The 56,169-nt window shown below is 63.9% G+C and carries 55 protein-coding genes and 2 tRNA genes (2 of these 57 cut by a window edge); 25 read left to right on the forward strand and 32 right to left on the reverse strand.

Annotated features, from left to right (window positions below; translation table 11 throughout):
* Together IH615_RS02645 and IH615_RS02650 are read right to left on the reverse strand one after the other, a co-directional pair.
* Positions 1-265, reverse strand: the 5' end (the start) of a protein-coding gene (locus IH615_RS02645; protein ID WP_291359591.1) for an LON peptidase substrate-binding domain-containing protein. Its footprint begins 404 nt before the window's first position; the window shows 265 of its 669 coding nt (coding positions 1-265); it begins with the start codon at positions 263-265; the stop codon falls past the left edge of the window.
* An 11-nt stretch (positions 266-276) separates the two neighbouring features.
* Complete coding sequence (locus tag IH615_RS02650) at positions 277-1,227, reverse strand: co-chaperone YbbN (RefSeq protein ID WP_291359593.1); 951 nt, start codon at positions 1,225-1,227, stop codon at positions 277-279.
* Positions 1,228-1,433: 206 nt separating this feature from the next.
* On the opposite strand from IH615_RS02650, the gene IH615_RS02655 reads away from it, so the two are divergent.
* Positions 1,434-1,508 (forward strand) — tRNA-Gly (locus IH615_RS02655).
* Between the two features lie 101 nt (positions 1,509-1,609).
* The gene (locus tag IH615_RS02660) at positions 1,610-2,014 is read left to right on the forward strand and encodes a DUF1801 domain-containing protein (RefSeq protein WP_291359594.1); all 405 of its coding nucleotides are present in this window, start codon (positions 1,610-1,612) and stop codon (positions 2,012-2,014) included.
* 7 nt (positions 2,015-2,021) lie between these two features.
* Here the strand turns inward: IH615_RS02660 and IH615_RS02665 are convergent, their stop codons facing one another.
* Positions 2,022-2,948 (reverse strand): aldo/keto reductase, encoded by a 927-nt coding sequence (locus IH615_RS02665; protein WP_291359596.1) that lies wholly within the window; start codon positions 2,946-2,948, stop codon positions 2,022-2,024.
* Positions 2,949-3,147: 199 nt separating this feature from the next.
* Between IH615_RS02665 and IH615_RS02670 the strand changes: the two genes are divergently transcribed.
* Positions 3,148-4,314, forward strand: coding sequence for a hypothetical protein (locus IH615_RS02670; protein WP_291359598.1), 1,167 nt, complete (start codon positions 3,148-3,150; stop codon positions 4,312-4,314).
* Between the two features lie 34 nt (positions 4,315-4,348).
* Here IH615_RS02670 and IH615_RS02675 read toward each other — a convergent pair whose 3' ends face one another.
* Positions 4,349-5,443, reverse strand: a complete 1,095-nt coding sequence (locus tag IH615_RS02675) for an FAD-dependent oxidoreductase (RefSeq protein WP_291359600.1) — start codon at positions 5,441-5,443, stop codon at positions 4,349-4,351.
* Between the two features lie 72 nt (positions 5,444-5,515).
* On the opposite strand from IH615_RS02675, the gene IH615_RS02680 reads away from it, so the two are divergent.
* Positions 5,516-5,872: a DUF1801 domain-containing protein gene (locus IH615_RS02680; protein WP_291359601.1), complete on the forward strand. Its 357-nt coding sequence runs from the start codon at positions 5,516-5,518 to the stop codon at positions 5,870-5,872.
* Here the strand turns inward: IH615_RS02680 and IH615_RS02685 are convergent.
* The 6 genes from IH615_RS02685 to IH615_RS02710 form a co-directional block, all read right to left on the reverse strand.
* Complete coding sequence (locus IH615_RS02685; protein ID WP_291359602.1) at positions 5,869-8,124, reverse strand: excinuclease ABC subunit UvrA; 2,256 nt, start codon at positions 8,122-8,124, stop codon at positions 5,869-5,871. The genes IH615_RS02680 and IH615_RS02685 overlap by 4 nt on opposite strands.
* A gap of 107 nt (positions 8,125-8,231) precedes the next feature.
* Positions 8,232-8,657 carry a DUF1801 domain-containing protein gene (locus tag IH615_RS02690; RefSeq protein WP_291359603.1) on the reverse strand — a complete coding sequence of 142 codons (426 nt, stop codon included), beginning with the start codon at positions 8,655-8,657 and terminating at the stop codon, positions 8,232-8,234.
* A 35-nt stretch (positions 8,658-8,692) separates the two neighbouring features.
* Positions 8,693-9,115 (reverse strand): SRPBCC domain-containing protein, encoded by a 423-nt coding sequence (locus IH615_RS02695; protein ID WP_291359605.1) that lies wholly within the window; start codon positions 9,113-9,115, stop codon positions 8,693-8,695.
* Positions 9,112-9,435 (reverse strand): metalloregulator ArsR/SmtB family transcription factor, encoded by a 324-nt coding sequence (locus IH615_RS02700; protein WP_291359676.1) that lies wholly within the window; start codon positions 9,433-9,435, stop codon positions 9,112-9,114. Before IH615_RS02700 ends, IH615_RS02695 begins: the two co-directional genes overlap by 4 nt.
* Positions 9,436-9,515: 80 nt before the next feature.
* Positions 9,516-10,271, reverse strand: a complete 756-nt coding sequence (locus IH615_RS02705; RefSeq protein WP_291359607.1) for an ABC transporter permease — start codon at positions 10,269-10,271, stop codon at positions 9,516-9,518.
* Positions 10,272-10,284: 13 nt separating this feature from the next.
* The gene (locus tag IH615_RS02710; RefSeq protein WP_291359609.1) at positions 10,285-11,244 is read right to left on the reverse strand and encodes an ATP-binding cassette domain-containing protein; all 960 of its coding nucleotides are present in this window, start codon (positions 11,242-11,244) and stop codon (positions 10,285-10,287) included.
* 176 nt (positions 11,245-11,420) lie between these two features.
* On the opposite strand from IH615_RS02710, the gene IH615_RS02715 reads away from it, so the two are divergent.
* A complete protein-coding gene (locus IH615_RS02715; RefSeq protein ID WP_291359611.1) occupies positions 11,421-12,197 on the forward strand; it encodes a TetR/AcrR family transcriptional regulator in 777 nt (258 codons plus the stop codon).
* Between the two features lie 18 nt (positions 12,198-12,215).
* On the opposite strand, the gene ugpC is transcribed toward IH615_RS02715, so the two are convergent.
* The 6 genes from ugpC to IH615_RS02745 all read right to left on the reverse strand — a co-directional run bounded on the left by ugpC (position 12,216) and on the right by IH615_RS02745 (position 18,501).
* Positions 12,216-13,268: a sn-glycerol-3-phosphate ABC transporter ATP-binding protein UgpC gene (gene ugpC, locus IH615_RS02720; RefSeq protein WP_291359613.1), complete on the reverse strand. Its 1,053-nt coding sequence runs from the start codon at positions 13,266-13,268 to the stop codon at positions 12,216-12,218.
* A gap of 9 nt (positions 13,269-13,277) precedes the next feature.
* The gene (locus IH615_RS02725; protein WP_291359614.1) at positions 13,278-14,363 is read right to left on the reverse strand and encodes a Gfo/Idh/MocA family oxidoreductase; all 1,086 of its coding nucleotides are present in this window, start codon (positions 14,361-14,363) and stop codon (positions 13,278-13,280) included.
* Positions 14,360-15,379, reverse strand: coding sequence for a Gfo/Idh/MocA family oxidoreductase (locus tag IH615_RS02730; RefSeq protein ID WP_291359615.1), 1,020 nt, complete (start codon positions 15,377-15,379; stop codon positions 14,360-14,362). The genes IH615_RS02725 and IH615_RS02730 overlap by 4 nt, the downstream gene beginning before the upstream one ends.
* A 4-nt stretch (positions 15,380-15,383) precedes the next feature.
* Positions 15,384-16,157, reverse strand: coding sequence for a carbohydrate ABC transporter permease (locus IH615_RS02735; RefSeq protein WP_291359678.1), 774 nt, complete (start codon positions 16,155-16,157; stop codon positions 15,384-15,386).
* Between the two features lie 103 nt (positions 16,158-16,260).
* Positions 16,261-17,208, reverse strand: coding sequence for a sugar ABC transporter permease (locus tag IH615_RS02740; RefSeq protein WP_291359616.1), 948 nt, complete (start codon positions 17,206-17,208; stop codon positions 16,261-16,263).
* A 3-nt stretch (positions 17,209-17,211) separates the two neighbouring features.
* Complete coding sequence (locus IH615_RS02745; RefSeq protein WP_291359617.1) at positions 17,212-18,501, reverse strand: extracellular solute-binding protein; 1,290 nt, start codon at positions 18,499-18,501, stop codon at positions 17,212-17,214.
* A gap of 438 nt (positions 18,502-18,939) precedes the next feature.
* Between IH615_RS02745 and IH615_RS02750 the strand changes: the two genes are divergently transcribed.
* Positions 18,940-19,863 carry a LysR family transcriptional regulator gene (locus IH615_RS02750; protein WP_291359618.1) on the forward strand — a complete coding sequence of 308 codons (924 nt, stop codon included), beginning with the start codon at positions 18,940-18,942 and terminating at the stop codon, positions 19,861-19,863.
* Positions 19,864-19,897: 34 nt separating this feature from the next.
* Here the strand turns inward: IH615_RS02750 and IH615_RS02755 are convergent, their stop codons facing one another.
* Positions 19,898-20,560: a TetR/AcrR family transcriptional regulator gene (locus IH615_RS02755; RefSeq protein ID WP_291359619.1), complete on the reverse strand. Its 663-nt coding sequence runs from the start codon at positions 20,558-20,560 to the stop codon at positions 19,898-19,900.
* A 193-nt stretch (positions 20,561-20,753) separates the two neighbouring features.
* Between IH615_RS02755 and IH615_RS02760 the strand changes: the two genes are divergently transcribed.
* From IH615_RS02760 to IH615_RS02770, 3 genes are all read left to right on the forward strand, one after another.
* Positions 20,754-21,905: a Gfo/Idh/MocA family oxidoreductase gene (locus tag IH615_RS02760; protein ID WP_291359620.1), complete on the forward strand. Its 1,152-nt coding sequence runs from the start codon at positions 20,754-20,756 to the stop codon at positions 21,903-21,905.
* Between the two features lie 162 nt (positions 21,906-22,067).
* Positions 22,068-23,237 (forward strand): dihydrodipicolinate synthase family protein, encoded by a 1,170-nt coding sequence (locus IH615_RS02765; RefSeq protein ID WP_291359621.1) that lies wholly within the window; start codon positions 22,068-22,070, stop codon positions 23,235-23,237.
* A gap of 142 nt (positions 23,238-23,379) precedes the next feature.
* Positions 23,380-24,207 (forward strand): sugar phosphate isomerase/epimerase family protein, encoded by an 828-nt coding sequence (locus tag IH615_RS02770; protein ID WP_291359622.1) that lies wholly within the window; start codon positions 23,380-23,382, stop codon positions 24,205-24,207.
* Between the two features lie 62 nt (positions 24,208-24,269).
* Here IH615_RS02770 and IH615_RS02775 read toward each other — a convergent pair whose 3' ends face one another.
* From IH615_RS02775 to IH615_RS02785, 3 genes are all read right to left on the reverse strand, one after another.
* A complete protein-coding gene (locus IH615_RS02775) occupies positions 24,270-24,665 on the reverse strand; it encodes a hypothetical protein (RefSeq protein WP_291359623.1) in 396 nt (131 codons plus the stop codon).
* 107 nt (positions 24,666-24,772) lie between these two features.
* Entirely contained in the window at positions 24,773-25,966 is a 1,194-nt protein-coding gene (locus IH615_RS02780; RefSeq protein ID WP_291359624.1) for a TRAM domain-containing protein, read from the reverse strand.
* Between the two features lie 95 nt (positions 25,967-26,061).
* On the reverse strand, positions 26,062-28,977 hold the full coding sequence (locus IH615_RS02785) for an FAD-binding and (Fe-S)-binding domain-containing protein (RefSeq protein WP_291359625.1): 2,916 nt from the start codon (positions 28,975-28,977) through the stop codon (positions 26,062-26,064).
* A gap of 14 nt (positions 28,978-28,991) precedes the next feature.
* Between IH615_RS02785 and IH615_RS02790 the strand changes: the two genes are divergently transcribed.
* Together IH615_RS02790 and IH615_RS02795 are read left to right on the forward strand one after the other, a co-directional pair.
* Positions 28,992-29,915 carry a helix-turn-helix transcriptional regulator gene (locus IH615_RS02790; RefSeq protein WP_291359626.1) on the forward strand — a complete coding sequence of 308 codons (924 nt, stop codon included), beginning with the start codon at positions 28,992-28,994 and terminating at the stop codon, positions 29,913-29,915.
* Positions 29,916-29,942: 27 nt separating this feature from the next.
* A complete protein-coding gene (locus tag IH615_RS02795) occupies positions 29,943-30,344 on the forward strand; it encodes a DUF1761 domain-containing protein (RefSeq protein ID WP_291359627.1) in 402 nt (133 codons plus the stop codon).
* Positions 30,345-30,377: 33 nt separating this feature from the next.
* On the opposite strand, the gene IH615_RS02800 is transcribed toward IH615_RS02795, so the two are convergent.
* On the reverse strand, positions 30,378-31,115 hold the full coding sequence (locus IH615_RS02800) for a PadR family transcriptional regulator (protein ID WP_366484679.1): 738 nt from the start codon (positions 31,113-31,115) through the stop codon (positions 30,378-30,380).
* A 333-nt stretch (positions 31,116-31,448) separates the two neighbouring features.
* On the reverse strand, positions 31,449-32,435 hold the full coding sequence (locus tag IH615_RS02805; RefSeq protein WP_291359628.1) for a complex I NDUFA9 subunit family protein: 987 nt from the start codon (positions 32,433-32,435) through the stop codon (positions 31,449-31,451).
* A gap of 136 nt (positions 32,436-32,571) precedes the next feature.
* Here IH615_RS02805 and IH615_RS02810 point away from each other — a divergent pair, with 136 nt between their 5' ends.
* The 5 genes from IH615_RS02810 to IH615_RS02830 all read left to right on the forward strand — a co-directional run bounded on the left by IH615_RS02810 (position 32,572) and on the right by IH615_RS02830 (position 35,894).
* On the forward strand, positions 32,572-32,934 hold the full coding sequence (locus tag IH615_RS02810) for a GFA family protein (RefSeq protein WP_291359629.1): 363 nt from the start codon (positions 32,572-32,574) through the stop codon (positions 32,932-32,934).
* 58 nt (positions 32,935-32,992) lie between these two features.
* A tRNA-Leu gene (locus tag IH615_RS02815) sits at positions 32,993-33,077 on the forward strand.
* A 264-nt stretch (positions 33,078-33,341) separates the two neighbouring features.
* Positions 33,342-34,598, forward strand: coding sequence for a methionine adenosyltransferase (gene metK / locus IH615_RS02820; RefSeq protein WP_291359630.1), 1,257 nt, complete (start codon positions 33,342-33,344; stop codon positions 34,596-34,598).
* A 68-nt stretch (positions 34,599-34,666) separates the two neighbouring features.
* Positions 34,667-35,377 (forward strand): tRNA (guanosine(46)-N7)-methyltransferase TrmB, encoded by a 711-nt coding sequence (gene trmB / locus IH615_RS02825; RefSeq protein WP_291359631.1) that lies wholly within the window; start codon positions 34,667-34,669, stop codon positions 35,375-35,377.
* 130 nt (positions 35,378-35,507) lie between these two features.
* A complete protein-coding gene (locus tag IH615_RS02830) occupies positions 35,508-35,894 on the forward strand; it encodes a helix-turn-helix domain-containing protein (RefSeq protein WP_291359632.1) in 387 nt (128 codons plus the stop codon).
* A 44-nt stretch (positions 35,895-35,938) separates the two neighbouring features.
* Here the strand turns inward: IH615_RS02830 and IH615_RS02835 are convergent, their stop codons facing one another.
* Positions 35,939-36,211, reverse strand: coding sequence for a hypothetical protein (locus IH615_RS02835; RefSeq protein ID WP_291359633.1), 273 nt, complete (start codon positions 36,209-36,211; stop codon positions 35,939-35,941).
* A gap of 448 nt (positions 36,212-36,659) precedes the next feature.
* Here IH615_RS02835 and IH615_RS02840 point away from each other — a divergent pair, with 448 nt between their 5' ends.
* From IH615_RS02840 to infB, 5 genes are all read left to right on the forward strand, one after another.
* Positions 36,660-36,905, forward strand: a complete 246-nt coding sequence (locus IH615_RS02840; RefSeq protein WP_291359634.1) for a hypothetical protein — start codon at positions 36,660-36,662, stop codon at positions 36,903-36,905.
* Positions 36,906-37,012: 107 nt separating this feature from the next.
* Positions 37,013-37,645, forward strand: coding sequence for a ribosome maturation factor RimP (gene rimP / locus IH615_RS02845; RefSeq protein WP_291359635.1), 633 nt, complete (start codon positions 37,013-37,015; stop codon positions 37,643-37,645).
* Entirely contained in the window at positions 37,646-39,244 is a 1,599-nt protein-coding gene (nusA, locus tag IH615_RS02850) for a transcription termination factor NusA (RefSeq protein ID WP_291359636.1), read from the forward strand.
* A 28-nt stretch (positions 39,245-39,272) separates the two neighbouring features.
* Positions 39,273-39,974, forward strand: coding sequence for an RNA-binding protein (locus IH615_RS02855; protein ID WP_291359637.1), 702 nt, complete (start codon positions 39,273-39,275; stop codon positions 39,972-39,974).
* Positions 39,967-42,840: a translation initiation factor IF-2 gene (infB, locus tag IH615_RS02860; protein ID WP_291359638.1), complete on the forward strand. Its 2,874-nt coding sequence runs from the start codon at positions 39,967-39,969 to the stop codon at positions 42,838-42,840. Before IH615_RS02855 ends, infB begins: the two co-directional genes overlap by 8 nt.
* A 312-nt stretch (positions 42,841-43,152) precedes the next feature.
* Here the strand turns inward: infB and IH615_RS02865 are convergent, their stop codons facing one another.
* The 6 genes from IH615_RS02865 to IH615_RS02890 all read right to left on the reverse strand — a co-directional run bounded on the left by IH615_RS02865 (position 43,153) and on the right by IH615_RS02890 (position 49,693).
* Complete coding sequence (locus tag IH615_RS02865; protein ID WP_291359640.1) at positions 43,153-43,425, reverse strand: AAA family ATPase; 273 nt, start codon at positions 43,423-43,425, stop codon at positions 43,153-43,155.
* A gap of 181 nt (positions 43,426-43,606) precedes the next feature.
* Positions 43,607-44,287: a L,D-transpeptidase gene (locus IH615_RS02870; RefSeq protein ID WP_291359641.1), complete on the reverse strand. Its 681-nt coding sequence runs from the start codon at positions 44,285-44,287 to the stop codon at positions 43,607-43,609.
* 245 nt (positions 44,288-44,532) lie between these two features.
* Positions 44,533-46,674, reverse strand: a complete 2,142-nt coding sequence (gene pnp, locus IH615_RS02875) for a polyribonucleotide nucleotidyltransferase (protein WP_291359643.1) — start codon at positions 46,672-46,674, stop codon at positions 44,533-44,535.
* Positions 46,675-47,177: 503 nt separating this feature from the next.
* Positions 47,178-47,447 carry a 30S ribosomal protein S15 gene (rpsO, locus tag IH615_RS02880; RefSeq protein WP_291359644.1) on the reverse strand — a complete coding sequence of 90 codons (270 nt, stop codon included), beginning with the start codon at positions 47,445-47,447 and terminating at the stop codon, positions 47,178-47,180.
* Between the two features lie 132 nt (positions 47,448-47,579).
* The gene (locus IH615_RS02885; RefSeq protein ID WP_291359645.1) at positions 47,580-49,310 is read right to left on the reverse strand and encodes an HWE histidine kinase domain-containing protein; all 1,731 of its coding nucleotides are present in this window, start codon (positions 49,308-49,310) and stop codon (positions 47,580-47,582) included.
* A 191-nt stretch (positions 49,311-49,501) separates the two neighbouring features.
* A complete protein-coding gene (locus IH615_RS02890) occupies positions 49,502-49,693 on the reverse strand; it encodes a hypothetical protein (RefSeq protein ID WP_291359646.1) in 192 nt (63 codons plus the stop codon).
* 184 nt (positions 49,694-49,877) lie between these two features.
* On the opposite strand from IH615_RS02890, the gene miaB reads away from it, so the two are divergent.
* The 4 genes from miaB (at position 49,878) to IH615_RS02910 (ending at position 54,183) form a co-directional block, all read left to right on the forward strand.
* On the forward strand, positions 49,878-51,275 hold the full coding sequence (miaB, locus tag IH615_RS02895; protein WP_291359647.1) for a tRNA (N6-isopentenyl adenosine(37)-C2)-methylthiotransferase MiaB: 1,398 nt from the start codon (positions 49,878-49,880) through the stop codon (positions 51,273-51,275).
* A gap of 134 nt (positions 51,276-51,409) precedes the next feature.
* Complete coding sequence (locus IH615_RS02900; protein WP_291359649.1) at positions 51,410-52,471, forward strand: PhoH family protein; 1,062 nt, start codon at positions 51,410-51,412, stop codon at positions 52,469-52,471.
* Positions 52,472-52,602: 131 nt separating this feature from the next.
* The gene (gene ybeY / locus IH615_RS02905) at positions 52,603-53,079 is read left to right on the forward strand and encodes an rRNA maturation RNase YbeY (protein ID WP_291359650.1); all 477 of its coding nucleotides are present in this window, start codon (positions 52,603-52,605) and stop codon (positions 53,077-53,079) included.
* A gap of 75 nt (positions 53,080-53,154) precedes the next feature.
* The gene (locus IH615_RS02910; RefSeq protein WP_291359652.1) at positions 53,155-54,183 is read left to right on the forward strand and encodes a hemolysin family protein; all 1,029 of its coding nucleotides are present in this window, start codon (positions 53,155-53,157) and stop codon (positions 54,181-54,183) included.
* 99 nt (positions 54,184-54,282) lie between these two features.
* Here IH615_RS02910 and IH615_RS02915 read toward each other — a convergent pair whose 3' ends face one another.
* From IH615_RS02915 to trpS, 3 genes are all read right to left on the reverse strand, one after another.
* Positions 54,283-54,849: a NifU family protein gene (locus tag IH615_RS02915; protein WP_291359653.1), complete on the reverse strand. Its 567-nt coding sequence runs from the start codon at positions 54,847-54,849 to the stop codon at positions 54,283-54,285.
* Positions 54,850-55,103: 254 nt separating this feature from the next.
* Entirely contained in the window at positions 55,104-55,577 is a 474-nt protein-coding gene (locus tag IH615_RS02920; protein ID WP_291359654.1) for a universal stress protein, read from the reverse strand.
* Between the two features lie 14 nt (positions 55,578-55,591).
* Positions 55,592-56,169, reverse strand: the 3' portion of a protein-coding gene (gene trpS, locus IH615_RS02925) for a tryptophan--tRNA ligase (RefSeq protein WP_291359656.1). Its footprint extends 454 nt past the window's final position; the window shows 578 of its 1,032 coding nt (coding positions 455-1,032); its start codon lies beyond the right edge, outside the window — the gene reads right to left on this strand; its stop codon occupies positions 55,592-55,594.

A 56,169-nucleotide genomic window follows, 5' to 3' on the forward strand; every position in this document is an offset into this window, starting at 1 on the left:
CGCTTTCCTCGAAATGGGTCAACCGGCCGAGGCAGCCGATCGACTGCAGCGGGCTGCGACCCTTGGGACTCTCTTCCGACGTGTCCTCGGGCTGGATCAGCCCAACCAGGCGATCGCCGCGGAGGGCCGCGTCGACCATTTCGATATAGCGCGGCTCGAAGATGTTGAGCGGGCGGTGCGAGAAGGGCAGCAGCAAGGCCCCGCTGAGCGGGAAGAGCGGCACCGACTTGGGCAAGTCGGCTGGCGATGCGGGGCGCTTGAGCATGATGGCGTTCCTCAGGAGAACAGGGCAGCCGACAGCATGCGGCGACCCTTGACGGTTGCCGGGTCGCGCGGACCCCAGGCATCGAAGAATTCGAGCAGCTTCTTGCGGGCGCCGTCCTCGTTCCAGGTGCGGTCGCGCTTGAAGATGGCGACCAGCGCCTCGGCCGCCTCGACCTTGCTGCCTTCGGCATTGAGCGCCAGGGCCAGATCGTAACGGGCCTGGTGATCATCCGGATTGGCCGCGACAGCGGCCTCCAGCGCCGCGGTCTCGCTGAGATTGGCGGCCTCGCCGAGGAGCCGGATGGAATTGACCAGCGTGGTATAGACCTCGCCCTTTCGTTCGGCTTCGGGGAGCAGGTCGAGCGTGGCCTGGGCCTGTTCGGCTTCGCCGGCAGCCAGATAGACACGCGCGAGACCGAGCAGTGACGTGGCATGGTCGGGCTGGTGCTGCAGCACCATGCCGAAGATCTGGGCGGCGCGGCCGAGATCGCCAGCGGTGAGAGCTTCCTCGGCGGCGGCGACGGCTTCGGTTATCTGGGCCTCGATCGAACCTTCGGCAGGCTGCGGCGCCGGGGCGCCGTCAATGACGCGCTCGGCAAAGCGGCGCACTTCGCCCTCGGGCATGGCGCCCATGAAACCATCGACCGGGCGGCCGCCGGCAAAGGCGAATACGGCCGGGATCGACTGCACGCCAAGCTGGCCGGCAATCTGGGGATGCTCATCGATGTTGATCTTGATCAGCCTGATGGCACCGGCCTTCTCGTTGACCACCTTTTCAAGCGCCGGCGTCAGCTGGCGGCAGGGGCCGCACCACGGCGCCCAGAAATCGACCAGCACCGGCTGGTCGAGCGAAGCATCGATCACATCGGCCTTGAAGGCCTGATCGCTCGAATCCTTGATCAGGGCGCCAGCAGGAACGGCAGATTGAGGGGCGGCGGCAACGCCGCTAAACGGGGTGGTCATGACGGAACGAGGCCCTTGCAGCTAGGCGAAATCTTGAAGTTCTGGACACTTCTTGCGCCCGCGAACGGTGATGTGACAAGCCCCTCAACCCACAAGGCGGCACTAAGATGACGGTCGGGCCAAATTGTGGGTTGCAATCGGACAGGTGATTGGGCATATAGGCGCGCGTCGCCGGACTGCCAAGGCAGTGCGGCAACAAACGGAGCGCGGGTGTAGCTCAGGGGTAGAGCATAACCTTGCCAAGGTTAGGGTCGTGGGTTCGAATCCCATCGCCCGCTCCAAATCTCCTCCGGGAGAAACGATCAAAAGGCCAGACGCAAGTCTGGCCTTTCGTTTTTTTGCGACCTGTGGTGGGCTGAGCGGACCGATCCGCGAGGTTGGGATGCAGCGCTTCAAGGTGGACACGATCGACGCGTTCAACGCGGCCCAGGCGCCCGGCGATCGGGAAATCTGCGACCTGATCCGGGCGGCCATAGCGGCGAACCTGCCAGAGGCAGAAAGCAAGATCTGGCACGCCCATCCGGTATGGTTTCTCGCCGGCAATCCCATTGTCGGCTATTCCAAGCTCAAGAGCTGCATCCGGCTGCTGTTCTGGAGTGGCCAGTCCTTCACCGCGTCGGGCCTGGCGCCCGAGGGCACGTTCAAGGCCGCCGAGAAGCGCTACACCGCCCCCGAAGAGGTCGATCCGGCAGAAATTGCCCGATGGGTCGAAGAGTCCCGGACGGTGCAGTGGGACTACAAGAACCTGATGAAGAAGGGCCGGCTGGAGCGACTGACCCTTCCATAGGTGCGGTTTACGGCAAGATATGCCCGGCGGCGCGGAACAGGCGGTACCATTCCTCGCGGGTGAGCTGGACATCCGAACCCGCAGCCGAATCCTTGACCCGGCCTGGATTGGTGGTACCGAGCACCACCTGAATCTTGGCGGGATGCCTGACGATCCAGGCCACGGCAATGCCGGTGGGCGTCACGCCATATTTGGCGGCGAGGGCATCGATGTCGGCATTGAGTTCGGGATAATCCTTGTCGCCAAGGAAGACGCCGTCGAAAAATCCCTTCTGGAACGGCGACCAGGCCTGCAGCATCATATTGTTGAGCCGCGAGTAATCGAGCAGGCCATTGTCGCGCGAAATCGACTGGTCGAGGCCGGCCATGTTGGCGGCAACGCCCTGGGCGAAAAGCGGCGCGTGGGTGATGGAGAGCTGCACCTGGTTGGCGACCAACGGCTGCTTGACCGCGCTCTTGAGCAGTTCGATCTGCCCCGGCGTGTGGTTGGAGACGCCGAAATGGCGCACCTTGCCTGCGGCAACGAGCTGCTCGAAGGCCTCGGCGACCTCTTCTGGCTCCACCAGCGTATCGGGGCGATGCAGCAGCAACAGGTCGAGATAGTCGGTCTTGAGCGCGGCCAGCGAGCCATCGACGGTGGCCAGGATGTGCTCCCTGGAGAAATCGAAATAGCCCTTGCGGATGCCGACCTTGGACTGGATGACGACCTGATCGCGCTGGGCCGGGGTCAGCGTTACCGCCTCGCCGAAGCGCTTCTCGCAGAGGTGGCGCTCGCCGCCATAGATATCGGCATGGTCGAAGACGTTGATGCCGGCGTCGCGCGCAGTACCGACCAGCGTCGCGATCTCGGCATTGCTCATCTTGGAGATGCGCATCAGGCCGAGCACAACGCTGGAGACGGTGCGGCCGGTGTGAGGCAGGGTATAGGTTTTCATGATGCTGTCTTTCCGGCGGTTGGTCGCCCAGGATAGCCGCCGCCTGCCCCGCTGGCACCGTCTACTATGCGGATGTCCGGGACCGCCAAGCGTGGCGGCGACGATTGCCCGTTCGGTTTTTGACCCAGGTCAACGGTGGCGGCGACCACGGCTCTATGTGAGGGTGATACGCAAGATAATACTGCCTGGAGTTTTGATAATGTCGAGACATGATAGGGGTTTTCCCTTTGCTGGAATGACGCGGCTCGCCCTCGCGGCCGGGTCGAGCCTGAGCTTGCTGATGGTTCTGGGAACACCCGCCTATGCGCATGTGAAGTGGTTTGCGCCCTATGTGGTGGGTTCGGCGCCCGCCCCCATCACCCAGACGCTGGCAAATGGCTGGTTCTGGCTCGGCATTGTGCTGGTGCTGGCTTTCCTTGTGGCCACCGTCGTTCTCGAGAAGGGCCCTGTCGGGCTCGGGGTAAGCGGCGCCCTCGACCGGGTCAGCCTGCCGCTGTGGAACCGGGCAGATGACTTCATGCGCGTGGTCATCGGCGGGTTCTTCGTGGCGATCTTTGCGGTGGGTGGCGTCTATCTGACGCCGGACCTGCACACGCCGAACGAATGGGTGTCGTGGCTGCAACTGCTCATCGCCATGCTGGTGTTTTCGCGGCGCACCATGCCGCTGGCCGCCGCCGGCATTATAGGGCTCTGGGTGATTGCGCTGCGCGACTACGACTTCTTCCACCTGCTGGACTATCTGGCGCTTGGCGTGGGCGTAGCCGGCTACCTGGTCCTGGCCGCCAATCCCAATGGTCGGTTCTACGGGCAGCGCTTTGCCGTACTGCGCTGGGGCGTGGCGATTGCGCTGATGTGGTCGAGCCTGGAAAAGTTCGCCTATGCCGAATGGTTCTATCCCCTGGTCGAGGAACGTCCCTTCCTGACCTTCGGCATGCCGCGCGACACATTCATCCCCATGGCGGGCGTGGCCGAGTTCACCATGGGCTTTGGTCTGTTGTGGACGCCCCTGATCCGGCGGCTTTCGGCCATCGCGCTCATCGTCATCTTCACTGCCGCGGTCTATCCGTTCGGTCGCATCGACCTGGTCGGGCACGCCCTGATCATGGGAACACTGTTCCTGATTGCTGCCGATCCCTCGCCCTCGGGCCTCAAGCTGCAGCGACTGGTACCCAGCATGGGGAGTGTGCCCGCCGGCCTGCTGGCTGCGCTGGTGGTGATCTGTGGTGCCTATTGGGGCCTGCATGGCCTGTTCTACAGCCAGTCGGCGAACCAGCCCGTGCAGGTTGATGCCAATGGTGAACTGCTGACCCACATACCCAATGCCGAGTATCCACACGGCGTGGTGGATTCGGCGCCCCAACCCTGAACCCCAAGCCGCCGGGCGCGATGTCCGGCGGCGCTTAGCTCGCCGGGAGCTCGAGAAACGCCGTCAGCGCTCGTGCGGCCGCCGCCCCTGCCCGGTTGGCGCCGATGGTCGAGGCCGATGGCCCATAGCCGACCAGATGGACGCGCGGGTCGCGGGCGACCTGGGTGGCCAGGCGTCCGGTCATGGTGATGCCACCGCTCTCCTCACGCAGCTGCAGCGGCGCCAGATGATCGAGCGCCGAACGGAAGCCGGTGCACCACAGGATCACATCGACATCGAGGCTCCGCCCATCGGCCCAGCGGACGCCTGTGGGCGTGATTTCGCTGAACATGTCCTGCCGCTGGAGTACGCCGCGTTCGCGCATGGCCAGGATTGCGGGGCTTAGCGGCAGGCCGGTGACCGACACTACCGAATTGGGCGACAGGCCGGCGCGGACGCGATCTTCCACCAGTTTCACCGCCGCCCGCCCCGCCTCCTGGTCGAATGGACCCTCGCGAAAACGCGGCGGGGTCCGCGTCACCCAGGTGGTGCGCGTGACCTGTGATATCTGATCGAGCAGCTGGATGGCCGAAATGCCGCCACCGACAACAAGCACATGCTGGCCGGCGAAATCCTCGGCCGCGTGGAACTGCTGGGTATGGAGCTGGCGGCCGGTGAAACTCTCGCGGCCGGGATAATCAGGGATAAAGGGTTTTTCCCAGGTACCCGTGGCGTTGATGATGCCCCGGGCCGAGAACAGGCCGCGATCGCTCTCGACGCGCAGGCGCTCACCGCGGTTGCAGACGACATTGACGCTGGCGGGACGGTGCACGTCCAGCCCGAAGCGCTCCTCATAGGCGGCGAAGTAATGCGGGACGGCCACGGAGGCGCGCACGCTGGCGTCGCCGCCGGCATTGTCGGCAAAGCTCAGGCCCGGCAGGTCATGCACGCGATTGACGGTGGAGAGCGTCAGCGAGGGCCAGCGATATTGCCAGGCGCCGCCCGGCTGCGGGGCACGGTCGAGCACGAGGAAGTCGCGTCCAGGTTGGAGCCCGAGCTGTTTCAGATGATAGGCCGAGCTCAGCCCGGCCTGCCCGGCGCCGATGACGACGATGTCGAGCTTGAGGGCAAGGCGAGACGAGGTGTCCAAGACTGCTCCAGGCGTTGATTGCACCCCAGATGGGGAATAGCATCGGTCAGAACAAGCCAAGGGGTACACGCCGTGGCCAACGAGGTCGATGCCTGGATGGCGACCTATGACAATCCGATGAAGCCAGTGGTCGAGGCTGTGCGCCGCGTCGTCCTGACCGCCGATCCGCGAATTGGCGAGACCATCAAGTGGAAGGCGCCGACATTCACCTACAAGGGAAACCTCGCCTCGTTCTTCCCGCGCGCCAAGGCGCATGCCAGCCTGATGTTTCATACCGGCGCCAGCATTGCCGGCGATTTCCCCTCACTCGAAGGTGGCGAGGCTGTCAGCCGGTTCATGAAATTTGCCAGCCTGGACGAGGTGACCGCCAAGGCACCCGAACTGCAGCGCCTCGTCCGTGCCTGGTGCGATCAACGCGACGCCGGTTAGTCGCGCGCCGCCAGGTGCTGGCCGGTCAGCGAATTCTTCGCCCTGGCCAAGTCGGCCGGCACGCCCTCGAACTGAACCGTCCCGCCATCCTGGCCGGCGCCCGGACCCAGATCGATGACCCAGTCCGCGCGTGAGATCACATCCAGATTGTGCTCGATGACGATGACCGAGGAGCCGGCATCGACCAGCCGGTCGAAAAGGCCGATCAGCGTATCGACATCGTTCATGTGAAGGCCCGTGGTGGGTTCATCGAGCACATAGATATTGCCCTCCTTCCCCAGTTCGGCGGCGAGCTTGAGCCGCTGGCGTTCGCCGCCCGAGAGCGTCGAGAGCGGCTGGCCCAAGGTCAGATAGCCCAGGCCGACATCGTCGAGGCTGCCCAGAATCTTGGCGATGGCCGCCTCGGTGAAGAAGCCGACGGCGTCCGAGATGCTCATTTCGTAGACGTCGCTGATCGACCTGCCGCGCAGCTGGTGCTGCAGCACCTCGGCGGTGAAGCGCTTGCCTTCGCAGGTCTCGCAGGTGGTGATCATCGGGTCGAGATGGGCAAGGTCGGTATAGATGACGCCCAGCCCGTTGCAGTCCGGGCAGGCCCCCTTGGAATTGGCCGAGAACAAGGCGGCGTCGACGCCATTGGCCTTGGCGAAGGCCTTGCGCACATTGTCGAGGATGCCGGTATAGGTGGCGGTATTGGAACGGCGCGAGCCCCGCGCCAGGTTCTGGTCGATGATGATGGTGTCGGGATAGGCTGATGGCAGGCAGCCCTGGATCAGGCTGGATTTGCCCGATCCGGCGACGCCCGAGACGGCGGTCAGCACACCCCTGGGGACGGAGACCGAGACATCCTTGAGGTTGTTGAGGCCGGCATGAGCGATCCTGAGCTCGCCAGTCGGCTGGCGGACCTTGTCCTTGATCGGCTGATGCTTCCTGATGTGGTTGCCGGTGAGGGTACCTGAGGTCAGGAGGCCTGCATAATCGCCCTCATAAACCACCTCGCCGCCCTTGCTGCCGGCGAAGGGTCCCATGTCCACCACATGGTCCGCAATGGCGATCATGTCGGGCTTGTGCTCGACGATCAGCACCGTATTGCCCTTGTCCCGCAGCTGCTGCATCAGCCCGGCCAGCCGGCCGACATCGTGCGGGTGGAGACCCACCGAGGGTTCGTCGAACACATAGGTGATGTCGGTCAGCGACGAGCCCAGGTGGCGCACCATCTTGACGCGCTGGCTTTCGCCGCCTGACAGGGTCGAGCTCTCGCGGTCGAGGCTGAGATAGCCGAGGCCGATGGTCACCAGGTTTTCCAGCCGCAGCGCCAGCGCCTCCAGCATCGGCCCCACTTGCGGCGCCTTGATCTGGCGGACCAGTTCGGCCAGCTCGCTCACCTGCATGGCCGACAGCTCGGCAATGTTGTGGCCTTCCACCTTGCTGCCCAGGGCCGCCTGGTTCAGCCGGGCGCCGTGGCAGGAAGGGCAGCTGGCGCGGGTGAAGATTTTCTCGTATTCGCGCAGCACATGCGGTTGCAGGCTTTCGGGGTCCTTGCTGCCCAGGCCCTTCTTGAGCTTGGCGACGACGCCTTCATAGGTGAGGCCGATCTTGCCCACCTTGATCTTGCGGCCGTCATCGAGGTGGAACAGGTTGTGGCGCTCCTCCTCGGTGAACCTGCTGATCGGCTTGTCCATGTCGAACAGGCCGGAATTCTTGTAGATTTCCCACCACCAGCTATCGACGGCAAAGTCCTTGGGGAGCAGGGCGCCCTGGTTGAGCGATTTGCTCTCATCGACAACGGCAGACATATCCATCGCCGCCACCTGCCCGATGCCCTCACAGTCCTGACACATGCCGCGCGGATCGTTGTAGGAATAGAGGCTGGGCGGTCCGAGCCGCGGCTCGGCCAGCCGGGAGAACAATACGCGCAGCATCTGCGCGGCGTCCGTCACCGTCGCCACGGTCGAACGCGAGTTGCCGCCCAGACGCTGCTGGTCGACGATGATGGCGGCCGAGATGTTCTCGAGCTGGTCGGCATCGGGTTGGCCATAGCGCGGCATGAATTGCTGCACGAAGGCCGGATAAGTCTCGTTGATCAGGCGCTGACTTTCCGCGGCTATGGTGCCGAAGACCAGCGACGACTTGCCCGAGCCCGACACTCCGGTAAACACCGTGATCTGGCGCTTTGGAATGTCCAGCGAGACATTCTTGAGATTGTTCTCGCGGGCGCCGCGGATGATGATCGAGCCGTAAAGGGGAGTGGTCAAGGGCAGTCCTCTTGGTTGGGCCGGAGCCAGACCGACTTTGCGGCAGCTTGCTGACATGACGTGTCAGCGAGCCGATTTTCGACAGCGTGCGCGATATTCAAGCTGGCCTAGCCGACAGACCTGCGGATCAGCGCGGCAAGCATGTCCTCATCTGCCTTGGTGAGCCTGGTCACGGCGAAGGAGGTCGGCCACACCGTGCCATCATCGAGCCTGGCCGCGTCGTTGAAGCCGAAGCTCGCATAGCGGGAATCGAACTTGCCGGCCGGCGTCAGGAAGCACACCACCTTGCCATCCCCATTGGCCCAGGCCGGCATGCCGTACCAGGTCTTGGGAGACAGGTCCGGGGCGTTCTCGCTCACCAGGGCATGGATGCGTTCGGCAATCGCCTTGTCGCTTTCGTTGAGTTCGGCGATCTTGGCGAGCAGATCGCCGAGGCCGTCGGCCTTCTTGCCCCTTTTGCGCTCGACCTTGGCATCCTGCATCGCCTCGAGTTCGGCATCCGAAAAGGTCTTCTTGCTGGTCTTGCTAGCCATCAGAATTCTCCCTGTATGGTCTTGGACGTTGCACGTCAGTCGAGCCGCGACAGCAGCTCGTCGAGCCGGGTCACGAATTGTTTCCAGGAGGCCCGGGCGCCCTTGTAGGCAGCGTCCTGATCGGGACGGAATCCGGTCTGCTCCATGCGGATAATGGCGCCCCTCGGCGTCGGCTCGAGCGTGAAGGTCACCACGCTTTCAAGGCCGAAGGCCTGCCAGGAGTAGGACAGTGATCTGTTGGGCTCGATATCGAGCACCTGGCAATCGACCACAACACTGATATCGGGCTGGGGCTGCCGGCTGAAGGTAAACTTCTGGCCCTTTTCCGGCTTGAAATCGGTCTTCATCAGCCATTCCTCGAGCAGGTGCGGCTGCGTCAGCGCCCGCCAAATCTTTTCCGGCGGATGGGCAACCTCGCGCTCGATGACGACGGTGCGGATGGGCGGTATCTCGGTCATTGGTCCATCCTCGTGAGCAGATTTTCGAGGTCGTCGAACCGCCCCTCCCAGAAGCTGGTCATCTCGCTGGTCCAGTCGACAAGCGGCGCCAGGGCACCGGGCAGGGCGCGATAATGGGTCTGGCGGCCTTCGTGCCGATCAATCACCAGTCCCGCCTGCTTGAGCACGCCCAGATGCCGCGAGACCACCGGCTGCGATACCCCGGCTCCGGCCGTCAGGCCCCCTACCGTGACCTCGCCTTCGCGGCACAGGCGTTCAAACAGCGCCCGCCGCGTTGGATCGGCAAGCGTCCTGAAGATCGTATCCTGCGCATCCACTATCTGGGCCAATCCATGTTCCATCAGCTATGGATTGACGTATAGCCAACGAGCTATGATTTGGTCAAGCGGCAATCTCGTGCCTAAAGCGATGCCTTGCGGATCTGGCTGACGCCCACTGTGAGGCCAAGTGCCGCAACGAGCGCTGCAACCAGAACGCCTGACAGGACGGGCAGCGATGCAAGGTCGCCCGAGAACAGCGCCCGCTCGGCTTCGACCAGATAGGTCAGCGGGTTGAAGCGGCTGGCAACATAGAGCCAGCCGGGCGCATTGGTCATCGGCAGCAGCACGCCACCCAGCAACATCATTGGCAAGGCGACCGAGTGGCTGACGAGATAGAACAGGCTGCCGTCATGCTTGCTGGCTATGGCCAGTGCGTAGGACAGCGAGGCAACGCCCACGCCGAACAGCATCAGCATGGCTAGGCCCAGCAGCATGGGCAGCGGATGCAGCACCAGACCGAACGGGGTGGCGACAATGATGAGGATCAGGGCCTGGACCAGGAGCGGCGCCAGTTCCTTGAGCGCCCGGCCGACCATGATGGCCGGCCGGCTCATCGGCGTGGCCAGAAGGCGCTCGAAGCTGCCGCTCATCAGTTCCTCGGTCAGCGACCAGCCGCAGGAAACAGTGGTGAACAGCACAAGCATGACCACCATGCCGGGTACGAACCATTGCAGGGGTGAGGCGCCGTCGGGACCGGGCACATTGCCCAGCAATGGCACGAACAAAGCGAGATAGAGTAGCGGCTGCACCAGCCCGAAGAGAATGTAGTACCAGGATCGGAGGGTGGGCCCGATTTCGCGGCGGAAGGAGATGGTCGTGTCGCTGAAGAAGGTCATGGTTTTCTCCTGATCACGCTGAGACGGCTTCGCGCAGAGACCGGCCCGTGAGGCCGAGGAAGACATCATCGAGCGTCGGCCGAACGACGCGGGCGCTCATGGCCTCGATGCCGGACTGGTGCAGGCGACGGATGAATTCGGGCAGCACCGCCTCACCGTCCCGCAACGTCACGGCGAGGTCGCGGCCTTGTGCCGTGGCTTCGCGCGCGTCCGGCAGATTCCGCGCGATCTCGGCGGCATGGGAGAGCTGGTCGTTGCAGAGCAGCCTGATGTGGATGGTGTCGCCGGCGAGATCAGCCTTGAGCCGGGCCGGCGTATCGTCGGCGATCATCACGCCATGGTCGATCACCATGACCCGCTCGGCCATGGTATCGGCCTCGTCGAGATAGTGGGTGGTCAGGAAGATGGTCATGCCGCTTGCCTCGCGCAGGCGGGCGATGTGATCCCAGAGATTGGCCCGCGAATGCGGATCGAGTCCGGTGGATGGCTCGTCGAGAAAGAGGATAGGCGGGGTGTGCATCAGCCCCAAAGCCACGTCGAGCCGGCGTTTCTGCCCGCCCGAGAGCGACGCGCAAGGCCGGTCGGCGAGACCATCGAGCTCGAGCATGCCCAGCATTTCATCGGCGCGCTTCCGAGCCGCCATCGTGCTCATGCGCTGCGCCCTGCCCTGGCTTACCAGCTCGTCGCGCACCCGGTGATAGGGGCCCGAGCCTGTCCCCTGCCCGACATAACCGATCTGGCGCCGCACGGCGGCCGGATCGGAGACCACGTCATGGCCGCCGACACTGGCGCTGCCCGAGCTCGGCGGCAGAAGGGTGGTCAACATGCGCAGCGCGGTCGATTTGCCGGCGCCGTTTGGTCCCAGAAAGGCGACCAATTCGCCCTCGGCGACGTCGAGGCTCAGGCCCCGCACCGCCTCCACCGACCCCGCCTTGGTCTTGAAGGTGCGGGCTAGATCTCTGGCATGGATCATGAATGTCCCCTTTCGTGTCCGTGGGCACACTGCCGCAGCCCCTGCTGACATGACGCGGCAGCAGGCGGAATTTCGACAATGTCTCGACTTTGGCGCGTGGAAACGCTAACTAACTTCGTACGCCGCACAGGGTTTAGCATAACTATGTACGGTGTAAAGTGTTATTTGGAGGCCCGATGGCTGACGATATTGCCGGACGCGGCGATCCGATCAAAACCCTGCAGTTGATGTGGGGTCGGATCGAGGCGCCCAAGCGGGGACCCAAGTCGAAGCTGGCGGTGGCCGACCTGGTGCGGGCGGCGGTGCGCCTTGCCGACGAGGAGGGGATCGATGCCGTTTCAACGCGGCGCGTCGCCGAGGCGGTCGGCATCTCGCCGATGAGCTTTTACACCCACATCCCCGACAAGGCCGTGCTGCTCGACCTGATGCTCGATGCGGTGGCGCGGCCCGCCGATGGTAGCGAGGAGGCGCAGGCGTTCAGGCCGGAAGACTGGCGAGCCAATGTTGCCTTCGTCGCCCGCGAATACCGGGCCTTTTACCTGCGCCATCCCTGGGTGCTGCAGGTGGCGACGCATCGGCCGGTCCTTGGGCCCAATACCATGCGCGCCTACGACTATTTCCTTGCCGCCTTCGACGGGCTCAATCTCAGCGAGGTGGAAATGGACCTGTCGGTGACCATGGTGGCCAACTACGTGCATGGTGCGGTGCGCGACGTGGCCCGCGCCCGCATGGTCAAGGAACTGACGGGCATGAGCGATGACGAATGGTGGCATGCCATCGCGCCATTCCTCGAAACCGTGGACTTCTCGCCCTATCCCGTCGCCAGCCGCATCGGTCCGGTGGTGGGCGAACTCTACGGCCTGGGCGATCCGGACCGCGCTTTCGAGTTCGGGCTTGAATGCCTGCTCGATGGGCTGGCGGTGATGGTCGAGCGAAAGGGCGGCAGACGCTGACCCGCCCCAGCCTCGCGTCTAGATGGCGTTGCCTTCGGCGTTGAACAGATGCAGCCGCGCCGGATCGATATAGGCGCCGACAGTTGAACCCAGCTCCACCTTGCGCTGGCCTTCCAGCACGATGTTGAGCGGCTGGCCGTCCGACGTGGTGGCGTAGACCACCGTCTGGCCGCCGAGATTTTCCACCAGGTCCACCGTGATATCGGCCAGCTTGATGCCACTGCCCTCGGCGATGGTGATATGCTCGGGGCGCACGCCCAGGGTCGCGGTTCCGGCCACTGATCGCGACAGGTTCACATTGTTGCCCGCCACCTTGATGCCAGCGCCATCGTCGCTGGCGGTCAGGAAGTTCATCTTGGGCGAGCCGATGAAACCGGCAACGAAGAGGTTTTTCGGATTGTTGTAGAGCTCGAGCGGGGCGCCGGCCTGCTCGATGACGCCAGCGCGCAGCACCACGATCTTGTCGGCCATGGTCATGGCTTCCACCTGGTCGTGGGTCACATAGATCATGGTGTTGCCCAGATCGTTGTGGAGCTTGGCGATCTCGACGCGCATCTGTACGCGCAGCTCGGCATCGAGGTTGGAGAGTGGTTCGTCGAACAGGAAGATGCGCGGTTCGCGCACGATGGCGCGGCCGATGGCGACGCGCTGGCGCTGGCCGCCGCTAAGCTGCTTGGGCTTGCGCTGCAGCAGCGGCACGATCTGCAGGATTTCGGCGGCGCGCTGCACCCGTTCCTGAATCTCGGCCTTGGGCGCCTTGGCGGTTTCTAGGCCGAAGGCCAGGTTCTGGTACACGTTCATATGCGGATAGAGCGCATAGGACTGGAACACCATGGCAATGCCGCGCCGGGCGGCCGGCACGTCGTTCATGCGCTCCCCATCGATCAGCAGGTCGCCCCCGGTGATCGGCTCGAGCCCGGCAATCATGCGCAGCAGGGTCGACTTGCCACAGCCGGAGGGACCGACAAAGACGGTGAACTCGCCCGGATCGATGTCCAGATCGATGCCGTGCACGACCTCGATATCGCCATAGGCCTTGACCAGTCTGCGGAGCTGAATGGGTGTCGACATGGAACTCTCCTAAGCCGCGCGGAACTGGGCCGGGACCCAGCTTTCATAGAGCGGATGGCCGGGGCCGATGGGCAGGACGACGTCCTGATTGGTCGACGAGGAATGGTAGAAGGCCGTAACCAGCTCGAGCGAGCGGCGGGAATCCCGGCTGCTGACGGGCAGCGGGCCGGATCCGACCAGCGCATCGTGGAAGCGTGCCATCTGCGTCTGGAAGCGGGAGGGCACGTGGTGCCAGTTCGCCAGCAGCGCATCGATCTTTGCCGCCGTCTCGGGATTGCGCGGCTGGATTTTCCAGAGCTTTTCGCCCGGATTATAGGCGGCGTGGTCGCTTTCGAAGGAGACATTTTCAAAAGCGAGGCGGATGCGCGTCATATCGTCCGCAGAGCCCAGCGTCGCGGTGAAGCTGGCCAGGGCGCCCGATTTCATCAGCAGCGAGGCCGAGATGGTGTCTTCCACCTCGATCGGGTTGACGCGGGTGGCGACGCGACCGAAGACGCGCTCGATATCGCCCATGAGGTAAGTGAACAGGTCATGCGGGTGGATGGCATGACCCATCAGCACGCCGCCCAGCTCGGTGGCCCACTTGCCGCGCCAGGGCACGGCATAATAGGGCGCGTCGCGCCGCCACAGGGTCTCGACCGTGCCCATGAAGGGCTTGCCGGCAATGCCGGCATCGATGATGGCCTTGGCCTGTTCGATGCCATCGCCAAACCGATACTGGAACACCGGCATCAGCAGGCCCTTGCTGTGCTTTTCCTGTTCCATGACAGCATCGACCTGGGCGAGCGAACCGACCAGCGGCTTCTCGCAGATGACGTGCTTGCCGGCTTTGAGCGCGGCCATGACCATCGAGAAATGCAGGCCCGGCGGCGTGCAGATGTCGATGATGTCGATGTCGTCCATACCAAGCAGGTCTTCGAAGCTGGCGATGCGCCGCTCGACCCCGAACTCGTCGGCAACCTCGGTCATGCGCTCGGCATTGAGGTCGCACAGGGCCAGGACCCGGAACTTGCCGGAATTGGGCACATAGCCTTCCACGATATGGCTGCGGCCGATGCCGCAACCGACGACGCCAACATTGAAGATCTTGGTCATTGCGCCCACTCCGTCCCGCGTTCGGCCAAGGCTTGCGCGGTCAGCGCCAGCTTCATGGCGTTGAAGCACCGCTCCTGCGGCATGGCCGTCTCGGTGCGGTTCCTGACATCGTCGAGGAACTGCTTGCCGAAGGGCCGTTCGACCCGGGAGCAGTCGATATGGCGCGGGCCATCGCTGTTGACCAGGAAGAGGTGATTTTCGCCCGGGCGGCCGGCAATGTCGATATATTTGCGCAGCTCGATATAGCCTTCGGTGCCCAGGATGGTCAGGCGTCCGTCGCCCCAGGTGGGCAGACCTGTGGGGGTGAACCAGTCGACCCGGATATAGCCTGACGTATTGGCGGTTCTGAGGTGCACGTCGCCCACGTCCTGCAGCCCCGGCCGATCGGGATTGCCGCGATTGGCGACGTTGGCCGAAACCACCTCGGCATCCATGGCATCGGAGAAGAAGAGATATTGCTCGAACTGGTGGCTGCCGATGTCGCAGAGAATGCCGCCATAGCGCTGGCGATCGAAGAACCAGTCCGGCCGCTGGTTGTTGCGGATAGCATGGGGTCCCAGGCCCACCGTATTGATCACTTTGCCGATGGCGCCCTGGGCGATGAGGTTGCCGGCTTCGACCGTGGCGCGCACCTCGAAATGCTCGGAGTAGAGCACCGAATAGATGCGGCCGGTCTCGGCCTGCACCCGCCTGAGTTCGTCGAGCTGGGCGAAGGTGGTCATGCCCGGCTTGTCGGTCAGCACGTCCTTGCCGTGCCGCATGGCGGCCAGCGAAATGGCAGCGCGGTCGGCCGGGATGGCGGATGTCAGCACCACCGCAATGGACGGATCCTCGAGGATGGCGCGCGGATCGGCAACCCGCCTGGCCTGCGGATATTTGGCCCCGAAGTCGGCAGCCAGGTCGTCCTCGACGGCGTGGAAGGCGGTGAACTGCGCGCCGGCCTCGAGCAGGCAATCAACCTGGCCATAGATGTGGCTGTGATTGATGCCGATCGCGGCGAATTTGATATCAGTCATAGGTCTAGCGTTTCATACCGGTAGTGGCGATGCCCTCGATGAGCAGGCGCTGGAAGAACAGGAAGAATAGGAAGATGGGCACGAGGCTAAGCACGCTCATGGCGAAGAGCCCGCCATAGTCGCTTTCACCGGTGGAGTCGGTGAAGGTGCGCAGGCCCAGCATGACGGTGTAGGATTTCATTTCGCTGAGATAGATGAGCGGGCCGAAGAAATCGTCCCAGGTCCAGATGAAGGTGAAGATGGCGGCCGTCGCCAGCACGGGCATGGAGAGCGGCAGGATGATCTTCCAGTAGATGCGCCAGGGCGAGCAGCCGTCCATCTGGGCCGCCTCGTCGAGCTCCTTGGGCAGGCCACGGAAGAACTGCACCATCAGGAAGATGAAGAAGCCATCGGCGGCGAGGAATTTCGGCACCACCAGGGGAAGGAAGGTGTTCACCCAGCCGAGCTGGCGGAACAGCACATATTGCGGGATCAGCGTCACCTGGTAAGGCAGCATGAGCGTCATCAGCATCATGGCGAACCAGAAGTTCTTGAACCTGAAATTCAGCCGGGCGAAGGCGAAGGCGGCCATGGAGCAGGCAATCACATTGCCCGCCACCGACAGGCCGGAAATGATGAAGCTGTTGAGATAGAAGGTGGCGAAGCTGGTCCGCAGGCCGTTCCAGCCGCGGATATAGGCGTCGATGCTCCACGCCGAAGGAATGATGCTCGCCGAGGTGAAGATCTCGTTCTCGGGGCGGAACGAAGCGGCCAGCAGCCACAGCAGCGGATAGAGCATCAGCACCGAGGCACTGAGCAGTGCCACGTGGATGAGGATCGAGGTCAGGCGCTTGCGGCCGGGGGCCGGCGCGCCGGTGACGACCGTCAGCTTGGCGGGACCATCACTCATCGTAGTGCACCCAGTATTTGCTGGTCAGGAACGAGAAGGCGGTGAAGATGCCGACCAGCGCCAGCAGCACCCAGGCCAGTGCCGAAGCATAGCCCATGCGGAAGAAGCCGAAGGCTTCCTGGTAGAGGTAGAGCGTGTAGAACAGCGTCGAGTTGATCGGATTGCCGGTGCCACCCGAGATAATGAAGGCCGGCGTGAAGCTCTTGAAGGCCTCGATGGTCTGGATGATGGCATTGAAGAACACCACCGGCGTCAACAGGGGCAGGGTGATCTTGACGAATTGCCGCCACTTGCTGGCGCCATCGAGACTGGCCGCTTCATACATGTCCTGCGGAATCTGCCGGAGGCCGGCCAGGAAAATGATCATCGGCGAGCCGAACTGCCAGATCGAGAGAATGATCAGCGTCCACAGCGAGGTTTTGGGATTGGAAATCCAGCTTGGCCCCTCAATGCCAAACACCAGCAGCAGCTTGTTGACGAGACCGTCACCGGCAAAGATTTGGCGCCACAGGATGGCGATGGCCACCGATGCGCCGAGCAGGCTGGGCAGGTAGAACAGCGCCCGATACATCGGCAGGCCCTTGATGCCGCGATTGAGCAACATGGCCACGGCCAGGGCGAAGGCGAGCTTGAGCGGCACGGAGAAGACGACAAAGAACATGGTCACCCGCATCGACGCCCAGAATTTGGGATCGTTGGTGAACATGCGCATGTAGTTGTTGGCACCCACCCAGTCGGGCGAGGTCAACAGGTCGAAATCGGTGAAGCTCAGATAGAGCGAGGTGATCATCGGGCCGATGGTCAGGCCGAGAAAGCCGATGAGCCATGGCAGGAGAAACAGGTATCCCGGGGCATCATTCTGCCAGATCCGGGACCAGAGTGAAGGTGTGGCCGCGCGCTCCCTTGCGGAAGCGCCCGATTGAAGAGAGCGCGCGGTCATGGCTTAGGCTCGGCTGAGGATATCGTTGGCACCGGCGATCAGGTCGCGGGCGCCCTCTTCTGGCGTCTTGGCGCCGAAACCGACTTCCTGACCGATCGTGCGGATCAGCGAGGCGTCAATTTCACCGGCAGAGGCTGGCGGCGGCGGCGGCAGAGCCCCGAGCAGGTCGCCCAGGTTGGCCACGAAGTTCAGGGCCACCTGGCTCTGCTCATCGAGCGTGGGCGCAACGACTTCACGGGTCGATGGCAGGCAGGGAATGCCGCGCTCGACGCCGAGCACCTTGGCGGCTTCCGGATCGGAGATGAAGAAGTTGAGGAAGTCGGCAGCGGCTTCCTTGTTGGCAGACGAGCCACCGACCGAGAAGAACATCGAGGGCTTGCGGTAGTGCCCACCACCGACGCCGGCCGCGACGCGCGGAAAGCCGACCATGCCAAGCTTGTCCTGCACCAGCGTCTGGAACGCGACGAGCTGGTTGGAGTTGGACTGCAGCATGGCGGATTTGCCGAGCACCAGCATGGTGGTTTCGAGCGGACCGGTATCGATGGCCTGATCTTCGGCCGAAACGCAGACACCGGCGTCACGCAGCTTGTTCCACATCGTGTACCATTCGATCGCATCGGCCTCGTCGAAGGCCAGCTTGCCATCGGCGGTATAGAGGTCCTTGCCGCGCTGGCGCAGCCAGTTCTGCAGCATGGGCTCGGAATAGGAGCCGTCGCCGATAGCCTTCATGCCGCCGCGGATGTTGGCGGCCTTGAAGGCCTCACCGATTTCCATCAGCGTATCGAAGGTCCAGTCATTGGTCGGCGGGGTAACGCCGGCCTCCTCGAAGGCAGTGGTGTTGACCAGCATGGCCACCGAATTGGCACCGAGCGAAATGCCGTAGAGTTTGCCATCGACCTTGCCGCCGTCGAGCTGGTCCTGGTCGAAGGTCGACAGGTCGAGCACGCCGCCGACGAATTCGTCGAGCGGAGCGATGGCGTTGCGCTTGGCGTATTCGACGATATAGCGATAGTCCATCTGGATGATGTCGGGGGCGTTGCCGCCGGCCGTCTGGGTCGCCAGCTTGGGCCAGTAGTCGTTCCAGGCGAGGAATTCACCCTCGATGGCGGTACCCTTGGCTGCGGTATAGAGGTCGGTCACGGCATAGGTGCGGTCGGCACGGGCCTGGCCGCCCCAGAAAGTGAGACGCAGGCTGGCGGCCTGGGCCCAGCTGGGCATCACGCCGGCGGCGCCGGCGGCGACGAGCGCGGAGCTGCCCATCAGGAACTTGCGGCGATCGATACGGATAGTCATCAGGTTTTCCTCCCTTGAAACTGGAAGTGATCCGCAGCTTCCCGCCGCTAAATCACTAATCGGTTACTTCTCTGTGACGGAGAGGCTGTTGTCACCAACGCTGCCCGTCGCGCTTTTTGCCCGGCTCTCCTCACGCAAAATGCACAAATAACCGACTGGTTACGACATAGCACACAGTTTTGCGGCAAGGCAATCACTTGTATGGAAGATGCCCGGACGCATCGAATTCCTCTTACCGGCCTGCGGGCATGCCTGCAGCTTTCTGCCTGTTTTCCTGTATTTTGTGCGGCACCGCCTTGCAGCGTGTCGCCCTCCCAAATGCCGTTTCGCCGGCTCGTTCTTGTCTTATTGTCCGCACAGTGGCGCAGTCTCGACCAAAAGAAAAATACGAAATATCCTGTCCGGTATAGATTTCTTCTATGATCGGAGATGGCGCAGGTGGACAAGCTTCTCAACCAATTCCTGGCAGTGGCCGAGGCCGGCACGATCACCGCGGCGGCGACGGCCCTGTTCGTGACCCAGCCGACGCTCACCTTCAACATGCGCAAGCTGGAGGAGACCATGGGCGTGCCGCTGCTGATCCGCACGCCGCGCGGCGTGGAGCTCACCGAATATGGCGAGACGCTGTACCAGAACGGGCGGCTGATGCGCCGGCTCTACGACAATACGCTCAACGCCATCGCCCACCAGCGCGGCCGCACCGAGCAGGGGCTGCGCATCGGCTCGGGCTATTCGTGGTGGACGCTCTTCATCCGCGACATGGTGCTGGACTATTCGCGCACCTACCCCAATGCGCGCATTCATGTGAGCCTAGGCAACCAGCTGCGCTGCATGGACCAGCTGCTGAGCGGGGATATCTCGCTGTTCGTGGCCCATGAAATCGAGGGCCTGAGTCGCAGCACCGGGGCGCGGCTGATCCCGCTGACGCGGGTGGGGCAAAAGTACTTCGTGCGCGAAGGCCACACCCTGCTCAGCCGGCCGCGGTCGATTGCCGAGATCGAGGCCTATCCCGCCGTGACCAGTTCACTGCCCGAAATCCGCCACCAGCGCTTCTTCGAGGCGTGGAGCCGGACGACGACGGGCAGCGCGCCGTTCGATCAGGGCAAATATGTCTTTGCCTCCAACTCGCTGGCGGCGTGCCTCGACTATGTCGAGCGCAGCGACGCTGTCATCAGCCATACCGAGGTGATGGCCGACGAATTCGTCCGTCGCGGCCTGCGCCAGATCGAGGTGACCGAAGCAACGCCCCGGAGCCTGATCGGCATCTATGTGTTGCAGGAGCGCGCCGAGGAGCCTCGCGTCGCCGAACTCATCGAGAACCTGCGCGAAGCGGCCGCCACGGTGCTGCCGCCGCTGGAGTGAGGGGCAGCCTACGCTCGGAGCATACCCCTCGCGTCTACGCCGGCTTGGTGCGGAGATAGTCGAGTACCATCTGCACGGCCTGGGCCTCGCGTTCCTGCACCATGTCGATGCCGGAGAGGTCGCGGGCGAAGATCACCGACAGGGTGGCCATGTTGGAGACGTAGAAGAAGCCCAAAGCGGCGATCGAGATATAGAGCTGCACCGGATCGACATCGCGGCGGAAGATACCCAGTTCCGCGCCGCGCTCGACGATGGTGGTAATCTGTCCCACCAGCGGGGAATGCAGCGCCAGGATATCGGGCAAGGTCTTGAGGAAACGGGCGTTTTCGAGGTTCTCCGTATTGAGCAGGCGCGGAAACCAGGGATTGGCCAGGAAGTGGCGGAAGGTGAACCGCACCAGCCGGTCCATGGCGTCGACCGGGCCATATTGGTCAAGGCTGAGAGCCCGCTCGCCCCGCCTGATCTCCTGATAGGCGTCGAGGAGCACCGCGCGGTAGAGGTCCTCCTTGTTGCCGAAATAGTGGTAGAGCAGCCGCTTGTTGGCACCGGCCAGGGCGGCAATGGCGTCGACGCGCGCGCCCTCGAAACCCCGCTCGGCAAATTCGGCCCGCCCGGCGACGAGGATTGCCGCCTTGGTCTTTTCCGAGTTCCGCGCGCGCTTTACCGGCGCTGCCTTTTCCGCAGGTCGCTGATCCATGGCCCCTCGTTGCGAACGGGTCAGTTACCCGCGCATATCGCCGTAACCAGATAACAGCGCCGGGGAGCCGGGTAAAGGCCGATGGTCGCTGCGGGTTGCAGCATGAGCGCTACGGAGACTTGACGCCACCGTCCCATCAAGTGTAGCTAAGTAACTAATCAGTTACACGCGCAAGGCGATTTGGGAGGCTTTAATGGCGGATAGACGGCTCGGACTCATCATGCACGGCGTCACAGGGCGCATGGGCTACAACCAGCACCTGGTGCGCTCGATCCTGGCGATCAGAGACCAGGGCGGCGTGATGCTCAGCAATGGCGACCGTCTCGTGGTCGATCCCATCATTGTCGGCCGCGACGCCGACAAGATCGAGCGGCTGGCGAAAAAGCACGACATCAAGCGTTGGAGCTCGGACCTCAACGCCGCGCTGGCCAATCCTGAAGACACGGTGTTCTTCGATGCCGGCACCACGCTGATGCGCGCCAGCCTGATCGAGAAGGCCCTGGCCGCCGGCAAGCATGTCTATTGCGAAAAGCCGACATCTGACTCGCTCGAGATCGCCGTGAACCTCGCCAAAACCGCCCGCGCCTCGGGCCTCAAGCATGGCGTGGTGCAGGACAAGCTGTTCCTGCCCGGTCTGATGAAGCTGAAAATGCTGCGCGACTCCGGGTTTTTCGGCGACATTCTCTCGGTGCGCGGCGAGTTCGGCTATTGGGTGTTCGAGGGCGACTGGCAGCCGGCGCAGCGCCCGAGCTGGAACTATCGCAAGGCCGATGGCGGCGGCATCATTCTCGATATGCTGTGCCACTGGCGCTATGTGCTCGACAATCTCTTCGGCGAGGTCAAGGCCGTCTCGTGCCTGGGCGCCACCCATATCCCCGAGCGCGTCGACGAGAAGGGCAACCGCTACAAGGCCGATACGGACGATGCGGCCTATGCCACGTTCGAACTTGAAGGCGGCGTGATCGCCCAGATCAATTCGAGCTGGACCACCCGCGTCCGCCGCGACGATCTCGTCACCTTCCATGTCGATGGCACGCATGGCTCGGCCGTGGCGGGCCTCCACAAATGCTGGAGCCAGCATCGCGTCAACACACCCAAGCCGGTGTGGAACCCCGACCAGCCGCAGACCATGGACTTCTTCGGCGACTGGGAAGAGGTGCCGGACAACTGGCCGGCCCAGAACGGCTTCAAGGCGCAGTGGGAAATGTTCCTCAAGCATGTCGCCGAGGATGCGCCCTGGCCCTATGGCCTCGAAGCCGGCGCCAAGGGCGTGCAACTGGCCGAGTTGGGGTTGAAGTCCTGGGCCGAACGCCGCTGGCTCGACGTGCCGAAGCTGGAATTCTGACACACGTCGTGGGGGCCAAGGCCCCCTCACCCGGCCCGTTGGGCCGACCTCTCCCCCAAAGGGAGAGGTGTCGCAAGACCAGCCACAGTGACCTCTTCACCTCTCCCTTTGGGGGGAGGTCGGCGCGCAGCGCCGGGTGAGGGGACCTTTCGGAGCCCGAACATGACCAGTATCAACCTGCCCAATGCCGACCGTTCCATCAGCAGCTACACGCTGACGGGCGAGCCAATTCCCTTCGTCAAGTTCAAGGCGAGCGAATTCAATCGCATCGCCTATGCGGCCGCCCATGTCGTGGCCGATCCGCTGGCCAGCAACGACCCCTGGCTTACCCCTGCCATCGATTGGGACACCACCCTCAAATTCCGCCATCGTCTCTGGGATCTGGGGCTCGGTGTCGCCGAGGCCATGGATACCGCCCAGCGCGGCATGGGTCTGGGCTGGCCCGAAGCGCAGGAGCTGATCCGCCGCGCCCAGGCCGAAGCGCGGACCCGCGACGACAGCCTCATCGCCTATGGCGCCGGCACCGATCACCTGATGCCCGGGCCCGATGTCAGCATCGACCAGATCATCGCCGCCTATGAAGAGCAGGTCGGCTTCGTCGAGGCCGAGGGTGGCCGCGTCATCCTGATGGCGAGCCGCGCGCTGGCGGCTGCGGCAAAGTCACCGGACGATTATGCGCGCGTCTATGGCCGCATCCTCAGCCAGGTCAAACAGCCGGTCATCATGCATTGGCTGGGCGAGATGTTCGATCCGGCCCTTTCGGGCTATTGGGGCAATGTCGACCACGACGCGGCCATGGATGTCTGCCTCGACGTCATCGCCGCCAATGCAGCCAAGGTCGACGGCATCAAGATTTCGCTGCTGTCGGCCGAAAAGGAAATCGCCATGCGCCGGCGGCTCCCCGCCTCGGTCAAGATGTATACCGGCGACGACTTCAACTATGCCGAACTCATTGCCGGCGACGATCAGAGCTATTCCCACGCTTTGCTCGGAATATTCGATGCCATCGCCCCCGCTGCCTCGGCGGGCCTCGCCGCGCTGGGCAAGGGCAATAGCAGCGAATTCTACGACCTGCTCGAACCCACCGTGCCGCTGAGCCGCCATATCTTCGCGGCGCCGACGCGGTTCTACAAGACGGGCGTGGTGTTCCTCGCCTATCTCAACGGACTGCAGGACCATTTCAGCATGATCGGCGGCCAGCAATCGACCCGCTCGCTGCAGCATCTGGCTGAGCTGTTCCGCCTCGCCGACAAGGCGCGCGTCTTGGCTGATCCCGATCTGGCGGCGAGCCGCATGAAGGCGGTGCTGGCCGTGCACGGGGTGGTGGCATGACCATGGTTCCCAGCCCCACGACGTCATTCCCGCGCAGGCGGGAATCCATTCTTTCTTCAACCGGAGACCATCAACGGGTGGATTCCCGCCTGCGCGGGAATGACGTTGAGGATTGTTCGACATTTGGTGGGGAAACAGAACAATGAGCGCCGACACCGTCATCTCGCTGAACCTCGCCACCACGCGCCAGGTCTGGGGCTTTGCCGAGGCCGTGGATGGGTGCCTGCGATCAGGCATCACCGCCATTTCGCCCTGGCGCGACCAGATCGCCGCCATTGGGCTCGATGAAGCGGCGCGCATCGTGCGCGACAACAAGATCCGGGTTACGGGCGTCTGCCGCGGCGGCATGTTCCCCGCCGAGACCGCCGCCGGCCGCCAAGCCAATATCGACGACAACCTGCGCGCCATCGATGAAGCCGCGGCGCTCAATGCCGATTGCCTGGTGCTGGTGGTGGGTGGCTTGCCCGGCTCAAGCAAGGATATTGCCGGCGCGCGGCAGATGGTCAGCGACGGCATTGCCGCCATGCTGCCCCATGCCAGGGCCAGCGGCATCAAGATCGCCATCGAGCCGCTGCATCCGATGTATGCGGCCGACCGGGCCTGTGTGAACACGATCGACCAGGCGCTCGATATCTGCGAAACGCTGGGCGAAACCGTCGGCGTCGCCATCGACGTCTATCACGTCTGGTGGGACCCCTATCTCGCGCGGGCGATTGCCCGTGCCGGGCGGATGAAGCGCATTTTCGCCCACCATATCTGCGACTGGCTGGTGCCGACCAAGGACATGCTGCTCGATCGCGGCATGATGGGCGACGGGGTGATCGACCTCAAGGGCATCCGGAATATGATCGAGGACGCCGGCTTCCACGGTCCGCAGGAAGTGGAAATCTTCAGCCAGGACAATTGGTGGAAGCGACCGGGCGACGAGGTCCTGGCCGTGATCAAGGAGCGGGTCGCCACGGTGTGCTGACCGCAAAAGCGCGACAAGAAAAACCCCCGGAGCAAGCTCCGGGGGTTTTTCCATCTTGGGCCTTAGGCGCGGCTATAAGCCAGCGTCTGGCAGAGGATTGCCGCGCGGCAACCCTGGATTTCGATCGTATCTTCGCTCACCTGGGTAACGGTGGCTTCGGCGCTGATGCCGCCGGCCGTCAGCGAGCCCTTCCATTCCCCGGGCGCGACCTGCTCGGCCTGCATCACCTTCTTGCCGACAAAGGCCAGATTTTCCGGGGTGGCCGAAGCGCCCTCGAGGTTGGTCAGCACACCGCACAGGTCGGTATTGTCCTCGCCGCACAGCGAGAATTCAAACGACGTGCCGAATTCGTCAACGAAGGTGCCGTTGGGCAGAGCCGCCGCGTCCTGGGCCAGAGTCGGCAGAGCAGCGGCAACGCAAAGGGCACCGATAGCAAAAGTGGTCTTCAAAAAGTGCATGGTTCTATCTCCATGCGACACGCCGCCCCACGCAGTCGCGATCAAGGTTGGTTGATGGTTAGCTAACGCGGCCTTGTCACTTCGGTTGCGCGCTGTTGAGATCACGTTTAGCGGCCAAATGTGGCAGCAATCTCGACATGGGCCGACTGGGCGAACTGGTCGACTGCGACAATTGCGCCCATGTTGTAGCCACCTGCCACCAGAATGGCCGCATCGCGGGCAAAGGTCCTGGGATCGCAAGCCACCATGACCACGGTCCTGACCCTGGACTTGGCCAGCTCCCTGACCTGCGCCTCGGCGCCCGCGCGGGGTGGGTCGAGCACCACCGCCTCATAGTCGAGTTCGAACTGGGTCAGCGGATCGCGGAACAGGTCGCGGGCCCTGGCGGTGATTTCGCGCAGCCCTTTGGTGAACCGTCGCGCCTTGTCCAGGGCGGCAATGCCCGGTTTGTCGCTGTCGAAGGCGGTGACCGGGCGCTGTTCGGCCAGCCGCAGGGCAAAGGGTCCGACGCCGCAGAACAGGTCGGCCACCGATTTGGCCTTGCCCACGGCATTGACCACATAATCGGCCAGCGCCTGTTCGGCGGCCTCGGTGGCCTGGAGGAAGCTGCCGATCGGCAATTCCACCCGCGCCTTGCCCATTTCGACGATGGGCGGCTGCGCCTGCAGCACCATTTCGCCATTGAGGGCCAGCCGCGCCAGCTTGAAGCGGCCGACCAGCGGCGCGACGCGATCGGTCCGGGCCTGCTTTTTCTCGGTGCGGATGGCAACATCGAGGCCCGATAGCGTGGCGGTGAAGCTCACATCGGCCTCGCCGACCGCCTGCATCACCGCCCGGGCAATATCGGGGGCGCGGGCCAGCCCGGGCACCAGGATGGGGCAGGTATCGAGGTCATGCACCTGGTGGCTGCGCAGCCGCATATAGCCGGCGCCTTCGCGGCGCGCATGCAGAGTGGCGCGGCGCCGGCCATTGCCGGATGCGTCGATGAAACTGACAACCTTCTGTTCGATGCCGGCAAAGCGCAGCGGCGTTTCCACCAGCCCGATCTTGAAGGCCTCGTAGTCGGGCCGAGCCAGATGCTGGAGCTGGCAGCCACCACAGGCGCCGAAATGCGGGCAGAATGGCTCGATGCGGTTGGGGGCCGGGGTGATGACGCCCAGCAGGGTGCCGCGGTCGCCGTCGATCGATATCTCGACGGTTTCGCCCGGCAGCGCCAGCGGCACGAAGACCTTGCGGCCGTCGATCTCGGCAACCCCCTCGCCCTTGTGGCCGAGGCTGGTGATAGTGGTGGTGGTTGTCATCGGGGTCCGGGCTTGCTGAAGCGGGTTCAGTAGCCTGTCCCATCAAGGATGCCAACCTTCCCCCTCTCCCTGCAGGAGAGGGGGAAGAGGCGACATTAGCGCGTCGCCCATTCCAGCAGGCTTGCCAGGCCCACGAACGGCACGCCGGCATGTTCGCTGAGACCCGAGGCGCAGGTGCTGACCGTCGAGACGCCGAGCGTGCAGCCGGCAGGAATGTCGGCCTTGGCGAAGCGGGTCGCGTGGGCGTTGAGCTCGGGGAAGAACAGGCCCTTGTCGCCGGCATAGCCGCAGCAGGTGACCGAGCTGAGCACCGCAATCTCGTCGGCGCAGGCGCGGGCAATGGCCTCGGTCATGGGCTGTTCGGCCAGCCGCTGGGCCGAGCAGTTGTGATGCACGGCCACGACGGGGAGCTTGCGGGTAATGGTCAGGCGCGGCAGCAGCTGGCTGAGCAGGAACTGGCTGGAATCGAGCACGGGGGCATCGCCGGGGAATTCGCGCAGGTGCTTGGCGCAGGTGGAGGCGTCGGTGACGACACTGAGCCGGCCGGCATCCGACAGCGCCGAGAGCTCGCGCTTGAGCGCCCCGCCGACTTCGGCCGCCTGTTCGGGGAAACCCTTGGACTGGAAGGGCTGGCCGCAGCATTGGCCATTGAGATGCTCGGGCATGATGACGTCGAAGCCGGCCCGCGTCAGGAGCGCCAGCATGGCATCGGGCACGGCGAGCAGATCGTGCTCCGTCCTGGGTGCCCCGAACATGCGGGTGGCGCAGCTGGGGAAATAGACGATGGATGGACGACCGGTCTGGGCGATGGGCACGGGAAAGCCGGTCTGGCGGGGATCCTGCCGGTCGGGTGCTGCTTTGAGTGATCCCGGCCCGTGATGCAGGGCTCGGGACAGGCGGGGAACGCGCCTGCCCGTCAGGCGGCGTGCCGAATCGGTGATGGCCTCCATGGCCGGGGCTGGGATCACGGTGCGGGCCATGTCGGCCAGGGCCACGCCGCCACGCATCATGGATTCGACCGCGCCGCGATGATCGGCGGCAAAGCCCGCCACGGCGCGCGCCGTGCCGCTACGTCTTTGCGCGCGCTGGCCGATAATCATCGTCCCTGTCTCGATGCCGACCGGGCAGCGCAGCGAGCAGAGATTGCAGGCGGCGCAGGTATCGAGGCCGGCATATTGAAAGTCCTCGTCCAGGCGCTTGAGCCGTGCCGGATCTTCGCCACTGCGCCGCAGCCGTTCCCGCTCGCGGGTGACGGCGATGCGCTGGCGCGGCGACAGGGTCATCTGGTGGCTGGGACAGGCCGGCTCGCAGAAGCCGCATTCGATGCAGAGATCGACCAGCTCATCGGCCAGCGGCATGACCTTGAGATGCTTGATGTGGATCTTGTCGTCGGGATTGAGCAGCACGCCCGGATTGAGCAGGTTTTCCGGATCGAACAGCTGCTTGATCCGCCACATCAGGCCATAGGCCTTGCTGCCCCATTCGGCTTCGACAAAGGGCGCGATGGCGCGGCCGGTGCCGTGCTCGGCCTTGAGCGAGCCGCCATATTGCACCGAGACCAGTTGCGACAGATCATGCGAGAAGCGATCGAACTTTTCCGCCGATCCGGGCTGGGCGAAGTCGTCGCTCATCTGGAAATGCAGGTTTCCCGCCAGCGCGTGACCAAAGATGATGGCATCTTCATAGCCGTGGTCGTCGAGCAATTGCCGCATGTCGATGACGAAGTCGGCAAGCCGCTCGATCGGGGCCGCCACGTCTTCAGTCAGCATGGACGTGCCCTTGGGTCGGGCCGCGCCGCCCGAGGCGAAGAAGCCCTTGCGGATATCCCAAAGGGCATGGCTGCGCGCTTCATCGGTGGAAAAATCGATATGGGTGGCGCCATGCCGCGCCAGCAGCTCCACCGCCCTGGCGGTTTCGGTGGCCAACGTGGCGGCGTCGGGGGCGGTGACGTCGATCAGCACGGCTGGCGAGTTATCGGTCAGCCAGGGCAGCAGCGGCGCCATGGGCGGCAAATGCTCCACCGTCGCCAGGGCGCGCCGCTCGATATATTCGGCGGCGGTGACGCCCGTCGTGACCTGCACGCCGCCATTGGCCATTTCGATGATGGCGCGGCCGGCCGATTGCGGGTCGGGGAACGGCACCAGCGCCGTGGCCTTGAAGGGATGCTCGGGCACGGTCTTGTAGGTCACCTCGGAAACGAAGCCGAGTGTGCCTTCCGAACCCACCATGAGGTGGATGAGGATATCGAGCGGGTCGTGGTAATCGACCAGGGCATTGAGCGAATAGCCGACCGTATTCTTGATGCGGTACTTTTTCCGGATCAGTGCAACCAGCTCGGCATCGTCCATCACCTCGTGATGGAGCCGGTGCAGGCCCTCGAGCATGGTGCCGTGGCTGTTGCGGAATGCCTCGCGGCTCGCCGCATCGCCCGAATCCAGCATGGTGCCATCGGTCAGCACGAGGCGCAGCCGCGCCATGGTGTGGTAGGTGTTCTGCGCCACGCCGCAGCACATGCCGGACGAATTGTTGTTGACCACGCCACCGATCTTACAGGTGGCCTGGCTGGCCGGATCAGGCCCGATCTTCCGGTTGAAGGGCTTTAGCGCCCTGTTGGCATTAGCCACGATGATCGATGGCCCCAGCGTGATCTGCTCGGCCCCCGGGTGAATGTCGAGCTTGCGCCAGCCATCGCCGAGCACGGCCAGCACGCCATCGGTCACCGCCTGGCCCGAAAGCGAGGTGCCGGCGGCCCGGAAGGTGATCGGCAGCCCCTCGGCGCGGGCTGCCGCCATGACGGCGCGAACCTCGTCCTCGGAATTGATGAAGACCACGACCGCCGGAACCAGCCGGTAGGAGCTGGCGTCGCCGCTCCAGGCATAGGTCATCAGTGGATCGGTATGGATGCGCCCCTGGACCTTGCCCTTGAGCCTGAGGGCGACACGTTCACCGGCCGCCTGGCGGTCAGGCATGGGCTGGTGGAGGGCGGAGGGGGGAAGAGTGGCTTGCTGCATGGCCAAGCACTAACATGTTAGTCCCCGCCTGCGAAGGCCTTGTCAGCGCGTCGCGAGCAGGCTTTGCTGGCCATATGGAAATGGCGCTACACCATCCCGGCCCCCATCTCAGCGACTGTGTCGCTGCCATGGTGCATTTTTCCGGTTTCGTGCCCGACTACCAGCGCGAGAAACTGCTTCCCGATGGCGTGATCGAGATCGTCGTCGATCTCAGTGACCGGCCCAAGCGCCTGTTTCGCGACGAGGCCGGGCCCGAGGGCGACGATTTCCGCAAGGCCTGGATTTCGGGCGTTCATGGCAGACCGATCATCGTCGAGGCGCAGCCGATGGCCGAGATGCTGGTCATCAGCTTTACGCCGGGCGGCGCCTGGCCCTTTATCGGCACAACGGCCAGCGCGCTGGCTGACGGGGTATTCGAACTCGACGCGGTGCTGGGTTCTGCAGCAGCCAGCCTGCGCGACCGGCTGCTGGCGGGCCTTAGCCCAAGGGAGAAATTTGCGCTGGCCGAGAGCTGGCTGCTCGAACGCAGCGGCGGCCCGGTGCGCCGCGACCCGCTGATCGCACACCTCACCAGCCGGATCAGCACCGGCGGGCTGCCGATCCGCGCGCTGGTGGAGGAAACCGGCCGCTCCGAACGCGCTATCCAGCTCCTCGCCCAGCGTTGGCTCGGCACCAGCCTCAAGCACTATGCCCGCATGCGCCGCTTCCAGCGGGTGATCGGCAGCATGGCGGCCGGCGCGCCGCCCGATTGGTCAGACCTCGCCAGCGCCGAAGGCTATTTCGACCAGTCCCATCTCAGCCACGAATTCGTGGCCTTTGCCGGCATGACCCCCGGGGCCTATGCGACGCGCTATGCCGGCCTCACCGATTTCCTGCCTCTGCTGGTGTCGCCGGCATGCGGAAATCTACAAGACGGCGCCCGGATGCTGCAGGCATGATCGAGCGGCGCAAAGGGAGGGCAAGCGATGCCTGAAGTGAACTGGCTGGCGGTGGTCGCCGCGGCCATATCGATGTTCGTCATCGGGGGAGTCTGGTACTCGCCCGTCCTGTTCGACAAGGCCTGGCGGCGCGCGGGCAATATCAGCGATGCCGACATGGCGCGCGGCAATCCGGCGGTTATTTTCGGCGTGGCCTTCTTGCTGTGCCTGGTGATGGCGGCCAATCTGGCCTTCTTCATCGCCGGGCCGGAAACCACGCTTGGCTTTGCCATCGGTGCCGCCCTTGCCGCCGGCTTGGGATGGGCGGCGCTCAGCGTCGGTGTCATCAGTCTGTTCGAGCGCCGGCCACTCAGCTATGCGCTGATCAATGGCGGCTACCTTACAATAGGCTTTGCCGTGATGGGCCTGATCCTGGGTCTCTGGCGCTGAAAAGGGCGGCGATTGCGCGCCGCCCTTTTTGTTCTAGATATCGACCTCGTCGTCGCCCAGCGCTTCGATCTCGGCAGCGGCGCGCTTGAGGATTTCGGCGACGTGGCGCTGCTGGTCCTCGGAGGCGCGGCGCGCCTTCTTGATGGCGGCCTTGAGGTCGCGACGGGCGTCGTTGAGTTCGGGCACCACATCCTTGAGGTCGCGATCGGCTTCGGGTCCAGCCTGGGGATCCCAGCCATGGCCGCGCGGCGGGCGGTTGCCGAAATCGGGGCCCGGGCCTGCTTCACTGCGCCCGAAGGGCCAGTCAGCCTTGGCGAATTCGCGGAAGCGGTTCATCTGCTCGCCCGCCTTGGCCAGGAAGGACAGGGTGGATTCGATGGCCTCCCGGTTATCGGTGAGATGCGCCCTGCCCTCATCGGTGATGGTATAGAGCTTCTTGTTGCCATCGGCCTGCGAGGTCACGTAGCCGGCTTCCTCAAGGAAGGTCAGCGCCGGATAGACGATGCCGGGGCTCGGCGTATAGAAGCCGGCCGACTTTTCCTCGATGGCCTTGATCAGGTCATAGCCATGGCGTGGCTGCTGCTCGATCAGGTACAGCGCGACAAGGCGCAGGTCGCCGGAAGCGAGCATGCGGCCGATGCGGAAATTGCCGCCCATATTGCCCCAGCCTTCGCCACTCTCGACGCCGGCGGCGAAGCGCCCCCAGCCGCGGCGGGCCATGGCTTCCATGCGGCGCCAATTGGGCTCGCCGTCCTTCCAATATCCACTCATGATGGGTCTCCGATATATCTTTCGTTTCACTGAGACCAAAGATCGGCGTCCATTCTGGCGATTTCAAGATATATCTTACGATTGTTTCTGGCGGGCGACGAAACGCCCGTGGCGCTTTGCTCCCGCACCGACCGCGCGTCACGTCAGGGCCTGACCCGAGGGGGTTGCACTCGCGGAACGATCGTTAAGTGCAGAGCCCTCGGGTCAAGCCCTGATGTGACGGCTGGTGGCGTGGCCGATCGGTGGGCAAATCAACGCGCGGGCGCGCCAAAGAAAATCCCGCCCGGGGTGCCGGACGGGAGGGGATGCACTGCGATTCAATCGGTCGTCGCCCTAAAGGATGGGCGCCGGGGCGTTGTCGCGGTCGAACTGGCCGTGCTTGCGATAGCGATACATGTAGGTGGGCAGGATCGCATCCATCGCCGTGGGTGTGATGCCGAAGGCGGCGAAGGTTCGCTTGTCCTTGATGGCGGCATCGGAAACGACATTGTCGACGCCGAGCAGTTCGACCTGGTCCGCGGTCAGCAGAGGCGGAAAGGGCAGGATGGCGAAAGGCAGGGCCAGCAGCTTGGCCAGGCTCGATGGCAGCGGCAGCATGGGGCGGTTGCGACCGGCTTCGCGCTGGATGCGAACCAGCAGCTGCCTATAGGTCTCGATCTGCGGCCCGCCCAGCTCGTAGATGCGGCCGGACTTGACCTGACCCTCGGCAGCCAGCGCAAAGGCCTCGGCCACGTCGCCGACATAGGCGGGCTGGAACCGCGTATCGCCGCCGATGACGGGCAGCACCGGCAGCATGCGCGCCAGGGCACCCATCAGGTTGAAGAAGCCATCGCCCTGCCCGAACAGCAGCGAGGGCCGCATGATGATGGCATCGGGGAAGGCCTTGAGCACGGCCTCTTCGCCAGCCAGCTTGCTGGCGGCATAGGTGCTGACTTCGGCTGCCTTGTCGACGCCAAGCGCCGACATATGCACCAGCTTCGAGGCGCCGGCGGCCTTGGCAGCGGCGGCAATGTTGGCGGCACCGTCGACATGCACGGCCTCAAAGGTCTGCGCGCCGCGCGAATGGCCGACACCCACCAGGTTGATGACGATATCGGCGCCGGCTACCGCATGGCGCACCGAAGCGGCATTGCGCACATTGGCCTGGATCGGCACGATCTGGCCGACGCTGCCGAACATCCTGGTATGGCCGGCCAGGTCGGGCCGGCGCACGGCGACGCGGATGCGATGGCCGCGCTTGGCCAGTAGTTGCACGATCTGGGTGCCGACAAAGCCCGAACCGCCAAAAATGGTGACGAGTCTGGGTTCAATTCTGTCCATTCTGGGCTCCGGCAACAGGCTTGGTTGGCTCCGCTTCTATCGCATAGCCGCCGCCGCTGTCGAGGGCAGCAAGCCCACAAGGGGCTTGACACCACGCCGCATTTGTTCTTGTTTTGTTCTCCACAAGGAGGCACCAATGCCCGACATGAAGACTTACCATGGCCAATGCCATTGTGGCGCGGTGCGCTACACCGCCACCACGGACCTGAGCTCCCTGGGCGACTGCAACTGCTCGCGCTGCCGGCGGCTGGGCTGGGTCATGCAATCGGTGCCGGCGTCCGACTTCAGGCTGGAGAGCGGCGAGGCCAATCTCAGCGTCTATCACTTCAGCACCGAGACGATCGACCACCTGTTCTGCAAGACCTGCGGCATCGAATCGTTTTCCCGCGGCAGCGACGGCAAAGGCAACGAACTGGTGATGATCAATGTCAATTGCCTGGAACCGCCCGTTCCTGTCGATCGCAACGGCATCAAACACTGGGATGGGGCTAACTGGTGAGGCGCGCACGAATGCCGGTTGACATCGTCAGGCGCTGCCCCTAGTTACACCACCGCTTGCCCAGATGGCGGAATTGGTAGACGCGCACGGTTCAGGTCCGTGTACCGCAAGGTGTGGAGGTTCGAGTCCTCTTCTGGGCACCAAGTTTTGGACCCCGGTCACGACAGATGTCGTGGCCGGGGTTTTTCTTTTTTCCCTCCCCCTCGAGGAAGGGCTTCGGTCCTGTGTTCGCTGCTCGATGCTGCCCACGAGTGTCGCGACACCTCCCCGCCAAGCCATGCTCCAAAAACGCGCTGCGGGCATAAAGCTTTCTTTATATCCCGCTTGACCGGCGGGCCTGCCAATGTCACAAACCTCCCCATAATTGCTCGTTTTGAGCGATTTTCGGCATGTTAAGGGGATTTTGGTTGGCACGGTCTTCCTATCTTTTCACCTCCGAATCGGTCTCGGAGGGTCATCCGGACAAGGTTTGTGACCGGATTTCCGACGAAATCGTCGACCTGGTTTTCCGTGAAGCCAAGAAGACCGGCATGGATCCCGCCCAGGTCCGCATTGCCTGCGAAACGCTCGCCACCACCAACCGGGTGGTGATCGCCGGTGAGGTCCGCGTGCCCGAAACCCTGCTCAAGAAGGGCAAGGACGGCAAGGTGCTGCTCGATGCCGCCGGCCATCCGGTGGTCAATCCATCCAAGTTCAAGTCGGCGGCCCGCAAGGCCATCAAGGCCATCGGCTATGCGCAGCCAGGCTTCAACTGGAAGACCGTCAAGATCGACGTGCTGCTGCATGGCCAGTCGGCCGACATCGCGCAGGGCGTCGACGAAACCGGCAACAAGGATGTGGGCGCGGGCGACCAGGGCATCATGTTCGGCTATGCCAGCCGCGAGACGCCCGAACTGCTGCCGGCGCCGATCTATTATGCGCACAAGATCCTCGAGACGCTGACCACCGCCCGCAAGGCCAATAATGGCCCGGCCGGCAAACTGGGGCCCGATGCCAAGAGCCAGGTCACCGTGCGCTACGAGGATGGCAAGCCGGTCGGCGTCACCCAGATCGTGCTGTCGACCCAGCATCTGGATGAGAACCTGACCTCGGCCGACGTCCGCAAGATTGTCGAGCCCTATATCCGCGAAGCCCTGCCCGAGGGCTGGATCACCAAGGACACGGTCTGGCACGTCAACCCGACCGGCAAGTTCGTGGTGGGTGGTCCCGATGGCGATGCGGGCCTTACCGGCCGCAAGATCATCGTGGATACCTATGGCGGCGCGGCCCCGCATGGCGGCGGCGCCTTTTCGGGCAAGGACCCGACCAAGGTCGACCGCTCGGCCGCCTATGCGGCGCGCTATCTCGCCAAGAACGTGGTTGCGGCCGGTCTCGCCGATCGGGCCACGATCCAGCTCAGCTATGCCATCGGCGTGGCACAGCCGCTGTCGATCTATGTGGACCTGCACGGCACGGGCAAGGTCGAGGAATCGGTGGTGGAAGCCGCGCTGGCCAAGGTGATGGACCTGACCCCGCGCGGCATCCGCACCCATCTCGATCTCAACAAGCCCATCTATGCCCGGACCTCGGCCTATGGCCATTTCGGCCGCAAGCCGGGTCGTGACGGCAGCTTCTCCTGGGAAAAGACCGATCTCGTCGGCGCGCTCAAGGCCGCGGTCAAGTAATTCCCGTTCATCAATCATCGATGCCCGGCCCCTGTTCAAGGGTCCGGGCATTTTGTTATGCAGGCCCCATGACCAAGCCCGATCACCAGCTACCCAAGACCCTGACGGGCGAGCCACGCGCCTTTTTCGGGCGGCGGTCCGGCAAGAAACTGCATGACGGCCAGCAGGCGGTGTTCGATGCCACCCTGCCGGCGCTGGAGATCAAGCTGACGGGTGCTCTCGATCCGCGGACGCTCTTCCCCGAGGCGCAGAAGATCATCATCGAGATCGGCTATGGTGGCGGCGAGCACCTGGCGCTCGAGGCCGGCAGGCATCCTGATACCGGCTATATCGGCTGCGAAGTGTTTACCGGCGGCATCGGCAAGATGGTGCAGACCATTGCCGCGCAGAAGCTGGCCAATATCCGCCTTTATACCGACGACGCGCTCAAGCTGCTGATGCAGCTGCCGGAGGCGTCGATCGACGAGATCTACCTGCTCTATCCCGATCCGTGGCCGAAGACGCGCCATCACAAGCGCCGTTTCGTGTCGCCCACGACGCTGGCGGAACTGGCGCGTGTCATCCGTCCGGGTGGCCAGTTTCATTTCGCCACCGATATCGAGGATTATGCCAACTGGACGCTGGCGCATATCGTGCGCGCGCCGCAGTTTAGCTTCGCGCCCGAAAATCCAGGCGGGTGGCACGAGCCCTATCCCGGCTGGGAGGCTACCCGTTACGAACAGAAAGCGCGCCGCGAAGGGCGCCTGGTCAGCTTTTATTTCAGCTTCATGCGGGTTTAACTGCCCTGGGCAGGAGCGGCTTCGCCGCCCTTGAGAATAGCAGCCATGTCAAAGTTTAATGCCTGGCGGCTCTGGTAGTCGCGCAATCGCGACCCATATCCGAGCCTCGACCAGTATATCGAGGTTCGCCATGGCCAGTCAGTCCGCACCCAATCGTCACGACGTCACCGACGCGTTGCTGGCAAGACCGGGCAAATGGACGCTGACCGTCATCACCATGCTGCGGGTCGAGGCCCGCCGGTTCAACGACCTCAAGCGCGCGGGCGGCATCTCGCAGAAGACACTGACACTGACCCTGCGCGACCTGGAGCGGGACGGATTTGTAACGCGCACCATGTTCGCGACCATTCCGCCGCGGGTGGACTACGAATTGACCGAACTCGGTCGCGAATTGCTGGAGCTGGCCGACAGTGTGCGCGACTTCGCCGAACGCAATGGCGCGCTGGTGCAAGCGGCCCGCGCGCGGTTCGATGCCAGCGGCGGCGAGCCGGCCATCAAGCTGGTGCATTCCAGCTAGGGCACGGGCGCCGCCGGCATACCGGCGGCGCCGTGGGCAGGCGACTAGAGCGTGACCTGCTCAAGCGAACCAGGCGTGAAGAACTGCATGGTCTGGGTACCGTCCTCGAGGGTGACATAGGCGCGGATCAGGCCGCTCCAGTCTTCAACGGAGGTGGCATTGATGCCCTTCTGCTGCAGCTCGGCCAGGATCGAGTTGGCGGTGAATTCGCGCATCTCGGTCGAGGCATTGTCACCGAATACGTCGGCGAAGGCGGGAGCGGCGGCGCCGGCAAAGGCGGCAGTGGCAACCAGGGCGATAATGGTGTTCTTGATCATTTCAGGTGTTCCTTTCGTTTTGAACACCCTGCAGATGATCCTGCCCCAGCCGACCCTCAAGACACGATTTTGCAGAATCTTGCCCTTGAACTCTCCACTTTCGTAGCGACAGTTTTATCAAGGATATCAGGGGGTTCCGGGGAACCCCAGTTTCCTCCAGGCAACTGTGTTCCCTTGCTGTGACGCTCAATATAGGCGGGGGTTTGCGGGTGCTGGGGACCGGTCCAGGCGGCGGCGCCAGCCCTTCAATGGGGGCCGCATTGGCCAAGCGCATCCCCAATCCAAGGGCCAAAGTGGTCCCTCACAATATTTGCCGTTTTCGCGTCGGAAGCCGAAGAATTTTCACTTCTGCCTTTGTCCGCACGGTGCTGATGCTATGGTGGCTGACCTGCGCGCCGCTCTCGAAGGGTTGGTCGCCGATGTGTCGAGCGTCACTTGGGAGACGTGAGTGTCGTATGACCATGCGGACGTCATCTGGACTGTCAGATTAGCCGATGGCGCAAAAGGGCTGGAACTCCTTGCCCGCCACGATGGATTGTTCGAGTTTCGCGAAAGCCTGCAGATTGACTACACTCATCCGATCGATGGCCCGCAGAAAATCTGGGGTCATGGCTATTCATCCGGTCTGTTCGGTACGAGAGAAGAAGCGGAGCGAGAGGCGCGTGCAGTCATCAACTGGCTCGGTGAGGCCTGACACCTTGCGCCGTCAGGCCTTCGGCGCTATATAGGCGCCAACATCTCAGCAAGTTTGCAGAGTGGGAGCCGCCCGGCCCCGCTCTTTTTTATTAGCCGAAGGGACCGATGAGCTTCGATCTCACCGAAAAGCGCTACATCAAGGAAACAGGCCTCGAAGCCCGGGTTTCCCGTATCGTCGAGCCGGTGGCCAATGGCCTGGGGTTTTCGCTGGTGCGTGTCAAAATCACCCAGGAAAACGGCATGACGCTCCAGATCATGGCCGAAGACGAGAATGGCCGGTTCACCATCGTCAACTGCGAGACGCTGAGCAAGGACCTTTCGCCCGTGCTCGACGTGGAAGACCCGATCGATCGTGAATATCACCTCGAGGTCTCCTCGCCCGGCATCGACCGGCCGCTGGTGCGCCAGCGCGACTTCGCCGCCTATGTCGGTCACGAGGTCAAGATCGAGCTCAATGACATGATCAATGGCCGCAAGCGCTTCCGCGGCTTCATCAAGGCGGTCGACGACGAGGCGGTGACCATCACCCTGCCCGACGCGCCCGCCGGCACCGATCCGGACCATCGCCTGCTGTTCACCACCCTGGCCGAGGCCAAGCTGGTGATGACCGACGCGCTGATGGAAAAGGCGCGGCTCGACCAGGAAGCCCACCCGATCGACGATGACGAGACCGAGACGGTCGAGATCGCCGACAACGATAATGACGACGAAGACGATACTTCCAAGGAGTCCAACTAAATGGCCGTTAGTGCGAACCGCCTCGAGCTGTTGCAGATCGCAGATGCCGTTGCCCGCGAAAAGTCGATCGACCGCATGGTCGTGATCGAAGCGATGCAGGACGCCATGGAAAAGGCCGCCAAGGGCCGCTACGGCGCCGAGACGGAGATCAAGGTCGAGATCAATCCGCGCTCGGGCGAAACCCGCATGTGGCGCCTGCTGGAAATCGTCGAGACGGTCGAAGAGACCAGCCGCCAGATCGACCTCAAGCATGCCCAGCTCAAGTCGCCGGAAGCCAAGGTCGGCGATTTCCTGACCGAGCCGCTGCCGCCGATGGAATTCGGCCGCATTGCCGCCCAGTCGGCCAAGCAGGTGATCGTGCAGAAGGTGCGCGATGCCGAGCGCGAGCGCATGTATGACGAGTATTTCAACCGCATCGGCGAGATCGTCAACGGCTCGGTCAAGCGTGTCGAATATGGCAATGTCATTGTCGACCTGGGTCGCGGCGAAGCCATTATCCGCCGCGACGAGCTGATCCCGCGCGAAATGTTCCGCTATGGCGACCGCGTCCGCGCCTATGTCTATGACGTGCGCCGCGAACAGCGCGGCCCGCAGATTTTCCTCAGCCGCACCCATCCGCAGTTCATGGCCAAGCTGTTCATGCAGGAAGTGCCCGAGATCTATGATGGCGTGATCACCATCCGCTCGATCGCCCGCGATCCGGGCTCGCGCGCCAAGATTGCGGTGACCTCGTCGGATTCTTCGATCGATCCGGTCGGCGCCTGCGTCGGTATGCGCGGTTCGCGCGTCCAGGCTGTTGTCGGCGAGCTGCAGGGCGAGAAGATCGACATCATTCCGTGGACCGACAACATTGCCGACCTCGTGGTTTCGGCGCTGCAGCCGGCCGATGTGGCCAAGGTGGTGCTGGACGAGCAGGCCGAGCGCATCGAAGTGGTGGTTCCCGATGAGCAGCTGTCGCTGGCCATCGGCCGCCGCGGCCAGAATGTGCGCCTTGCCAGCCAGCTGATCGGCTGGGATATCGACATTCTCACCGAGCAGGAAGAAAGCGAGCGCCGGCAGAAGGAATTCACCGAGCGGTCGAGCCTGTTCATGGCTGCCCTTGACGTGGACGAGATGGTTGCCCAGCTATTGGCTTCGGAAGGCTTCTCCTCGGTCGAGGAACTGGCCTATATCGACGCCAATGAAATCGCCTCGATCGACGGCTTCGACGAGGAAACTGCCGGCGAAATCCAGAACCGCGCCACCGAATACCTGGCGGCCATCGACCGAGCCCATGACGAGGAGCGCAAGAAGCTCGGCGTCGAGGACGAACTCTACGAGATTGCCGGCCTCACCGCGGCCATGCTGGTCGCGCTAGGCAAGGACGGCGTCAAGACCGTGGAAGACTTTGCCGGCTGCGCCGCCGACGACCTGATCGGCTGGAGCGAACGCAAGGATGGCGAGACCAAGCGCTTCGAAGGGACATTCAAGGACTTCCCGGTCAGCCGCGAAGAGGCCGAAGACATGATCATGCAGGCCCGCGTCAAGGCCGGCTGGATCAACGAGGAAGACCTGGCGCCGGCCGAAGGCGATGCGCTCACCCAAGAGGCTTCGGCCTAAGGGCCGAACGCCAGCGAGGGCACCAGAGATGGCCCGGCGCGAAGAAACGACGCGGTTATGCGCTCTGACACGGGTTGAGAAGCCCGTGGCGGAGCTGATCCGTTTCGTGCTCGGACCCGATGGCGTGCTGGTGCCCGATACCGAGGCCAAGGCCGAGGGCCGCGGCGTCTGGATCAGCCTCAGCCGCGACGCGGTGGCCGAGGCGGTCAAGAAGAAGGTGTTTGCGCGCAGCCTCAAGACCGAGGTGCACCTGCCCGACGACCTGCCCGGCCTGACCCAGCTCAGGCTCGAGCAGCGCTATCTCAATGCCCTGGGCATGGCGCGCAAGGCGGGTCAGCTGACCTTTGGCGCCACCAAGGTGCAGGGCCTGATCCGGACGGGCGACCTGATCGCCCTGATTACCGCCACCGACGCCGCCGAAGACGGGCGCAGCAAGATGGTCGGACCACTCAAGGCGCTGCATTATGCAGCCGCCGAGGAAGAAATCGAAGGCTTCGAAGTGCCCCATTTCGAATTGCTCTCCTCAGAGCAAATGGGTTTGTCACTCGGGATGGAAAATGTGATACATGCTGCCCTCACAAGAGGGGCAGCAGCCCAAGCGGCAGTGGAAAAGGCCCGTAGACTGGCCCTTTATACTGCCAAACCGACGGAAAAGGACACCGACCGCATTGCGGTTGACGGTGACCTTTTGCCCGAGGCCACCGACGAAAGACGCGAGATACATGGCTGATAACGACGACAAGCGCACCGACGACACTGGCGCGAAGAAGACGCTGACATTGAAGGGCGGCCCAGGCCTGGGCAACCGTCCGGGGATGTCGCGCGGCCCTTCGCGCTCGACGGTTGTCGTCGAGAAGCGCACGCGCCTGGTTCCCAAGCCCAATGCACCGAGCGTTCCGCATCGGCCACAGCCGGCTGCGGGTGCACCATCGCAGGGCCAGCGCCCGGCAGCCGGTCGTCCGGCAGCGGCGCCACGCGCCCCGCTTGGGCTGAGTGCTGCCGAAGCGGAAGCCCGCCGCCAGGCGCTTGCGCTGGCCGGGGCCCGCCAGGCCGAGGACCAGCAGCGCTTTGCCGCCGAAGAGGCGCGCCGCGTCGAAGACGATGCGCGCCGCCGCCAGATTCGTGAGGAAGCCGAGCGCGCCGAGGCTGCCCGCCGCGAGACCGAGACAGGCACGCCAGAAGCCGAGGCGCCCGCCGCCGCTCCAGCCGAGAGTGCGGCTCCGACCGCGCCGGAAGCCGGGCCGGAAGCCGCCCCTGCTGGCCGTGAAGAAGACCAGCCAGGCTATACGCCCCCCTCGCAGCGCAATGCCGGTCCGTCCAGCGTGCGCGTGGTTGCCGGCCGTCCAGGCCAGCCACCCCGCCCGGTGCGTCCGGCAGGCGAGGCGCGCCCGAGCGGCAATACCCGCCCAGAAAGCGAACGCGGCGCCAATGCGCTGATCAAGCCGGGTGCCGCTGGCGCTCGTCCGGGTGCACCCGGTGCGCGCCCCTCCGGCACCGCCGGCCGTCCGGCCGGCGAGCGTCGTCCGCCCGGAACGGGCATGGCGCCGATCGGCAATGTGCCGCCGGCAGGCCCCAACGAAGCTGATGGCCGCAAGATCCGGACCGGCTCGCCGCAGGCCCGGCCGACGACCGAAGCCGAACTCGAAAACGCCCGCCGCGCCTCCCGGGCCACGCCGGAGCGGCCGACGCGCCGCGTCGGCGAGGACGCCAATGCCCGTGGCCGCCTGACGGTGACCAATGCCGGCGCCGAGAGCGACCGCGACAAGGGTCCGTCCCTGGCCGCCATGCGCCGCCGTCGCGACAAGAAGATGGGACGCAACCAGCAGGAAGCGCCCAAGCTCAGCCGCGAAGTCATCATTCCGGAGGCCATCACGGTCGCCGAACTGGCCAACCGCATGGCCGAGCGCTCCGTTACCGTCATCAAGATGCTGATGGCGCAGGGCACCATGGCCACCATCAACGACGTGCTCGATGCCGATACGGCCGAGCTGATTGCGAGCGAACTGGGCCACACGGTCAAGCGCGTGTCGGAAGCGGACGTCGAAGAGGGCCTGTTCGACATTGCATCGGACGACAAGGCCGAGGACCTGACCGATCGTGCGCCCGTCGTGACCATCATGGGTCACGTCGACCACGGCAAGACCAGCCTGCTCGACGCCATTCGCGAAGCCAATGTGGTGTCGGGTGAAGCCGGTGGCATCACCCAGCATATCGGCGCCTACCAGGTCGAAAAGAACGGCAGCAAGATCACGTTCCTGGACACCCCGGGCCACGAGGCGTTCACCGCCATGCGTGCCCGCGGCGCCCAGGCGACCGACATCGCCGTGCTGGTGGTGGCGGCCGATGACGGCGTGATGCCGCAGACGATCGAATCGATCAAGCATGCCAAGGCGGCCGGTGTTCCGATCATCGTGGCCATCAACAAGATGGACAAGCCCGAAGCCAACCCGACCCGCGTCCGCACCGAGCTCCTGCAGCATGAAGTGTTCGTGGAATCGATGGGCGGCGACGTGCTTGACGTCGAGGTCTCGGCCAAGACGCGGGATGGCCTCGACAAGCTGCTTGAGACCATCCTGCTGCAGGCCGAAGTGCTCGAGCTCAAGGTGGCCCGCGATGGCCGCGCCGAGGGCCTGGTCATCGAGGCCAAGCTCGATCGCGGCCGCGGTGCCGTGGCGACGGTGCTCGTGCAGCGTGGAACGCTGGCGATCGGCGACATCCTGGTCGCCGGTACCGAGTTTGCCCGCGTGCGCGCCCTGATCAATGACCAGGGCGAGCAGGTCAAGGAAGCCGGCCCCTCCATTCCGGTGGAAGTGCTGGGCTTTACCGGCGTGCCATCAGCGGGCGACCGCTTCTCGGTGGTCGAGACCGAAGCACGAGCCCGCGAAGTCACCGAATATCGTCAGCGCGCCATCCGTGAGAAGACGGCTGGCGGCGGCGCCACCAGCCTCGAGCAGATGATGAATCAGCTCAAGGTGGCCGGCATCGCCAAGTTCCCGCTGATCATCAAGGGCGACGTGCAGGGTTCGGTCGAAGCCATCGTGGCTTCGCTCAACAAGCTCTCGACCGACGAAGTGTCGGCGCAGATCCTGATGAGCGCGGTGGGCGGCATCACCGAGAGCGACGTGACCCTGGCCTCGGCTTCGAACGCCATCGTCATCGGCTTCAACGTCCGCGCCAACAAGCAGGCATCGGACCTCGCCACCCGCGACGGCATCGAAATCCGCTACTACAACATCATCTACGACCTGGTGGATGACGTGAAGAGCGCCATGAGCGGGCTGCTCAAGCCCGAGCGCCGCGAGACCTTCATCGGCAATGCGGAAATCCTCGAAGTCTTCACGATCACCAAGGTCGGCAAGGTTGCCGGCTGCCGGGTCACCGAGGGCATCGTGGAACGCGGCGCCGGCGTGCGCCTCATCCGCGACAACGTCGTCATCCACGAAGGCAAGCTCAAGACGCTCAAGCGCTTCAAGGACGAGGTCAAGGAAGTGCAGACCGGCCAGGAATGCGGCATGGCCTTCGAAAATTACGAAGACATGCGCCAGGGCGACGTCATCGAATGCTTCCGCGTCGAGACCGTGCAGCGCACGCTGTAGGCGGATCGACATATGGAAATGCCAAAGGGCGCGGTGCAGACCGCGCCCTTTTTCTTACCGGCCCATTGCCTGCCGAATTGATGCGACTACGCCATCGACATCGGCCGTCGCGTCTATTGGCGTGCCAAAGAATGGGTCGGCATGGGCGGCTGCGCATTCAGCTGAGCGTCTCAGTTCGAATGGGGTAAGATCGGACCGGCCCTCTTCCGCCACACGCACCGCCAGCCGCGCTCGAATCACAGCCAGCGGCGCGACGAGGCACAACTTCTGCACCGGTGCCGTCGCCTGCAGCGCCTCCGCAAATGTCTCCAGCTAGCTGCGGTTGGTGAAGGCCATCGGTACGATGACGATCTCGGCACGCCGACGGGCCCAACGCGCCTGATGCACGATCAGGCGGCGCCAGAGCGCAATGTCCTGATAGTCGCTCGGTTGCCGGCGCAATCCCAGCATAAAGGCCGGAAGGCGGCGCATTATGTATCCCACCACTTCCGGATCCGAAATGGCGGCGGCGGGCAATTGCCCAGCGAGCCTTCTGGCCGCCGTAGTCTTGCCGATGCCAAACGAGCCATTGAGCAGGAGAAACATGGCGCCATGCCTAGCAATATGGCAGCGGGCACGACACGCAAAAAAAGCCCGCCTCCTGTGGAAGCGGGCCTTTTCATTCTCAGTCCCGGGCCTTTGTCGCGGCAGCGGAAAACTTTGCTTCGGTGACTACGGGATCCGAAACAAGGCGCCCCGCTGCCGCGGCAGCGACCCGGCAGATACTCTAGAACGTCGCGGCAGGAGCGAGCGCTGCAGGCGAAATCGATGCGACCATGGGGCTGTTGATCACCACGACCTTGGCGCCAACCGGCACGCGGGCATAGAGATCGATGATGTCCTGGTTCATCAGGCGGATGCAGCCCGAAGAGACGCTGGTGCCGATGGTATAGGGCTCGGTGGTGCCATGGATGCGGAACAGCGTGTCATTGCCATTCTTGTAGAGATAGAGCGCGCGCGGCCCCAGCGGGTTGATCTCGCCACCCGCCATGCCGCCGGCATAGGGGCCATAGCGCTCCGGTTCGCGGGCGATCATCGACTTGGTCGGCGTCCAGCGCGGCCACTCGGCTTTGCGGCCAATCGAAGCCGTGCCACGGAAGACCAGCGATTCGTCCTTGCCCACGCCGATGCCATAGCGCAGGGCGCGGCCGCCCTCGAGCACGAGATAGAGGAAACGCTGGGGCGTATCGACAACCAGCGTGCCGGCGCGCTCGGTGGTGCTATAGGGCACTTCCTGGCGCCACCACTTGGGATCGACGCGGCGCAGGTCCATCGCGGCGACACGGTGCGGCTCGCCGATCACCTCGCCATACATGCGCTGGTAATAGGGGTCGATCATCGGCTCCTGCACGACCGGGGTGCGGGTGGAGGAACAGGCGGCGAGAGCGGCGGCGGAAAGGCCGATCATGAACAAGCGGCGAGAGAGCAAGGTAAATCCCTGAAACAGCGGGTGACGCAAATGATGTGTGTGGCCAATGACCTAAGCCCCGACCCAGGGCTTCGCTAGTGCAGGAAAGCCTCACTGCCCAAACGGGGCGACCGTATGGCGGGTTCCTCGCACAGATGTGATGGTCAGGGCAGTGTTGCCGGAACGACACGCAAAGAAAAGGCCCGGATCGCTCCGGGCCTTTGTGTCTCATCGCTACCAGCCGATTACTCGGCGGCGGCTTCGCCTTCCTTGGCGATTTCCTTGCCAGTGGCCTGGTCGACGATCTTCATCGACAGGCGGACCTTGCCGCGCTCGTCAAAGCCCAGGAGCTTGACCCAGACCTTGTCGCCTTCCTTGACCACGTCGGTGGTCTTGGCGACGCGCTGCTCGGCGAGCTGGCTGATATGGACCAGGCCGTCCTTGGCGCCGAAGAAGTTCACGAAGGCGCCGAAATCGGCGGTCTTGACCACGGTGCCCTGATAGATGGCGCCGACTTCGGCTTCGTCGGTGATCGAGCGGATCCACTTGATGGCCGCTTCGATCTGGCTGCCGTCCGAGGAGGCGATCTTGATGGTGCCGTCGTCCTCGATATTGATCTTGGCGCCGGTCTTCTCGACGATCTCGCGGATGACCTTGCCGCCGGTGCCGATCACTTCGCGGATCTTCTCGGTCGGGATCTTCATGGTCTCGATGCGGGGCGCGAACTCGCCCACTTCCGAACGCGATGCGGTCAGTGCCTTGGCCATTTCGCCCAGGATGTGGATACGACCGCCCTTGGCCTGCTCGAGGGCGATCTTCATGATCTCCTCGGTGATGCCGGCGATCTTGATGTCCATCTGGAGGCTGGTGACGCCAGCTTCGGTGCCGGCCACCTTGAAGTCCATGTCGCCCAGGTGATCTTCATCACCAAGGATGTCGGACAGCACGGCGAACTTCTCGCCTTCCAGGATCAGGCCCATGGCGATACCGGCCACGGGACGGGCCAGCGGCACGCCGGCGTCCATCAGCGCCAGCGAGGTGCCGCAGACGGTTGCCATCGAGGAGGAGCCGTTGGATTCGGTGATCTCGGACACGATACGGATCGTGTAGGGGAATTCTTCGACCGACGGACGGATCGGGTTGATGGCGCGCCAGGCAAGCTTGCCATGGCCGATTTCGCGACGGCCCGGGGAACCCATGCGGCCAGCTTCACCCACCGAATAGGGAGGGAAGTTGTAATGCAGCAGGAAGTTCTGCTTCTGGGTGCCTTCGAGCGAGTCGATATACTGCTCGTCTTCGCCGGTGCCGAGGGTGGCAACGACCAGCGCCTGGGTTTCGCCGCGGGTGAACAGGGCAGAACCATGGGTGCGGGGCAGGACGCCGACTTCCGAAACGATGGGCCGGACGGTCTTGAGATCGCGGCCGTCGATGCGCAGGCCCGTGTCGAGCACGTTCCAACGCACGATTTTGGCCTGGAGGTTATGGATCACTTCGCCCAGGTCTTCGGAGGAGACTTCACCGGACTCGACCTTGGCAGCAAAGGCTTCCTTGACCGCCTTCTTGACGGCGTCGACCGCCGCGTAGCGATCTTCCTTCTTGGTGATCTTGTAGGCGGCGCGCAGGTCGGCTTCGGCGACCTTGAGCACTTCTGCTTCGAGGGCGGAATAGTCCGGAGCCTGGAAGTCGCGGGGTTCCTTGGCGGCGAGTTCAGCCAGCTTGATGATGGCCTGGATCACCTTGCGGCTCTCGGCATGGCCGAACATCACGGCGCCGAGCATGACTTCTTCGCTCAGTTCCTTGGCTTCGGACTCAACCATCAGCACGGCGTCTTCGGTACCGGCCATGACCAGGTCCAGCTTGGACTCCGAGCGACGGTCAACGGCGAGGTTCAGCACATACTGACCATCAATATAGCCGACGCGGGCCGCGCCGATCGGGCCCATAAAGGGAATGCCGGAAATGGTCAGGGCCGCGGAGGCGGCAACCATGGCCAGCACGTCCGGGTTGTTTTCCATGTCATGCTGCAGAACGGTGATGACCACCTGGGTCTCGTTCTTGTAGCCTTCGGGGAAGAGCGGGCGGATCGGGCGATCGATGAGACGCGACACCAGGGTCTCGTTCTCGGTCGGGCGGCCTTCGCGCTTGAAATAGCCACCCGGGATCTTGCCGGCGGCGAAGTATTTTTCCTGGTAGTTGACGGTCAGCGGGAAGAAGTCCTGGCCCGGCTTGGCCGACTTGGCGCTGACAACGGTGGCGAGCAGGACGGTTTCGCCCAGGGTGGCGAGCACGGCGCCATCGGCCTGGCGGGCCATCTTGCCGGTCTCGAGGGTCAGCGGCTGGCCGCCCCAGTTGAGCTCGACCTTGTGGTGATCAAAGTTGATCGTCATCTTGTTTCGTCTTTCCATTCTGCCGGCTGAGCGGGAACGCGGTTGCGTAGGAAACCCGCGAACTCATCCGGTGCACCCGCACTTGACCCTGCACCCCATGTGCAGGCCAAGCTCAAAATCAGGCGCGGTTCACGTCTTTGGCGAAGACGAAACATGGGCAAGACAACAAGCAGCTCCCGGAAAATCCGAGATGCCTCACGAGATCAAAACCAAGCAGTTGATTTTGCGAGCGTGAGGCGGGGGAGCGGCCAATAATCCTGCCATGCTCCGGCATTCGCCGGTCTACGCTTCGAAACTGTTTGCCAACTCTACTGTGGGCGGCCAACTGCCGGCGTTTTCTGCGCTTCCGGTGCTCACGTACTTCAGTACGCTCCGCTCCGGTTCTCGAAAGCCACCGCCATTTGACTCGCCACAGCGACTTTTCAAACGGTTTCGTATCATCCACCGAAGCGGATGAAGGCGAATGCGGAGATCACCCCGCATCCGCAATTCGGTTGCGCGCGTTAGCGGCGCAGGCCGAGCTTTTCGATCAGGGCCTTGTAACGGGCGTCATCGACGGTCTTGACGTAGTCAAGCAGGCGACGGCGGGTCGAAACAAGCTTCAGCAGGCCGCGGCGGGAATGGTTGTCCTTGCCATGGCCCTTGAAGTGTTCGGTGAGGTTGGCAATGCGTTCCGACAGGATGGCAACCTGGACTTCCGGCGAACCGGTATCGTTCGGCTTGGTTGCGTATTCCTGGATCAGTTCGGTCTTGCGCTCAGCAGTAATCGACATCGGGGATATCCTTTCAAAAGGAGGATCGGGTCGCCCCGGCCGGGATGTCGTCCAGGCGGGGCCATGAATGCCCGGGCCGCAAGGCCCAGGACTGGCGTCCCTATAGTGCAAAGAGGGCCACAATGCCAGAATTTATTCAGGCGGCGCCTGATCGATGGGGGCAGGCGCATGGGCCGGGTCGATCGAGGCCAGCGGGATATCGAAGTGCCACTCGATGCCATCATCATGGCAACGTCGCTCGACCTGGGCGCCCAGCGATCGCGCGACCATGTCCTGCAGCACCTTGGTACCAAAGCCGATGCGCTCCGAGCGGACCGTTCCGGGGGCCACGATCTCGCGCCAGACCAGGTCCAGCCGGTCGTCGGCAATGCGCCAGCGCACCGAAAGCGTACCGCTGTCGCCGGCAAAGGCCCCATACTTGACGGCGTTGGTCGAGAGTTCATGCGCGGCCATGCCCAGGATCTGGGCCGCCTGGGCATTGAGGCGCACGCTCGGTCCGGAAAGGCTGACGCGCGCCGCATCGGGCGGGGCGAAGGGCGCGATATGGCTGTCGATCAACTCGTTGAGCAGCACGCCGGCACGGCCATGGGCGAGCAGCAGATCGGTGGAGCGGGACAGGCCATGGATGCGCCGCTCGAACGCCTCGACATAGCTCTGGACATCGGGAGCGCCGCGCGCCGTCTGCTTGGCCATCGCCGCTATGACCGTCATCTGGTTCTTGGAGCGATGCGCCAGTTCACGCATCAGGAAATGCACTTCGCGCTCGGCCGCCTGGCGCTTCGACGAGGCCTCGGCCAGGGCGCGGGAGACTTCAGCAATCTCGGCCACCGGATAGGCCTTGGCCATGACCGGTTCGCCCTGGCCCAGCCGTTGCGCGTCGCGGCGCAGGCCACGCACCGAGCGGCCGACACGCTGGGCCAATACCACCGCCACGCCGCCCGCCAGGCCGGCAATGATGACGCCCCAGGCGGCCAGCCAGAGCAGGGAATCGCCCAGGGGCCGTTCGACCGTGTCGACATCAGCCCAGGCGATCACGCGCCAGCCGGAAAGACTGGATCGCCATTCGGACGTGACCACCATGTCGCCGCCGAAGCGCTCGCGCCGCCACTCGTCAGGCTCCTGCTGCAGGGTCTGGCGCATCGGCAGCACAGTGCCGGATTCGAGTCCGGCATCGGCGGTCGCGGCGATGACCAGATTGGCGCCATCCACCAGAGCCGCATGCCACCCATCGGGTAATTGCCTGGTCTGCAAAGCCGGGATCAGGTTGTCCGCGTTCCGCGTCAAGGCCAGCAGCGCGATCCGGGGATTGTCCTGAACCGGCAACAGCACGTTGAACACCCAGCGCTGCGCGGTCCGCCCGAAGAACAGGCCCGACGTCACGGGCATGCCACTTTCGAGGGCAGCGATGGCCGAATTGGGATCGGAACTGGGGCCGAGCGGCTCCCCAAAGGGAACGCGGGTATTGAGCATCTGGTTGAAGTCGCGATCGAGGGCCAGCAGGTAAGCGCCGCTGCCCCCCAGCGCGACCAGAGCGCGCTGATAGAATTGGGTCAGATCATTCTCAAACAGGGTCGGGCTGGTCGAGAGCACCCGCAGCGTCGTGATCATGCCGGCCACTTCGCGTTCCACCGACTGCCCCATGGCCTGCACGGTGGCGTTGGTCAGGGCCCGCACCACGTCCTCCTGGGCGCGGTTGTTGCGGTTGAGCAAGACCAACGAAACGACCAGAGCCGGAACCAGGATGACCAGGACAAGCGCGAACAGATAGACAGCAACCGACTGCGAGCGCGCCCAGGAGCGGCGCTCGTCCCTCGGCGGCACTGCTGCCGCGCCCTCTTCCACTGTCTCCTGCCCTGCCCCCATGCCGCACTTTCTGCGGCCGAATCCTGACGACAAAGTGCCGGCCGCACCCGACCTTAGCGTTCAGGCACGGGATGTCGATAGCGGCTGAAACCCTTAGGCTTCAGATCACTTGCAAGGCTGGCACAAATGCCACCGTTCAGGGCTGTTTGCAGGCCTGCGGAAAGCCGGTTCGCGCCCTTTGACACGTCTCCCTAATATTTGGCGCTGGCATCGCTGGCCGGAAAGCTCTCGTCGACTGCCTCATCCTGGGCGTCCCAGTCCTTGGACTTGTCGGCAAGGGAATCCTGGCCCGCCGGGCGCACCTGTACCGGCGCATCCTTGGGGCCGGGCTTCTTGCCGCCCTTCATGGCAGCGGCTTTGTCGTTCTTTTGGGTCTGGGTCATCTGCAAACTCCCTTTCGAGAGGAAAACCCCGGCGCCCCTGCAAGGTTGCAGCCGGGTCGAGTCTGGTTTTTGAGTCTTCCGCCGCCATTCGGGCATAGCCCTCCTGGCCTTCTCGGGTTGAAAGGCTCCACCGGAGCCTTTCAGCGGCTATGCCGCCCACCTCGAAGTCTGGTAAAGAGCCGGCATGACCGAGACGCGCGCCAATACCAAGAAGCTGTTCATCAAGACCTATGGGTGCCAGATGAACGTCTATGACAGCGACCGCATGATGGATGCGCTGGCGCCGCATGGCTATGAGACGACGCTCGACATGGCGCAGGCGGACCTGGTGCTGCTCAATACCTGCCATATCCGCGAGAAGGCTTCGGAGAAGGTGTTTTCCGAGCTGGGGCGCCTCAAGGAATTGCAGAGCGAGCGCCGGGCGCTGGGTGGCGACATGATGATCGGCGTGGCCGGTTGCGTGGCGCAGGCCGAGGGCGAGGAAATCGCTCGCCGGGCGCCTGTGGTCGACATGGTGTTCGGGCCGCAGGCCTATCACCGGCTGCCCGAGATGATCGGGCAGGCGGAGGCGCAGCGGCACATGCATCCGAGCCTCAAGCGGGCCGTCGTCGACACCGACTTCCCCGAGGAGGACAAGTTCGAGCACCTGCCGGCGGCGCGCAAGGAAGTGACGATCAAGCGTGGGCTGACGGCGTTCCTGACGGTGCAGGAAGGCTGCGACAAGTTTTGCTCGTTCTGCGTGGTGCCCTATACGCGCGGCGCGGAAGTCAGCCGGCCGGTGGCGCAGGTGATTGCCGAAGCGCGCGGGTTGGTCGAGGCGGGGGTGAAGGAAATCACCCTGCTCGGGCAGAATGTGAATGCTTATCACGGGCTGGATGGGGCCGGACGCGTGGTGGGTCTTGGGGCGCTGGCATATCTCCTGGCGGAGATCCCGGGGCTGGAGCGGCTGCGCTACACCACCAGCCATCCGCGCGACATGGACGATGCGCTGATGGCGGCGCATCGCGACCTCGATATATTGATGCCCTATCTGCACCTGCCGGTGCAGTCGGGCAGCGACAGCATCCTCAAGGCGATGAACCGGCGGCATACGGCGGCCGAGTATCTTGAGGTGATCGCGCGCATCAAGACGGCGCGGCCTGATATGGCGCTATCGGGCGATTTTATCGTCGGCTTCCCGGGCGAGACGGACCAGGATTTCGAGGACACGCTCAAGCTCATCGCCGATGTCGGCTATGCCTCGGCCTACTCGTTCAAATACTCGACCCGCCCCGGCACGCCGGGCGCCAACCTGGGCGACCAGGTGGCCGAAGAGGTCAAGAATGAACGGCTGTGGCGGCTGCAGGATCTGGTCAACGCGCAAACCACGGCGTTCCACCTCAGCTGCGTCGGCAAGACGCTGCCGGTGCTCATCGAACGGCCCGGGCGCATGCCGGGGCAGGTGGGTGGGCGGTCGCCCTATCTGCAGGCGGTGCATCTTGAGGGGAGTACCGACCTGATCGGGGCGATCCACCAGGTGGAGATTGTCGGGACGAGCACGAATTCGTTGGTCGGGCGGCTAAGGCAAGCGGTGGCGGCTTAGGCGTTGTCGCGATCGCGCGCAGTCACAATATTGCTACAGACAGCGGACCCAAATCATCCTAGCCTCGTTATCGTATTCGCGGCGCAAGCCCGCGCCGCGCGAAAGCGTGGAGACACACCAGTTTGAGCAGGCACTTGTCACCGACCGCAGACAACGCACTCGCATCGCAACTCGAACTCGCTTTTGAAGACAATCGCCTCGCGGCCCAGCTGTATGGCGATTTCGACCAGAACCTCGCCCTCATCGAACAGCGGCTCAAGGTTTCGGCTACCCCCCGCGGCAATCACGTCCTGCTCAAAGGCGCGGCCAGCTCGGTCGACCAGGCCCGGCGCGTGCTCGAATCGCTCTATGGCTCGCTCGAGGAAGGCCGGACGATCGACATTTCCGATGTCGATGGCGTCATCCGCATGATCGAGACCGAGGACAGCCAGCTGACGCTGCCGACGCTGGAGCGCAAGGGCAAGGTGCGCATGGCCCAGATCGCCACGCGCAAATCCACCATCGTTGCCCGCACCCCGGCGCAGGACGCCTATATGCGCGCGATGGAGCGGAGCGAACTGGTCTTCGGCGTGGGGCCGGCCGGTACCGGCAAGACCTATCTGGCGGTGGCGCATGCCGCCTCGCTGCTCGAACGCGGGGACATCAACCGCATCATCCTCTCCCGCCCGGCCGTCGAAGCCGGCGAGCGCTTGGGGTTTCTCCCCGGCGACATGAAGGAGAAGGTCGATCCCTATCTGCGCCCGCTCTATGACGCGCTTTACGACATGATGAAGCCTGAGAATGTCGAGCGCTGCATTACCTCTGGGATCATCGAAGTGGCGCCGCTCGCCTTCATGCGCGGCCGGACGCTGGCCAATGCCGTGGTCATCCTCGACGAGGCGCAGAATACCACGTCGATGCAGATGAAGATGTTTTTGACCCGCCTGGGCGAGAATTCGAAGATGATCGTCACGGGCGATCCGACCCAGGTCGACCTGCCGCGCGGCGAGAAATCGGGGCTGGTGGAGGCCATCGGGCTGCTTGATGGCGTCGAAGGCGTGCATATTTCCCGCTTCAACGACAAGGATGTGGTGCGCCATGCCCTGGTCGGTCGCATCGTGCGGGCTTACGAGGCCGATACGGCCAGGAAGCTGGCCGAGAAGGACCGGGACACCGAGGGGCTGGCGCGGACATTGGGCGCATCGCCGCGGACCTGACTCAACACGATGGCATTCCGGCGCGAGCCGGAATGCATGCGGCGTGCTATCCTCCCTGCGGGTGATGCGATAGACCACGGACATGGATCCCGGCCTGCGCCTGGATGACACCCGCGAAAACCAGAAGACCGATGCCCGCCACACCACCCATCGACATTGCCGTCATCATCAATGACGAGGCCTGGCCCGACAATCTGGAGGCGCGGGCCGAGGAGGCGGTTTTCGCGGCGCTCAAGCTGGCCAAGCCCAGGATCAAGGGTGCAGCGGAGCTGTCGATCCTGCTGACCAATGATGAAGAGCAGCACGAGCTCAACCGGCAATGGCGCGGCAAGGACGGTTCCACCAATGTGCTGAGCTTTCCCCAGGTCGAACCGTTCGGGCCGGTCGTCGGGCTGCTGGGCGACATCACCCTGGCGCGGGAAACGCTGGAGCGCGAGGCGGCGGAGCAGGGCACCAGCTTCGCCGACCATTTCACCCATCTCGTAGTGCATGGATTTCTGCATATTTTAGGCTATGATCACCTCACCGATGCGGAGGCCCTTCAAATGGAGAGCCTCGAAACCCAGATATTGGCGAGCCTTGGGGTCGAAGACCCCTATGCCGATTAGGGCCGGAACGACTACAATCCGGGCATCATTCCCGTTTCGAGGACAGATAAGCCGCCTATTTCGCGGCGAGAGACCATGAACGATAGCGACAGTCTGGGCCCACAGGCGCCCACCAATCCCGAGCCTCCTTCTAGTCCCGCCTCCGTGCCAGCACGGGGGCCATCGATCTGGAACCGCCTGAGGGCCATGCTGGCCCGCAGTACGGTTTCGCTGCGCGACGACCTGCAGGTCGCGCTCGACGAGCAGGGCAGTGCGGAAACTGCCGACTTCTCCGAGAGCGAACGCACGATCCTGCAGAACGTGCTCAAGCTCTCCAACGTGTCGGTCGCCGACGTGATGGTGGAACGATCAGACATCCAGGCCATCGAGGCCGATGTCAATCTGGGCACGCTGATCGCCAAATTCCGCCAGGTGCGCCATTCGCGCCTGCCGGTTTATGACGACAATCTGGACAACATTCTGGGCTTCATCCACGTCAAGGATGCGCTCAGCAAGATCACCGACCCGGTGACCGATCCGGCCAAGGAAGTGCCGGTGAAGCTGGTGTCCACGGTGCTCAAGCAGAAGATCATCCGGCTCGACCTGATGCGCGACGCCATGTTCGTGCCCACCTTCATGCCGGTTGGCGACCTGCTGCAATCGATGCGCGCCTCGCGGGTGCATATGGCCATCGTGATCGACGAATATGGCGGCACCGATGGCCTGGTCACCATCGAGGACCTTCTCGAGGCCGTGGTCGGCGAGATCGAGGACGAGCATGACGAACTGGCTGCGGCGCTGATCCGCAAGGTGGGCGTCGATACCTATATCGCCGATGCCCGGGCCGAACTGAGCGATGTGCAGAAGCTGATCGGGCCCGATTTCGATCCGGGCGACTATGCCGAAGACGTGGAAACCATTGGCGGGCTGGTCTTCGACCTGGCCGGTCACGTCCCCAAGCGCGGCGAGCGCGTGACGCGGCTGGACGGTTTCGAATTCGAGATCCTGGCCGCCGACAGCCGCCGCATCAAGCGCCTGCGCATCAGGCGCAAGCGGGAAGAGACAGGCGAGCCATTGGCCATCACCGACCAGCGCAGCGACGCGGAGAAGGCGGCGGCGGAGTAGGGAACTTCTTCACCCGCCCCCCGAAGGGAGAGGTGGGAGCAAACAAAAGGCCCGGTGATCACTCACCGGGCCTTTGGCTTGCTGCTTAATTGATCCTGCTCAGACCTGCTGGACGGCTTCGACGCCCGGCACGAAGTGGCGGAGCAGGTTTTCGATGCCGCTCTTGAGCGTGGCGGTCGAAGACGGGCAGCCGGAGCAGGCGCCCTGCATGTGGAGGAACACGGTGCCCTCCTTGAAGCCCTTGAAGGTGATGTCGCCGCCATCCATGGCCACGGCCGGACGGACGCGGGTGGCCAGCAATTCCTTGATGACTTCCACGGTCTCGCTGTCTTCTTCCTCGAAGAATTCATCGACCTCGTCAAAGTTGGCAACCTCGACGCCGCCCTCGACAATCACGGGCTTGCCGGACAGGAAATGGTCCATGATGACGCCGAGAATGGCCGGCTTGATATGGGCCCAGTTGGTGTCGTCCTTGGTGACCGAGATGAAATCGGAGCCGAGGAACACGCCGGTGACGCCGGAAATGGAGAACAGGCCCTGCGCCAGGGGTGAGTTGACCGAGGCCTCGGGGCTGCGGAAATCGCGCGGTTCACCGACCAGCACGTCGCGCCCCGGCAGGAATTTCAGGGTCGCGGGATTGGGCGTGGCTTCGGTCTGGATGAACATCGGGCGGGCCTGCGGTTTACGATTAGAACGCTTCTAAAATAGACTTTTGCAGTCAGGATGCAAGGGGAAAGGCGCGGGAGGAGGGCTATGTGTCGTAGCACGCCCACCTATCGCTGATCGTCACACTCGGGCTTGACCCGAGGGGTCTTCACCTGCTGCTCGTTCGGTAAGTGCAGCGCCCTCGGGTCAAGCCCGAGGGTGACGTCTGGTGGTGGCGGTCCGTCTGTGCACGCGTGCGCATAGCTCGACAGCGCCTAGCAGATCGCGATGATCTCTTCGTCGCTCATCCGGCCCGGCACAATCGTCAGCGGGATGGGGAGGGCGTTGGCCCTGGAGGCGAAGTGCATCACCAGCGGGCCCGGGCCGTCACTGGAGGTGGATGCGGCGAGCGCCAGGATGGCGATGTCGCGATCCTGGTCGATCACCCGCTCGATTTCCTCTGCGGCCTCACCCTCGCGAATCACCGACTCCACCTTGACCTCGCCGATATCGCGCAGGCGCGCCAGGCGGGTATCGAGGTTGCGCTCGGCCTCTTCCACCGCTTCGGCGCGCAGCACGTCCTCGACCCCCAGGCCGATGAATTCGGGCTTCTGCACCACGGTCATCAGCACCACCGTGCCGCCGGTGCGCTTGACGCGGTAGGCGGCAAAGGTCAGGGCCCGTTCGCATTCGGGCGTCTCGTCGATGACCACGAGGAATTTGCGCTTGTATTCGACCTGCGAAACCATGATGCCCCCTGCTGCTAGCGAATGAAGCCGACGATATTGCGGATATCGGCCATGATGGGCTGGGCTATCGCCCGGGCCCGGTCGGCGCCGCCGCGCAGGATGGCGTCCATTTCGCCGCGATCGGCGACCAGCCGCTTCATTTCGTCGGCGATGGGCGACAGCACCGAGACGGCGAGATCACCCAGAGCCGGCTTGAACTTGCCCCAGCCCTGGCCGCCGAATTCGCCCAGCACATCATCGACCGATCGGTTGGACAAGGCGGCATAGATGCCCACGAGGTTTTCTGCCTCGAGGCGCCCGGCAAGGCCGGCGGCTTCGCTGGGCAGCGCATCGGCGTCAGTGGTGGCGCGCTTGATCTTTTTGGCGATCGTATCGGCGTCGTCCATCATGTAAATGGTCGACATATCCGAGGCGTCGGACTTGCTCATCTTCTTTGAACCGTCCTTGAGCGACTTGACCCGCATGGCGGGCCCCGTCGCGAGGGTCTCGGTGATGGGGAAGAAGTCGCCCTTGAAGCCCAGCGCTTTGATCTGCTTGCGGAAATCGTGGTTGAATTTCTTGGCGATATCGCGCGTCAGCTCGAGATGCTGCT

This window comes from Devosia sp., from assembly GCF_014860165.1.
Lineage (GTDB): Bacteria > Pseudomonadota > Alphaproteobacteria > Rhizobiales > Devosiaceae > Devosia.

Excerpts from the sequence above, each read along its gene's own strand:
- IH615_RS02760 (WP_291359620.1), top strand. The coding sequence starts at position 20,754 with ATGGCGGATAGACGGCTCGGACTCATCATGCACGGCGTCACAGGGCGC.
- IH615_RS02735 (WP_291359678.1), bottom strand. The coding sequence starts at position 16,157 with ATGCTCTATCCGCTGCTGTGGCTGCTGGCCGCTTCGTTCCGCCCCGAG.
- IH615_RS02690 (WP_291359603.1), bottom strand. The coding sequence starts at position 8,657 with ATGGCTAGCAAGACCAGCAAGAAGACCTTTTCGGATGCCGAACTCGAG.
- pnp (WP_291359643.1), bottom strand. The coding sequence starts at position 46,674 with ATGACGATCAACTTTGATCACCACAAGGTCGAGCTCAACTGGGGCGGC.
- miaB (WP_291359647.1), top strand. The coding sequence starts at position 49,878 with ATGACCGAGACGCGCGCCAATACCAAGAAGCTGTTCATCAAGACCTAT.
- IH615_RS02660 (WP_291359594.1), top strand. The coding sequence starts at position 1,610 with ATGCAGCGCTTCAAGGTGGACACGATCGACGCGTTCAACGCGGCCCAG.
- IH615_RS02835 (WP_291359633.1), bottom strand. The coding sequence starts at position 36,211 with ATGATCAAGAACACCATTATCGCCCTGGTTGCCACTGCCGCCTTTGCC.
- rpsO (WP_291359644.1), bottom strand. The coding sequence starts at position 47,447 with ATGTCGATTACTGCTGAGCGCAAGACCGAACTGATCCAGGAATACGCA.
- infB (WP_291359638.1), top strand. The coding sequence starts at position 39,967 with ATGGCTGATAACGACGACAAGCGCACCGACGACACTGGCGCGAAGAAG.
- IH615_RS02800 (WP_366484679.1), bottom strand. The coding sequence starts at position 31,115 with ATGAGTGGATATTGGAAGGACGGCGAGCCCAATTGGCGCCGCATGGAA.
- IH615_RS02870 (WP_291359641.1), bottom strand. The coding sequence starts at position 44,287 with ATGATCGGCCTTTCCGCCGCCGCTCTCGCCGCCTGTTCCTCCACCCGC.
- IH615_RS02715 (WP_291359611.1), top strand. The coding sequence starts at position 11,421 with ATGGCTGACGATATTGCCGGACGCGGCGATCCGATCAAAACCCTGCAG.
- ugpC (WP_291359613.1), bottom strand. The coding sequence starts at position 13,268 with ATGTCGACACCCATTCAGCTCCGCAGACTGGTCAAGGCCTATGGCGAT.
- IH615_RS02785 (WP_291359625.1), bottom strand. The coding sequence starts at position 28,977 with ATGCAGCAAGCCACTCTTCCCCCCTCCGCCCTCCACCAGCCCATGCCT.
- IH615_RS02890 (WP_291359646.1), bottom strand. The coding sequence starts at position 49,693 with ATGACCCAGACCCAAAAGAACGACAAAGCCGCTGCCATGAAGGGCGGC.
- IH615_RS02770 (WP_291359622.1), top strand. The coding sequence starts at position 23,380 with ATGAGCGCCGACACCGTCATCTCGCTGAACCTCGCCACCACGCGCCAG.
- IH615_RS02755 (WP_291359619.1), bottom strand. The coding sequence starts at position 20,560 with ATGGATCAGCGACCTGCGGAAAAGGCAGCGCCGGTAAAGCGCGCGCGG.
- rimP (WP_291359635.1), top strand. The coding sequence starts at position 37,013 with ATGAGCTTCGATCTCACCGAAAAGCGCTACATCAAGGAAACAGGCCTC.
- IH615_RS02920 (WP_291359654.1), bottom strand. The coding sequence starts at position 55,577 with ATGGTTTCGCAGGTCGAATACAAGCGCAAATTCCTCGTGGTCATCGAC.
- ybeY (WP_291359650.1), top strand. The coding sequence starts at position 52,603 with ATGCCCGCCACACCACCCATCGACATTGCCGTCATCATCAATGACGAG.
- IH615_RS02650 (WP_291359593.1), bottom strand. The coding sequence starts at position 1,227 with ATGACCACCCCGTTTAGCGGCGTTGCCGCCGCCCCTCAATCTGCCGTT.
- IH615_RS02670 (WP_291359598.1), top strand. The coding sequence starts at position 3,148 with ATGTCGAGACATGATAGGGGTTTTCCCTTTGCTGGAATGACGCGGCTC.
- IH615_RS02695 (WP_291359605.1), bottom strand. The coding sequence starts at position 9,115 with ATGACCGAGATACCGCCCATCCGCACCGTCGTCATCGAGCGCGAGGTT.
- IH615_RS02705 (WP_291359607.1), bottom strand. The coding sequence starts at position 10,271 with ATGACCTTCTTCAGCGACACGACCATCTCCTTCCGCCGCGAAATCGGG.
- nusA (WP_291359636.1), top strand. The coding sequence starts at position 37,646 with ATGGCCGTTAGTGCGAACCGCCTCGAGCTGTTGCAGATCGCAGATGCC.
- IH615_RS02915 (WP_291359653.1), bottom strand. The coding sequence starts at position 54,849 with ATGTTCATCCAGACCGAAGCCACGCCCAATCCCGCGACCCTGAAATTC.
- IH615_RS02830 (WP_291359632.1), top strand. The coding sequence starts at position 35,508 with ATGGCCAGTCAGTCCGCACCCAATCGTCACGACGTCACCGACGCGTTG.
- IH615_RS02885 (WP_291359645.1), bottom strand. The coding sequence starts at position 49,310 with ATGGGGGCAGGGCAGGAGACAGTGGAAGAGGGCGCGGCAGCAGTGCCG.
- IH615_RS02745 (WP_291359617.1), bottom strand. The coding sequence starts at position 18,501 with ATGACTATCCGTATCGATCGCCGCAAGTTCCTGATGGGCAGCTCCGCG.
- IH615_RS02730 (WP_291359615.1), bottom strand. The coding sequence starts at position 15,379 with ATGACTGATATCAAATTCGCCGCGATCGGCATCAATCACAGCCACATC.
- IH615_RS02775 (WP_291359623.1), bottom strand. The coding sequence starts at position 24,665 with ATGCACTTTTTGAAGACCACTTTTGCTATCGGTGCCCTTTGCGTTGCC.
- IH615_RS02725 (WP_291359614.1), bottom strand. The coding sequence starts at position 14,363 with ATGACCAAGATCTTCAATGTTGGCGTCGTCGGTTGCGGCATCGGCCGC.
- IH615_RS02805 (WP_291359628.1), bottom strand. The coding sequence starts at position 32,435 with ATGGACAGAATTGAACCCAGACTCGTCACCATTTTTGGCGGTTCGGGC.
- IH615_RS02790 (WP_291359626.1), top strand. The coding sequence starts at position 28,992 with ATGTTAGTCCCCGCCTGCGAAGGCCTTGTCAGCGCGTCGCGAGCAGGC.
- IH615_RS02910 (WP_291359652.1), top strand. The coding sequence starts at position 53,155 with ATGAACGATAGCGACAGTCTGGGCCCACAGGCGCCCACCAATCCCGAG.
- IH615_RS02780 (WP_291359624.1), bottom strand. The coding sequence starts at position 25,966 with ATGACAACCACCACCACTATCACCAGCCTCGGCCACAAGGGCGAGGGG.
- IH615_RS02795 (WP_291359627.1), top strand. The coding sequence starts at position 29,943 with ATGCCTGAAGTGAACTGGCTGGCGGTGGTCGCCGCGGCCATATCGATG.
- IH615_RS02855 (WP_291359637.1), top strand. The coding sequence starts at position 39,273 with ATGGCCCGGCGCGAAGAAACGACGCGGTTATGCGCTCTGACACGGGTT.
- IH615_RS02765 (WP_291359621.1), top strand. The coding sequence starts at position 22,068 with ATGACCAGTATCAACCTGCCCAATGCCGACCGTTCCATCAGCAGCTAC.
- IH615_RS02710 (WP_291359609.1), bottom strand. The coding sequence starts at position 11,244 with ATGATCCATGCCAGAGATCTAGCCCGCACCTTCAAGACCAAGGCGGGG.
- trmB (WP_291359631.1), top strand. The coding sequence starts at position 34,667 with ATGACCAAGCCCGATCACCAGCTACCCAAGACCCTGACGGGCGAGCCA.
- IH615_RS02740 (WP_291359616.1), bottom strand. The coding sequence starts at position 17,208 with ATGACCGCGCGCTCTCTTCAATCGGGCGCTTCCGCAAGGGAGCGCGCG.
- IH615_RS02665 (WP_291359596.1), bottom strand. The coding sequence starts at position 2,948 with ATGAAAACCTATACCCTGCCTCACACCGGCCGCACCGTCTCCAGCGTT.
- IH615_RS02865 (WP_291359640.1), bottom strand. The coding sequence starts at position 43,425 with ATGTTTCTCCTGCTCAATGGCTCGTTTGGCATCGGCAAGACTACGGCG.
- IH615_RS02810 (WP_291359629.1), top strand. The coding sequence starts at position 32,572 with ATGCCCGACATGAAGACTTACCATGGCCAATGCCATTGTGGCGCGGTG.